Source organism: Streptomyces sp. NPDC053432 (genome assembly GCF_055585365.1).
Map to the genome: position 1 here is coordinate 166,079 of NZ_JBVJKF010000002.1, position 53,256 is coordinate 219,334.

The following is a 53,256-nucleotide window of genomic DNA, read 5'->3' on the forward strand; positions in this document are numbered from 1 at the left end:
CTCGCCCGTCAGGGTGGAGCGGTCGGCGACCAGGTCGGCGGGGGCGCCCTCGAAGACGATCCGCCCGCCGTCGTGTCCGGCGCCGGGACCGAGGTCGATGATCCAGTCGGCGTGTGCCATGACCGCCGGGTGGTGCTCCACCACGATCACCGACTTGCCGGAGTCGACCAGCCGGTCGAGCAGGCCGAGCAACTGTTCCACGTCGGCGAGGTGGAGGCCGGTCGTCGGCTCGTCCAGGACGTAGACCCCGCCCTTGTCGCCCATGTGCGTGGCCAGCTTGAGCCGCTGCCGCTCGCCACCGGACAGGGTGGTCAGCGGCTGGCCGAGACTGAGGTAGCCGAGCCCGACGTCGGCGAGCCGCTGCAGGATCTTGTGTGCGGCCGGAGTGCGCGCCTCTCCGTCACCGAAGAAGGCCTCGGCCTCGGTGACCGGCATCGCCAGCACCTCGCTGATGTCGCGGCCGCCGAGCTTGTACTCCAGCACCGAGGCGTCGAACCGCTTGCCCTCGCACTCCTCGCAGGTCGTGGCGACGCCCGCCATGATCGCGAGGTCGGTGTAGATCACCCCGGCGCCGTTGCAGTTGGGGCAGGCGCCCTCGGAGTTGGCGCTGAACAGAGCCGGCTTCACCCCGTTGGCCTTCGCGAAGGCCTTGCGGATCGGGTCGAGCAGTCCGGTGTACGTCGCCGGGTTGCTCCGCCGCGAACCGCGGATCGGCGCCTGGTCGATCGACACCACCCCTTCGCCGGCGGCCCCCGACAGATGGGGCAGTGAGCCGTGCACGAGGGAGCTCTTGCCCGAGCCGGCGACGCCCGTGACGACGCAGAGCACACCGAGCGGGACGTCGACGTCCACGTCGCGCAGGTTGTGCGCCGTCGCCCCGCGGATCTCCAGGGTCCCGGTGGCCGTCCGCGTCTTCTCCTTCACGGCGGCCCGGTCGTCGAGGTGGCGGCCGGTGATGGTGTCACCGGCGCGCAGCCCCTCGACGGTGCCCTCGAAGCAGACGGTGCCGCCCGCCTGGCCCGCGCCCGGGCCGAGGTCGACGACGTGGTCGGCGATGGCGATCGTCTGCGGCTTGTGCTCCACGACGAGCACGGTGTTGCCCTTGTCCCGCAGGCGCAGCAGCAGGTCGTTCATCCGCTGGATGTCGTGCGGGTGCAGGCCCGTGGTGGGCTCGTCGAACACGTACGTGACGTCGGTGAGCGAGGAGCCGAGGTGGCGGATCATCTTGACGCGCTGGGCCTCGCCGCCCGAGAGGGTGCCCGCGGGCCGGTCGAGGGCGAGGTAGCCCAGACCGATCTCGGTGAACGAGTCGAGGGTGTGCCGCAGCGCGTCGAGCAGCGGCGCCACCGACGGGTCCTGGACGCCCCGCACCCATACGGCGAGGTCGCTGATCTGCATCGCGCAGGCGTCGGCGATGCTGATGCCGTTGATCTTCGAGGAGCGGGCGCCCTCGCTGAGCCGGGTCCCCTCGCAGTCGGGGCAGGTGGTGAAGGTGACCGCGCGGTCGACGAAGGCCCGGATGTGCGGCTGCATTCCCTCCTTGTCCTTGGCGAGCATCGACTTCTGGATCCGCGGGACCAGACCCTCGTAGGTCATGTTGATGCCCGCGATCTTCATCCTGGTCGGCTCGCGGTACAGGAAGTCGGCCAGTTCCTTCTTGGTGAACTCAGCGATCGGCTTGTCCGGATCGAAGAAGCCGGATTCGCTGTAGAGGCGGGAGTTCCAGCCGCCGCCCGTGTAGCCGGGGACCGTGATCGCGCCCTCGGCGAGCGACTTGGTGTCGTCGTAGAGCTGGGTCAGGTCGAGATCGGTGACCGTGCCCCGGCCCTCGCAGCGCGGGCACATGCCGCCGGTGATGCTGAAGCTGCGGCGCTCCTTCACCTTCTGCCCGGCGCGCTCGACGGTGACCGCTCCCGCTCCGCTGATCGAGGCGACGTTGAAGGAGAACGCCTTCGGGGAGCCGATGTGCGGCTTCCCGAGCCGGCTGAAGAGGATGCGGAGCATCGCGTTGGCGTCGGTGGCGGTGCCGACCGTGGAGCGGGGGTCGGCACCCATCCGCTGCTGGTCTACGGTGATCACGGTGGTCAGGCCGTCGAGGACGTCGACCTCGGGTCGCGCCAGGGTGGGCATGAACCCCTGGACGAAGGCACTGTAGGTCTCGTTGATCAGCCGCTGCGACTCCGCGGCGATCGTGTCGAACACCAGCGAGCTCTTGCCCGAGCCGGACACACCGGTGAACACCGTCAGCCGTCGCTTCGGGATCTCGATGCTGACGTCCCGGAGGTTGTTCTCGCGCGCACCGTGCACACGGATCAGGTCGTGGCTGTCGGCGACGTGCGGCGCGGGCGGCGGCGGGTCCGTCCTCGTGGCCTTGCTCATCGTGTCTCCGTATCTGTTCGGGATCCGTTCGATCTAATCAGCTTCGGGGCCGGCTCACCTCGTTGATCCGGATCAAGTTGCCCGCGGGGTCGCGGAAGGCGCAGTCGCGTCCGCCGTAGGGCTGCTCGGTGGGCTCCTGGACGAGCTCCGCCCCGCCGGCCCTCAGCCGCGCGAAGGTGCCGTCGAGGTCGGTGGTGCCGAGGACGACGCGGGCGTAGGTGCCCTTGGCCATCATCTCGGCGACGGTCCGGCGCTCCTCCTCGGTGACGCCGGGGTCGGCGGCCGGCGGCTCCAGCACGATCGAGGTGCCGGGCCGGCCGGCGGGGCCGACCGTGATCCAGCGCATCGCGCCCTGCCCGACGTCATTGCGGACCTCGAAGCCGAGGACGTCGCGGTAGAAGGCCAGGGAGGCCTCGGGGTCGGTGTGCGGGAGGAAGGTCCAGTGAACGGTGAGGTCTGTGCTGTCCATGCCCTGCACGCTAGCCGCGCACCTGGGGCCCAAGCTTCTCCGATCCTGATCGGTTCGCCCGGTGCTGTCCGGTGCCGCCCGTGCCGCCCGTGCCGCCCGTGCCGCCCGGCGAACGGATCATCCGCTGTCGCGGAGTGCCTCGCGCAGCGCCTGCGCGAACTCCCCGGGGGCGCCCTCCCGGCCGTACTCGCCGCCCAGGAAGCCGCCGTGGTGGCTGGGGAACACGCTCAGCGCGATGCCGAGCGAGGCGGCGATCTCCGCCGCGGCGCGGGCCGGGAACTCGCCCTCGGACTCCTTGCCGGCGGCGACGACGATGCGTGTCGGCGCGGCGCGCAGCGCGCCGAAGTCGGGCAGGTAAGCGGTGCAGGTCCGCATGTTCAATCCCAGGAGCGCGTCGTCCCGCCTGCCGTCGTCCTCGGTCGGCAGCCCGAACTCGGAGGGCGACGGGAGCGGCTCGTCGGCCCAGTCGGCCGGGAAGGGCCCCCTGCGGGACACCACGGAGAAGAACTTGACCATCGCGGGCCCCGTCCCCTCGCGCAGGTATGTCGCGTGGATGTCCGCGCAGACCGCCAGCGCCACCTCGCGGTCCGGGAGGACCTGCGCCGCGGGCGGCTCGTGCGCGACGAGGGTGCGCACCAGGGGCCCGTACCGTTCCACGAGGGCGAGCGCGTTGACGGCGCCACCGCTGCTCGCGAACACGTCCACCGGTCCCGTGCCGAGGGCCTCGATCACGCGCCGCAGGTCGTCGGCGTGTTCCTCGACGGTGTTCTGGGGCGCGCCGTCAGTGCGGGGGCTGCGGCCCACTCCCCGGGGGTCGTAGGTCACCACCGTACGGTCGGTGAAGTGCGAGGCCAGGGTGGCGAACCCGGAGGCGTCCATCGGCGAACCGACCAGCAGCAGCGCGGGGTCGCCGGCCGGGCCGCCGCCGTCGGCGCCGCGTACGTCGTAGGTGATCTCGGCGCCCGCGGCGTCCACGGTGTGGGTCCTGGTCTCGATCCCGGTCATTTCCGTCTCCTTCGGTGTTCGGCCGTCGGCCGTCACAGAGTTGGACCGCCGCCGTCGCCGGAACTCATCGGTCCCGGCCGGAGTTCCTCGGGATCCGCCCGGCGACGATCACCGCAGCGGTCCGTGTGACGATGTCCCTCGGCACAACCGCACCTCATGGGGGGACCATGCGCACCCGCACCACCACTGCCACGACCGGCCTGGTTGCCGTGCTCGCGACGATGCTGATCCTGGGCGGGTGCACCGCTCCGGGCGGCGGCCGGAACGGGGCGGCGAGCACCCCGGCCACCGCTTCCGCGCACGCTCCCGCTCCGGGGGGCGGGTCCTTCGAGGGACCCCGGCCGCAGGACCAGAACCTCCTCGCCTGGACGGGCGACCCCAACGACGCGGGGCACGTCACCGCCCAGTCGGCCGCGGGCGTCGGCGGCCGGATCACCCTGGTACGGATCGTCCTGCGCGAGCAGATCACCTGGTCCAACATCTGGCTCGGTCTGGCCGGCATCGACCCGAACGCCCAGCTCGCCAACTGCTACCTCGGCGTGTACGACGCGAACGGCGCCCTGGTCGGGACCACCGAGGACATCTCGCCCCAGCTGATGACCGACGCGGTCGCCAAGCCCTTCGCCCTCTCCAAGCCGTTCACGGCCGCCCCCGGCACCTACTTCATCGCCCTTCTGCTCAACGGCAACTGGGCCACGAACGTGCTCACCCTCAAGGCCACGGGGGCGGGCATCTCGGTCAACGCGGGCCTGGCGCCCCCGCTGCTCCGCTACAGCACGGTGCTGACCGGCCAGACCTCGCTGCCGCGCACGGTGAACCTCGCGGAACAGTCCACCAGCACCATCAACACGGGCTGGGCCAGCCAGTGGTACGCCATCTCCTGATCCGGCCGGTCACCGGACGCGGGCGGCGATGACCCGGGCGCAGGCCAGTGACTCGGTGTGCGTCGTGTCCACCTCCAGGTCGTAGTGCACGCCCTCGTGCACCAGGTGCGCCTGCGCCGCGGCCATACCGGGGACCCGGTCCCCCCGGGCGATCTCGCGGCCCTCGGCGACCGCGCTGTCGCACCTGACGCCCACCCACAGCGCGTCCAGTCCCCCGAGCGCCTTCCGCCACCGCTCCTGGGACGCCGCTCCGCCGAGGAAGACGTCGTCGACGATGATCCTGGCTCCGGCCCGGGCCATCGCGACGATGCCTGCCGTCCAGGCCTCCTCCAGCGCCCGGAACTCCGCGCCGACGCTGACCCCGCCGTCCGCGGCGAAGGTGATCCCACCGTCCGACGCCCGCATCCGTGCGGGCAGCGCGTCGACGAACGAGTCGCATCCGAACGCCGGCCACGGATCCGGCAGTACGGTCTGCAGACAGCGCACGATGCCGGACTTGCCCGAGCTGGAACCACCGTTGAGAATGATCATCCGAGTCGTCACCGCGCCACAGTAGGCCGCACGCGTGTCCCGGGGGGCTGCATTTTGGAGACCGAACGACTGTGGGTCGAAGGGTGGGCCGCGGCCCGGCGGATGCCCGAGCCGGTGGACGTGCCCTGGGGGCTGCGGATCGAGAGCGGGCGGCCGAACGAGGTGGTCCGGCACGTCCTGCTCGACACCGACGCGGCGACGGCCCGCGGGCTCATCGGCACGATCACCGAACCCACCACGTGCGTCAAGGCGTTCCTCCCGGCGGCCGGGATGGACCCGTGGTTCCCGTCCGCGTGGGAGCCGGTCGATCCCTGCTTCCTGATGGCCGTCGATCTGCGCCCGTCGCCCGTGCGGGCACCCGACGGGTACACCGTCACCGTCGAGACCGGTGACCGCGTCACCCGGGTGCGCGTCCTGAGCGACGCCGACGGGGAACCCGCCGCGACCGGACTGACAGGTCTGGCCGGTACCGCCGGCGTGGTCTTCGACCAGATCGTCACCGAACCTGCGCACCGGCGCCGCGGCCTCGGGACGGTGGTGATGGCCGCACTCACCGAACACGCCGTCGGGAACGGGGTGTCCGTCGGCCTCCTGGGCGCGACCGTCCAGGGCCGGGCGCTGTACGAAACGCTCGGCTGGAAGGTCCTGTCGCCCCTGAACGGATTCGTCTACGCACCCGGGGGCTCCGCGGCCCGGCCGTAGCGCCCGGCCAGCACGGCCACCGCCCCGGCGACCGCCTCGCGGAGGTCGGGCGGTCCGAGGACCTCCGCTTCGGGGCCGAGGCGCAGCAGGTCGCCGACCGCCACGGCGTACGTCTCCACGGGGAGGCGGACGTGGAGCCAGCCCTCCTCGTCGACGGCGTCCGGGCCCGCCTCCTCCGCGTCGGCGAGGGCGCGTACGCCCGCCGAGCCGAAGTGCATGGGCAGCAGTTTCCGGGCGCGCGGGGAGATCCGCAGTTCGGCGGTCTGCCGCAGCAGCGAGCTCTCCAGGCGGCGTGAGCTCTCCTGCCAGTACGCGGCCAGGTCGAAGCCGGCGGGCCGCTCGAAGCCGGCGTCGAGGGTCTCCACGGACAGGAACCGGCCCACGCGGTAGGTCCGCACCGTCTCCTCGTCCGCCCGGGCCACGAGGTACCAGATGCCGCCCTTCACAACGAGGCCGAGCGGGCTCAGCTCGCGGTGGACCTCGCCGTTCCAGCGGCGGTAGTGCGTGCGCAGGATCCGCTGGTCCCAGAGCGCCTGGGCGATCTGCGCGAGGTGCGGTACGGGGTCGGCGTCGCGGAACCAGGCCGGGGCGTCCAGGTGGAACCGGTCCTGGATCCGCCGTGCCCTGGAGGCGAGTTCGGCGGGCAGCGACGCCTGGAGTTTGAGCTGGGCGGCGGCCAGGTCGGCGCCCAGGCCGAGTTCCCGCGCGGGGCCGGGTACGCCGGCGAGGAAGAGGGAACCGGCCTGGGCGTCGGTGAGGCCGGTGAGGCGGGTGCGGTAGCCGTCCATCAGCCGGTACCCGCCGGCCGGGCCGCGGTCGGTGTGCACGGGAACGCCGGAGGCGCCGAGGGCGTCGATGTCCCGGTAGACGGTACGGACCGACACCTCGAGTTCGGCGGCGAGCTCGGGGGCGGTCATCCGGCCGCGGTTCTGGAGCAGCAGGAGCAGGGAGAGGAGCCGGTCTGCGCGCATGCGGATCATTGTCCGGGGTACCTGACAGAAGATGTCAGGTACCCCGGACAGGCTGTTCCCACGCCGGGGGCCGACCGCCCTCCGGCCGTCGACGCACAGCGCCAGGAGGACCACATGACCGCATCCGCACCCGCACCCACGCAGGCCGGCGGCCGCTTCACCTTCGCCGACTGGGAGGAGCACCCCGTCGGGGCCGGCTCCGGCACCGCCCCGCGGCTCGCCCGCGCCACGGTGACCAACTCCTTCTCCGGCGCGATCGAGGCGCCCGGTACCAGCTGCTCGTACACGATCGCGTACACCGGGGAGACGTCCGGCACCTACACGGGTCTGGAGCTCCTGTCGGGCACGGTGGACGGCCGCGAGGGGACGTTCGTCCTGGAGGAGCGGGGCGATTTCGACTCCTCGGGCACCCGCTGCCGCTTCGAGGTGGTCCCTGGCTCGGGCACCGGCGCCCTGACCGGCCTGTCGGGCGAGGGCGGCTTCGACCACCGGCACGGCGAGCAGTCCGTCGCGTACACGTTCACGTACACCCTGGACCAGCCGTGCGGCCGCGTACCCACTCCATGACCCGGCCGAAGTCGTGGACCGTCACGACGTGTTCCGGCGCTGTCGCGGATGCGGTGAGGCCGGGATCGTGCGGGACGAGGACTACTGCTGCGTCTTCTGCGGTGCGGAGCTGCCGAGGGACTGGAACGTCGACGGGGCGGGGTGACCGGAGCCCTGTCACGCCCCCGCCGTCCGCCGGATCAGCGGCGGGTTGAGGCGGGCGAAGGCCTCCTGGCGTTCGTACGGGAAGTACGGGTACGGGGCCGGCCGGTGGCTCGCGGCGTCGAGGCGGGCCGTCTGCTCGGGTGACAGGGCCCAGCCGGTCGCGCCGATGTTCTGGCGCAGCTGGGCCTCGTTGCGGGCGCCGATGATGACGGAGGACACCGTCGGGCGTCCCAGCAGCCAGTTGATGGCCACCTGGGGGATGCTTCGGCCCGTCTCCCGTGCGACCTCGTCGAGGGCGTCGACCACGTCGTAGAGGTGTCCGTCCTCGACGGGCGGGCCGTAGTCGGCCGTCCGGTGCAGGCGGCTCCCTTCGGGCAGCGGCCGGCCCCGGCGCAGCCTGCCCGTGAGGCGGCCCCAGCCGAGGGGGCTCCAGACCAGGGCGCCGACGCCCTGGTCGTGGCCGAGGGGCATCAGCTCCCATTCGTAGTCGCGGCCGATGAGGGAGTAGTAGACCTGGTGGGCCACGTAGCGCGGGAAGCCGTGTTCCTCGGAGGCGGCCAGGGATTTCATCAGCTGCCAGCCCGCGAAGTTGGAGACGCCGATGTGGCGGATCTTCCCGGCCCGCACGAGCTGGTCGAGCGCGGACAGGACCTCCTCGACGGGGGTGGCGGCGTCGAAGGCGTGCAGCTGGAAGAGGTCGATGCGGTCCGTGCCGAGCCGCCGCAGGGCGTCCTCCGTCGCCCTGATCAGGCGGCGGCGGGACGTGCCCGCGTCGCCCGGCCCGTCCCCCGTCGGCAGGCCCGCCTTGGTGGACAGCAGTACCTCGTCCCGGCGGCCCCTGACCGCCCGGCCCAGGACCTCCTCGGAGGCGCCCGCCGAGTACACGTCGGCGGTGTCGAACATGGTGATGCCCGCCTCCAGGCAGATGTCCACCAGCCGGCGCGCCTCCTGTGCGTCCGTGGTGCCCCAGGCGCCGAACAGCGGCCCCCGGCCGCCGAAGGTTCCGGCGCCGAAGCTGAGGGCGGGGACCTCCAGGCCGGACGTACCGAGCTGCCTGTACTCCATGATGAACCCTCCGGCGAGCGGTAATGGGACGGTAGACCCGTTAAGATGGCTCCAACGTAGCAGGAGATCGGCACTAATGGAACCGGAGACCCGTTATGACAGACGCTGAGGGAGCCGAGCCGGGAAGCGTGCGCCCCGGGGGCCGTACGGCCCGGGTCCGGGCCGCGGTGCTGGAGGCCGCCGGGGACACCCTCGCCGAGCAGGGTTTCCACGGGCTGGACCTGGCCGAGATCGCCCGCCGTGCCGAGGTGGGAAAGACGACCGTGTACCGCCGCTGGGGGACGGTCACCGGGCTGGTCGCGGACCTGCTGGCGGACATGGCCGAACAGTCCCTGCCGCGCGCCGAGACCGGTTCGCTGCTGGAGGACATGCGGGCCAACGCCGCCCTCGTGCGCCGCACCCTCGCCGACCCCCGTCAGGGAGCGCTGTTCAAGGCCGTGATCGCCGCCGCCACCAGCGACGCGAGGACCGCGGAGGCACTGCACCGCTTCTACGAGCTCCGCGTCGCCGAGTGGGCGCCCTGCGTCCGGGAGGCCGTCGAGCGGGGCGAACTGCCGGCGGGCACGGACGCCGCCGAGGTGGTCCGCGCGGTGTCGGCTCCCCTCTACTACCGCTTCCTGACCTCCGGATCCCCGCTGGACGAGGCCACGGCGGAGCGGGCCGCACAGGCCGCCGTCGCTGCGGCCCGGGCGGGGGTCTTCGCCGGGTGACCGCGGGGTCCGCGGCTACGGCCGTAGTACCAGCACCCAGATCCCGCGGTCCGGTGTGCTCATCGCTCCTTCAGGGGCGGGCGGCGGGCGCAGGTCTCACCGGTCGGGTCTCCCCCGGCTCAGCTGGTCCACCAGCTCGGCCAGGTCCTCACAGACCTGTTCGATCTTCAGCCGGACGTTGTTCTGCTCGGTGACGAGCGCCGACAGCAGCAGACCCGTCAGGGCGGCGGCCCCGTTGAGGGCCTGGAGGTTGACCATGATCCCGAAGAGGTCGTGGCCCGCGAACGGTCCGGAGCGGTCGATGGCGGCCGAGATCGCCAGAACGGAGATGATCAGGGCGCACGGCGCGCTCCCGGCCAGCTGGAAACGTACCGCCGCCCAGATGAGCAGCGGGAACACCAGGAACAGCAGGGACAGGGAGCTGCGGGTGGCCGCCAGCGTGACCGCCGCCGTCGCCGCCAGCAGAACCACCGCCTCGGCAGCGCGGTAGGCGTCGGCGGGCCGCCCGAGCTTCGGCAGGACGATCAGTACCGGGGTCACGATGAGCACCCCCATCGCGTCCCCCGCCCACCAGGCCCACCACGTCGGCCAGAAGTCGGCGGGCGGCAGGTCGCCGGTGAGCACCAGGGTCCCGGTCCCCACGGTCGCGCTGACCAGCATGGGGACGAGGCCGCCCAGGAAGACCAGGGCCAGCCCGTCGCGCAGCCGGTCCAGCTCGATGCGGAAGCCGGCCCTGCGCAGCAGCAGGTACGCGCACACCGGGGCGAGGGTGTTCCCGGCCACGATGACGAGGCCTGGCGGGTCGAAGGTGGCGATCTGCTCGATCGTGAGGTACGTGCCGATCGCGATCCCCGGCCAGATCCGGAGGCCCAGCCAGAGCAGGGCGGCGACGGCCACGCCGGTGGGCGGCCACAGGGGCGTGACCATCGCTCCCTCGACGACCACGCGGTGCCGCAGGCCGAGCCGGGCGCTCGCGTAGTAGACGACGGCGACGGCGAGGATCGGCAGGAGGACCGCGGGGAAACGTCGCCAGGGCTCGATGCGCACCACAGCATCAGACAACAGTCGCCGGGCCGCGCGGACCGTGACACGCACGATCGGCGGGTCAGGGCCCGGCATGGCCGGTCGGCGCGGCCCGGTCCGTCAGCGGCCGCGCCGGCCGGTCACGGCCCCGTCACGGCTCCGCAACGGCCCGCCCGGGCCCGTCGTGGCTGAGGACGAGCACCGCGGCGTCGTCGGCGTGACCGGTTGAATCGGCGACCTTCATCACCTCGGCGGCCAGCTCCTCGGGATCGGTGCCCGCCCCTTCCCGGACCACGCGGACCACGCGCTCCAGCCCCTCGTCGATCGGGAACGCCGGGCCCTCGACCACTCCGTCGGTGAGCAGGACGATCGACCCGGCGGCGGCGATCCGGCGGCGGGTGACCGCGTAACCGCCGCCGGGCAGCATGCCCAGCGGCGGGCCTCCGGCGTCCTCGGCGATCCCGTACCGGCCGTCGACAGTGGCCCAGACCGCCGGTACGTGGCCGGCCCGGGCGCTTTCGATCTCCCAGGTCTCCGGGTCGAAGCGGAGCAGGGTGCAGGTGGCGAACAGTTCCCGGTCCATGGCGAGCAGCACCTCGTTCGCCCTGGTCAGCACCTCGCCGGGGTCGTCGACCACGGAGGCCACGGCGCGCAGGCCGATGCGGACCTGCCCCATGAAGGCCGCCGCCTCCACGTCGTGGCCCTGTACGTCGCCGATGGAGAAGGCGAGGGCGCCCTCGGACAGCCGGAAGCCGTCGTACCAGTCCCCGCCTATGTCCAGGCCGTGCCGCGCGGGCGCGTAGCGCGCCGCGGCGCGCAGTCCCGGCACGACGGGCAGCGAGGCCGGGAGCAGCTCGCGCTGCAGGGCCTCGGCCAGCTCCACGCGGGCCTGCTGGAGCTCCACCCCTTCCCGGGTCTGCGCAGCGAGCCGCCGCAGGGTGCTCAGCAGCTCGGCGCTGGTCGCCCGCGGTGTCCGCCGCGGGCTCATCGACCGCTCCGAGGTGCAGGTGAATCCATTCGCCTCTGCTTCCGGTGTACGAAAAGCCCGCCCCTCATCGTATTTCCGGTCGGCCCGCCGCGCGCGCCCCGCCGGGGGCGGGCGCTCCTAGACTCCCGGGATGACCAGTGATCTTCTCCGTTTGACGGTTCTCGGGTCGGCGACGCCGTACCCGGACGTGAACAACGCCTGCTCCGGCTACCTGGTGTCCGGGGGCGGCACCCGGGTGTGGGTGGACGCGGGCACCGGGACGCTGGCGCAGCTGCGCCGGCACGTGCGTCTGGACGAGCTGGACGCGATATGGATCTCGCACCTGCACGCGGACCACACCGCGGACCTCCTCACCGCCTACTACGGCGCGCTCCACGCGGACGTGCGGCTCGCGGCGCCGATCCCGCTGTACGGGCCCGCGGGCATCGCCGACCGGCTGGCGCACTTCCTCACCAACACCGCCGCCCGCAGCCCCGTCGAGTCGGCGTTCGCCGTCCACGAGCTGTACGACGGCCACCGCGCGCGGGTCGGCGCGCTCACGCTGACCAGCCGGTCCGTGGATCACGGTGTGCCCGCCTTCGCCGTACGGATCGAGGGCGCGGGCGCGTCCCTGGTGTACTCGGGGGACACCGCCCCGTGCGCCGCGCTGACCGAGCTGGCCCGGGGGTGCGACGTACTGCTGTGCGAGGCGGACAGCGCGGAGGCGCCGGCCGTCGGCCCGCAGGTGCACCACACGCCCGAGGACGCCGGTGACACGGCGGGGGCGGCCGGGGCAGGACGGCTGGTCGTCACGCACGTCGGGCCCTCCCTCACACCGGAGGGGGCGGTGTCCCGCGCCGCCGGGCGCTACCGGGGACCCGTGGAGTACGCGGCGCCGGGCGCGGTGTTCGTCGTCCGTTAGGACGCACCCGCGTTTTCGGGGTGCGCGGGGGCGGCCTCGTGGGCGACGGTGGGACCGGCCGGACCCGCCGGCGCAGCTGAGGAGGTTCTGCGTGAACTGGACACTCGAAGTGGTCCTGGTGCCCGTCACCGACCTGGACCGGGCGAAGGAGTTCTACGCCGACAAGGTGGGCTTCACGGTCGACCTGGACGCCGAGGTCGCCCCCGGGGTGCGCATCCTGCAGCTGACGCCGCCCGGCTCCCGGTGCTCCATCACGCTGGAGCGGGGCATGCCGCCGATGCCCGGAACCGAGCGGATGGAACCGGGGACCCTGCGGGGCCTCCAGCTCTGCGTCACGGACATCGAGGCGGCCCGCGACGAGCTGGTGGCGCGGGGCGTGGCGGTGTCACCCGTCCGGCACATCGGTGCGAGCGGGTGGGAGGACGGGAAGGGCGACACCTGGAACTCGTTCATCACCTTCGCGGATCCGGACGGGAACGGCTGGATCGTGCAGGAGGCCCCGTCGGAGCTGTCGGAGCGCTGAGCTCCCGGTCCGGTGCGAGCGGCAGGCGGACCACGAAGCGGGCCCCGCCCGGGGAGTCCTCGGCGGTGAGCGTGCCGCCGTGATGGGCGGTCAGGTCACGGGCTATGGCGAGGCCGAGGCCGGCCCCGCCGTGGTCGCGGCTGCGGGCGTCGTCGAGGCGGGTGAAGCGTTCGAAGACCCGCTCCCGGTCCTCCGGCGCGATGCCCGGACCGTCGTCGGTGACCTCCAGCACCGCGCCGTGCCCGTCGCCGCCCAGCACCAGCCGGACCTCGCGGTCCGCGAAACGCTGTGCGTTGTCGAGCAGGTTCGTCACCACCCGGGTGAGCCACAGTTCGCTGCCGCTCACCACGAGCGGGGGCGCCGGCTCCGTCCGCACGGGGACACGGTCACCGAGGCGGGCGTCGACGGCGGCCCGGACCAGCACGGTCAGGTCGAGCGGGACGGCCGCCACGGGCTGGGCCGCGTCGATGCGGGCGAGCAGGAGCAGGTCGGCGGCGAGCTGCTGGAGCCGCTCGGTGTCCTCCAGCGCGCCGCCGATCAGCTCGGGCCACAGCTCGGGATCCCGGACCGCGAGGGCGACTTCCAGCTGGGTGCGCAGCACGGTGATGGGGCTGCGCAGCTCGTGCGAGGCGTCGGCGATGAACCGGCGCTGGCGGACGCCCGAGGCCTCCAGCCGGTCCAGGGTGGTGTTCATGGTCTGCGCGAGCCGCGCGACCTCGTCGCGGGTGTCCGGCACCGGGACCCGGCGGTGCAGATCGCGGTCGGTGATGGCCGCCACCTCGGCGCGGATGGCCTCGACCGGGCCGAGGGCGCGGCCGGTGACCCGCCAGGTGACGAGGCCCACGGTGAGCAGGAGCAGCGGCACGCCGAAGGCGAGCGCGGCCGTGGTGGTGTCGTCGGCGGCGTCGACGTCGCGCAGGGAGGCGCCCGCGTAGACGGTGATGGTGCCGGTGGGCGTCTCCGTGGTGACCTGGACGACCTGCTGGCGGTGTTCGACGCCGAGCGGGCGGCCCTTCCAGGCGCGCACGCGCCTGCCGGGGACCGGGGGTTCGACGGGGCCGATGGGCGGCACTCCGGCCAGGTTGGGGGTGGCCAGCACGACGCGGCCGTCGGCTCCGACGACCTGGACGAAGTCCACTCCGTGGACGAGCGGCCGCACCCGGTCGAGGTTCCCGGTGGCGGCGAGCCGGGCCACGGTCTGTGCCTGCCGCAGCGCGTCCTGCTCGGCTCCGCGGACCAGGTTGGTCTCCAGCAGCCCGAGGAGGACGTACGAGGCCAGGGTCAGGGCGAGGGCGACCACGGCGACGGCGCCCGCGGTGGCCCGGGCGCGGACGGTCGTGGGCCAGAGGCGGCGCAGGCCCGGCAGCCGGCGCAGGCGGTCGAGGCCGTGAAGGGGGCGGCGCGGGGCCGCGGACTCAGCCACCGTCGGCCGCCAGCCGGTATCCGGCGCCGCGCACGGTCTCCAGCGCGGCGCGGCCGAACGGGGCGTCGATCTTGCGGCGCACGGCGCTGATGTGGACCTCGACGACATTGGGGTCTCCGTCGAAGGCGCTGTCCCAGACCTGTTCGAGTATCTCCCGCTTCGGTATCACCTCGCCGGGACGGCGGGCGAGGTATTCGAGTACGGCGAACTCGCGCGCGGTGAGGCGGATCTGGGTGTCGCCGCGGGCGCACAGGTGGCGGGCGGGGTCGAGCAGCAGGTCCCCGAAGCGCATGGTCTGCGGGCTCCGGCGGCCGGTGCGGCGGCCGAGGGCGCGGAGGCGGGCGACGAGGACGAGGTAGGAGAACGGCTTCGAGAGGAAGTCGTCGGCGCCCGTGTCGAGGGCCTCCGCCTCGTCGTACTCGCCGTCCTTGGCGGTGAGCATGAGGATGCCCGATTCGATGCCGGCGGCGCGCAGCCGGGCGCAGACCCGGTAGCCGTTGAGGCCGGGCAGCATGATGTCGAGCACGATCACGTCGTAGTCGTGCTCGGTGGCCATCCACAGCCCTTGCGGGCCGTCGTGGGCCAGGTCCACCGTGAATCCCTCGGCCTGCAGCCCCCTCTGCAGAGCCATGGCGAGCCGCCGTTCGTCCTCCACCACCAGTACGCGCATGGCGCCCAGGGTCTCAGGCGGGGCCGGCGCGAGGCTGAAGGGGTCTTCAGGAGGCTTCAGGTGGGCTTCAGCTTTCCTTCCGCATGCTCTGGGCGAGCAGCCGGGCGCAGTGTCCGGGGTCATGAGGAGCACCTGTATGTCTGAGTCTTTCCCGCCGCCGGAGCAGCGGCCGCATCCGGAGCCCGAGGCGACGGCGCAGTACGAGCAGCCGGCCGCGGAACCCGCGAAGTCCGGTCCCGTACGCCTCGTTCCGCGCGGCAGGGGTGCCCGCTGGGCGGCGCTCGGCGCGGCCGTGGTGCTCGTGGGCGGCGGGGCGGCCGCGCTGACGGTGCTGGCCGTGTCCGGCCACCACCGCGACGGCCACCCGGTCCGGGTCGCGGTGCGCGAGGGCGGTCCGCAGGGCCCGCACGAGGCCGGTCCCGAGGGGCTGGGCAAGGGCGGGCGGCCCGAAGGCATGGGCAAGCACCGCGAGTGGCTGCCCGGTGGGCCCGGTGAGCACGGCGCCGGGGGCCCGAAGAAGGCGGCTCCCGCACCGCTGCCGTCGCTGGCGGTCGGCGAGGCGGCGGAGAAGGCAGCCGCGGCGGTGACCGGGGGCAAGGTCGAGGCCATCCGGGTGGTCGGCCAGGAGGGCGGCGGGAGTGCGTGGCGGGCCGTCGTGGTGGGTCCGGACGGCGTCCGGCACGCCGTCACGGTGTCCGGCACGGACGGCGCGGTGACGGGCAACGTGGTGCTGTCCGGCCGCTGAGGCGGCCGGGGCGGCGACGGGCCCGGGGCGGCGGCCCCGGTGCGGACTGAAGTAGCGTTCGGTCATGAGCATGCCCCCGCCGCCCCAGCAGTCCCCCGGCCCGTACGGGCCCCCGCAACCCCACGGCCCCTACGGCGCAGGGCAGTACCCGCAGCAGCCGTACCCGCAGCAGTACCCGCCGCAGCACCATCCGGCCCCGTCCTTCCCGCAGCAGCCCCACCCGGGCCCGGGCGGCTGGGGGCAGCCGCCGGTGGGTCCGCCGCCGCGCGGGAACCGGACCGGCCTGGTGGCCGGGATCGTCGTCGGCTCGCTGGTCGTGCTCGGCGCCCTCGGGTTCGCGGTGAAGCAGCTCGCGGACGCGGGATCGGCGGTCAGCGGATCCGGTTTCCCCGCGGCGGAGTACCGGCTGACGGTGCCCAAGACCCTGCTGGCCGGCAGGTTCGAGCTGGTCCAGGACATGTCGGAGACCGAGGGGAGGAAGGCGCTGAAGAACAGCTACGACCCGAAGATCCGCAATCCGCAGCCCGTGGTCGGCCAGTACTCCTCCTCGTCGGCGACGGCACCGGGTGTCCTCGTCGTCTCGGGGATGTACGGCCAGTTCAAGGATCCCGCCGGCGCGCGCAGGAAGATGCTGGAGGGTGCCGCCGACGCCGACGGTGCGACCGTCGCGGTCCCCGCCCGGGAGATCACTCCGCCCGGTTCCGACGTCGCGGTGTCCTGCCAGGTGCTGACCTCGAAGCAGGACGGCACCACGGTCAACGTGCCCATGTGCGCCTGGGCGGACGGGAACACGGGGGCCTCGGTCGCGGTCGTCACCCCGGAGACCTCGGCGCAGGCTCCCGGCTCCGTGGACCTGGCCAAGGCCGCCGAGATCACCGCCCGGGTACGTGCGGAGGCCCGGCAGCCGATCGGCTGACCGGACGCGCGCTGGCGGGTGACGCCGCGGGCGTCGGTCGGCCGACCACCCTGGGAAGACCGTCGTGACGCACCGGCCCCTCGACCCGGGCTGCGCGACCCCGAGCGTTTCGACCCCTCAACGGGTCTGCGCCATGGCCTGGCCGCCGATCCCCGCGGCGCCCGCCAGCTGTCCCCGCCACCAGGACTCCGCCTCGCCGCGGCCCATCGCCGCCCAGTCGGGGGTCCGTTCGACCTGTGCGCGGCCCAGGCGGCGGGCCAGCGCCACCAGTTCGCGCCCGGCCGCGCCCCGCGCCTCCTGGTACGCGTGCAGCAGTTCCTCCCACGAGCCGGCGGCGCGCCAGGCGGATTCGAAGGCGGCCGCGTCCTGCAGCGCCTTGGCCGCCCCGCTGGTGTTGTGCGGGCGCACCACGGTGGCGGCGTCACCGGCCAGGAGCAGACGCCCGGCGGTGGTCCGGGCGGTCTCCAGGTCGTAGATGGGCTGGACGAAGGTGTCCTGCGGCGGGGTCAGGGCGAGCACGCGGGCCCAGTACGGAGGGAACTCCCGGGCGAGCAGCTCGGCCAGCCCGTCGGCGAGTTCGTCGGTCAGCCGGCCCGGGGGAAAGCTCGTCGGGTCGTCGAGGCGCAGGTTCCCCGACCGCGGGGGCACCGCGTAGAGGACCCAGTTGACGCGGGTGCCGCCGTCCGGCCCGGGGATGCGGTAGACGACGCAGCTGCCGCCGGTGAAGCACACGGTGGTCACGGCGTCGGAGGGCCAGACGTCGGCGCCGGGCCCGTCCAGCAGCCGGGCGTCGAAGTTGCCGCGCCAGCAGACGTATCCGGCGTAGTGCGGCCGGGCTCCGGGGCACACCGCGTCACGGACCACCGAGCGGTACCCGTCGGCGCCGACGACGAGGTCGTGGCGTTCGAGGTCCCCGGTGGCCCGGCCCGCGAGCACCAACTCGGCCCGGCCGTCCGCCCCGCCTCCTGCGACCCCGGTCACCGTGACGCCCTGCCGGTAGACCACGGAGGCGGGAGTCGCCTCGCGCAGCCCGCGCCACAGCAGCCCCCAGTGGTACGAGTGGAAGGGGAACGGCTGCTCCCAGAACAGCTTCCCGGCGGGCGATGACGAGCCGTCCCGCACCACCCACCGGCGGCGGGTCAGCCGGTGCGCGGGGATTCCGGCGGGAAGGGTGCCCATGGCGCCGAGTTCGGCGGCCCGTTCGTCGTGCACACACAGGCCCACTCCCCGGTCGGCCATCCGCCCGCCGGTCCGCTCCAGGACCACCACCCGCTCCGCCCCGGCCCGCGCGGCCGCCGAGGCGAACGCGCAGCCCGCGATGCTCCCGCCCACCACTGCAACCGTTCCGCCCCGCATGCCCGCTCCTTCGTCCCGTCCCGCGCCGCCGGATCCGCCGGATCCGCCGGATCCGCCAAATCCATGCTGTCGGCCCGGCGGCGGGGAACGCGAGGGCCGGACGGACTATGGCGTCCGATCGGGTGCATCAGGCCGGGAATCGACGTTGTCCCCCGGTCAGTTGTCGACGCGGCTCGTCCCGGCCCGCCGGCCGCGGGAGCCCAGGCAGCCGAGGCGGTCGCCGGTGACCGGCGAGCCGTCGAGGGTGTTGCGGTCGTACGTCACCTTCTTGACGCCCACGGGACGGGTGCCGACGGCGACGTCGAAGTGCGCGTCGTGGCCGGGGACGACCTGGCGCCGGGCTCCGGGCATGGCCGCCGCCAGGGTCGCCGCGTCGTCCTCCAGCCCGGGCGCGTAGCGGATCACCGGCGGTCCCGCCGGGCGCCGTACGGGGGCCGAGGCCGAGGTGTCGGTGACGGCGAACCCGGCGGCCCGCAGGGCCGCGGCCACACCGGCGTCGTCCACGCGGACCTTGATGCCGGCGGGGTTGGTGCGCGCCGGGGTCTCGGGGACGGGCTGGATCCGGGTGTCGCCCGTGATCGGGCGGTCCGCCGCCAGCGCGTCCCACAGGGCCCGGGAGCGTTCCTCGTCCCAGACGAGGGTGGATCCCACCCCGGGCACCCGGTTGTCGAACAGCCGGATCGGGACGGTGGCGAACTCGGTCCCCTCCGGGCTCAGCCGGCCGAGCGTCATGCCGATGCGGACCAGGTCGGCGACGCCCGTGCCCGCGTCGGTGCGCACGGACCGGAGCAGGGTCCGTACGGTGTCGGCCGTCGCCACCGGGTCGGCGAGGGCGCCCTCGACGGTGAGGCGGCTCAGCAGGTCGGAGACGGCGCGCTGCTGGCGCCGGACCCGACCGAGGTCGCCGGGGTGCTCGGTGTGCCGGGCCCGCACGTAGCGCAGCGCGATCCGGCCGTCGGCGTTGTGGATGCCGGGGGTCAGGTCGAGTCCGGAGTTCTCGTCCTGGAGGTGCTTGTCGGTGCAGAGGGTCGCTCCGCCGAGGCCGTTGATCGCCTGCTCGAAGCCGGCGAAGCCGGTTTCGAGGTAGTGGTCGACGTGCAGGCCGGTGACCTTCTCGACGGTCTTGACCGTCAGGGGCCCGCCGCCCCGTTTCCAGGCGGCGTTGATCTTGCCGCGGACACCGGTTCCATCCGCGTACTCGACGTACGAGTCGCGCGGGATGGACACCACGCTCGCCCTGCGGCCGTCCTGCGACAGGTGGACGAGCATCATCACGTCGGTGCAGTCGCACCCGGCCCCGCCGACGTGCAGCCGGTTCTTCTCCGCTTTGGACAGTCCCTCCCGGCTGTCGATGCCGACGACGAGGACGTTCGTCCCGTGGCCGGACGCGGGGCCGGCGGCGGGCGGGCCGGCCCAGGCAGCGCCGGAGACCAGCGTGGTGAGGAGGGTCAGGGCGGTGGCGAGACGGAGCATCGGACACTCCAGGGCAGCCGGGGCCGACGCGTCGAGGTGTCGCCGGTCGGATGGTCGGATGGTCGGAGGCCGACGCTAGCGACTGCGGAGCACGGCGCTCCGGTTACACGCCGGAGGCTGGTCCTGTCGGCGTACCGTCCGGTCCGTAGTGGAGGGACACGGTGTCCAGCGCGGGCCGCGCGCTCCCCGCGGGGCCTGCCGCGAAGGCGCGCAGGACGTTCTCGGTGACGGTGCGGGTGAACCTCCCGGTGCGGGCGTCCAGTCCGTGTTTCACCTTCACTCCGGCGTGACCGGCCTCCAGGGATTCCACCCAGCGCATCGTGCCCGTCGCGAAGAGGCCCGCGCCGGACGGCAGCGAGGCGTACACGGCGTCCGCGTGGGAGTGCCGCCCTTTGCGCACGACCGGCGAGTGGGCCAGGATCTCGACCGGCCGCGGCGTGGGGTACCTCAGGTCGATCCGGTCGTACTCGACTCCGACCAGGTGGGGGAAGGACTCCCCCGCACCCGCCCCGGTGCCCGCCAGCAGCCAGTGCCCGGGCCGGGTCACGACGAGCGGCGCGTCGACCGGGTAGCCGTCGTAGAGGACGCCGAGCAGGCTGCTCTCCGGCTCGGGGGACGGCCGGCGCCGGAAGTCGTTCGTGGGCGGCAGACCGCGCCGGAACCCGGGGTCCAGCGCGTAGTCGTCCTTGTAGCAGACGACGGTCCGGTCGGCCCCGACGGCGGACTCCTGGAACCGGACGCGCCGGTAGCAGCAGTTGGCCCCGAACACGGCCAGGTTCACGCCCGCGTCGCGGGCCGCGGTCACGTGGTGGCGCTGCTCGGGGCTCCAGTACTCGTCGTGGCCGGGCGAGAGCAGGGCGACGGCCCCGCGGAGCAGTTCCGCGTCCCGCGCCACGTCGATGCCGGTGGCGTAGGCGAGCGGCATCCCGATGCACTCCGCGAGGGCGAGCAGGGGCGCCTCGTAGGTGAGGAACTGGCCCGCGCCGCGGGCGTTGGCGTAGGGCCGGTCGAAGGTGACGGCGAGGGAGCGCGAGCCGCTCCGGCCGGTGGCGCCCGTGTACAGGTCGGCACCGCCCCAGCGGTTGTACGCCTGCCAGGTGGCGACGGCGTTGGCGAAGAGCGTCCGGCCGGCCGCCGAGGCGGAGCGCACGGTGACCGGGACGTACCGCTGCGCCCGCTCGCCGGCCACGGTGTCCAGCCGCAGCAGGTAGTTCCCCTCCGGCCAGCCGGTCGTGTCGGCCTCGGCGGTCCGCCGCCACTCGGCGCGGGCGGTCCTCGTGGCCGCGTCGACCCGCGCGGCGGGCTGGAGCACCCCGGGCAGCACGGACGAGCGCCACACCAGGCGGGCGCGGGCGCCGCCGTACCAGCCCATGCGGTAGGCGGAGACGGTGTAGGAGGCCGCCTTCGTCGACACCCTCAGGCCGAGGGGCTCGCCGGGCAGGACGGAGGTGCGGTCGGCGAACCCCTCGATGGCGCGTGCCTTGCCGACGCGGGTGATCCGCCAGTCCGGATCGCCGGGGAGGCGGTTCTCGGCGGCCACGTCGAACCGGGAGGGCCCGGCAGCCCGTACCGGCACAGCAGCCGGTCCCCGCGCGGGTGCGGGCCCCGCGGCCGCCGCGGCCGCGGGCAGTGGCGCCGACACGACGAGGCCGGCCGCGAGCCCGAGCACCTGGCGGCGGGCCGGGCCCGCCCGGTGCCCGGGTGCCTCCGGTCCGGGGTCCTCGGTCCGTCCCATGGCCTCTCCTCGCCTCCAGGCCGGCTGCCGGCTGCCGGCTGCCGAGCCGGGCCGGGCCGGGCCCGGTCACCGTACGGCACACCGGTCCGGCCCCCGGGGCAACGACGGGCGGCGGCGTGTCCCCGACGCGGGCCGGTCGGCCTTCCCGGCCGAATCGCCACCGACTGAGACAATTGGTGCGAGAAGTGGTGAACGTGAACGCCGACCGGGCCGTGCGGGCCGCCCGCGAGGGCAGCGGCGCAAGCAGGTGAAAGGTGAATCCCATGACCGCTCCGCTCCTGGACGCGCCGGCCGTCGTCGCCCTCGTCGAGGACGCGATCACGGCTCCGTCCATGCACAACGCCCAGCCGTGGAGGTTCGTCCACCGGCCGGACACGGGCGTCATCGAGCTGCACGGGGATCCGGACCGGAGCATGCCCCAGGCGGACCCCGACCACAGGGCCCTCCACCTGAGCTGCGCCGCCGCCCTGTTCAACCTGCGCGTGTCCGCCGTCCACGCGGGCTGGGGGCCCGTCGTGGAGCTGCTGCCGGACAGCGGCGATCCGTGGTTCCTGGCCTCGGTGGCCCTGCGGTCGCCGACGTCCGCGGACGCCGACCTCGCCGTCCTCCATCCCGCTCTGCGGCGCCGTCACACCAGCCGCTTCCCCTTCACGGAGGAGGACATCGCGGAGCCACTGCTGGACGCCCTGCGCGGCGCCGCGCTCCTGGAGGGATGCCGCCTGGCCGTCCCGGACCCCTGGCACACCGAGACGCTGCTGGGCCTGGTCCACGATGCCGAGCACCGCGAGGACACGGATCCCGCGCTGCGCGCGGAGACCACGGCGTGGATGCGTACGGGTGCGCCCGGCGAGGAGGCCCGGCCGGACGGGATCCCGGCCGAGGCGTTCGGCCCCGTGCGGTCCGGCCCGGGGGCCACCGTGCGCGACTTCGGCCGCTCGCGCCCCCTGCCCGGCCGGGGATGGGCGGTCTTCGAACGCCGGCCGCACATCGCGCTGCTGGGCACGGCGGGCGACACGCCCGCGGACTGGCTGCTGGCGGGGCAGGCCATGCAGCGGGTCCTGCTGCAGGCCACCGCCGACGGGCTGGTCACCTCCATGACCTCGCAGCCCCTGGAGTGGCCCGAGCTCCGTCCGACGGTGCGCGACCCGCTGGTGGGGATGAGCCACGTCCAGATGGTGATCCGGCTCGGCTACGGCCCCCAGGGCCCCGCGACGCCGAGGCGCCCGGTGGCCGACGTACTGGACACGCGCTGACCGCCGGAACGGGAGGCGGGAACAGCGGCGGAAACGTCGGCGGTCCGGCCCCTGCGGGCCGGACCGCCGACGTTCGGGGAGCGGGTCCTCACTCGGTCTCGTGCGTCCAGCTCGTGCACAGGGCCCAGATGATGAACACGTCGACCGCGATGATGATGATCGACCACCACGGCTGGTACGGGAGCCACATGAAGTTGGCGATCACGCTCAGGCCGGCGAGGCCGATGCCCGCGCCCCTGGCCGCGTTCGAGCCGGCGAACAGGCCCAGGCCGGTGAGGACGAGGAGGATGCCGATGATCAGGTGGATCCATCCCCATGCCGTCAGGTCGAATTCGAAGACGTAGTTGCCGATGCGCGCGTACACGTCGTCGTTGGCTATGGCACCGATGCCCTGCAGGATCGCGAGGCACCCGGTCACCAGGAGGAGGACCGCGGCGAATACCGTGCCTCCCCTCCCGGCTCCGTCGCCCGGATCTCCGCTGTACAGCGGCGTGCTGCCCGGCGCAGGGCCGGTGTTCCAGTTCCCCCCGGTCGGAGTCGGCTGACCCATGGAACTCACCTCACAGTTGGCGGTAGTGCGCCGGACCGTTCTTCTCCTGCTCAACGGTCGCCCGGCGGACCGCTCCGGGTGATCACCCGAAGCGGGTGGTCTTCGGTTCGGACGCCGGTTCAGACCGGCAGCTGGCGCATTTCGAGCACCCGCAGACCCAGGGACCGGAAGCGGGTGAGGAGCCCGTACAGGTGGGCCTCGTCCGCGACGGTCCCGAGGAACAGCGTCTGCTCCCGGACGGGGATCCTGTCGAGCTCGGGGAAGTTCGCGGCGAGTGTCTCCGGTACCACGCCCGAAATACGGAATTCGTAGCGCATGGGGTACACCCACTTCTCTCGAACGGCTGACACCCGGCTCCACAGCGGCCTCACCTGCCATGCTGGGCCCCCGCGGACCGGCACGGCATCCCCCGGCGCGGGCGAGAAGGCCTCAGAGCAGGCCGAGGTCCTGGGCGCGGTGGACGGCCTCGCTGCGGCGGGTGACGGAGAGTTTGCGGTAGACGCTTTTCAGGTGGGTCTTGACGGTGTTGGCCGAGACGTACAGCTCGGCCGCGATCTCCACCGTCGACAGCATCCGGGCCGCCTGCCGCAGCACCTCGGTCTCCCGCGGGCTCAGCGGCTCCAGCAGCGGCTGCCGGCCGGCCGGGGAGGCGGCCGGGGAGGCGCCCGGGAGCCCCGGGCTCCGGGCGAGCAGCCAGCCGTGGAGCCGTCCCAGGTCCGGGTCCTGCCGCAGGGCGCGGCGCACCCACGGCCCGCTCTCGGCGAAGGTCCTCCGCAGCTCCTCCGGCCGGGCGAGCCCCAACGCCTCGGCCAGCCGCCGGCGGGCCTCCCCGACGGCGCCGTCCGCCGCGGCGGCCTCCGCGCGGAGCAGGCAGGCCCGCGTCCGTACCGGCGCGCTGAGGCCCTCGTCCGCCGGGAGGGCCGCCAGCGCCTCCACGGCGAGGCCGGCCCGCCCTGCGGCGAGGAGCGCCCCGGCGCGGGCCACCGCGTGCTCGGGCCGGCCGGCGGCCGTGGCGTCCACCCCGTCCAGGGCCGCGAGGGCGGCGGCGGCGTCGCCGTGGGCCAGGTGCACGGCCGCCTCGGCCGCCGCCAGCTCGGCCGCCGCCCACACCTGCGGCCCCGCGGCGGCCCCGGCCGTGGCCGCCGTGTGGAGGGCGCCGATGGCGGCCCGCCCGTCACCCTCGGCCACCGCGAGCCGGGCCCCGATGACGGCGGCCTCGACCGCGGCGACGCGCTCCGGCCGGGGGCCCGCCGCGGCGGTCGCCAGGTCGAGGTGGTCGCGGGCGGCAGCCAGGTCGTCGTGCTCGGTGGCGACACCCGCCAGGACGAGGTGGGCGACGCCGGTCCGCCGCTCCGGCGGGAGCGCGGACTGCTCGGCGACGGCGAGCGCCTCGTGCGCGTGCCCGGCGGCCTGCCGCAGCCGGCCGCCCATCAGCTCGGTCAGGGCCAGCGAGCCGAGCGCGTCGCAGAGCGGGTACTCCGTCCCCGGTGCCCCGCAGGCCTCGACGGCGGCGGTGAGGGCCGGCTCGGCCCGGTCGAGGCGCCCCGCCCCGAGTTCGGCCGCGCCCAGACCCGCCAGCATCAGGGCGCGGATCTCGGGGTGTTCGGCCAGCAGCGGACCGGGCAGCTCGCCGAGCAGGCGGTCGGCGTCGGCCGCCGCCCGTTCGGCGGCCGCCGGATCGTCGGCGAGCCGCCCCGCGAGCACGCCCACGAAGGCGCGGGTGAGCCTGGCCTCCGGGCCGGATCCGGGGGTGAGGCAGGCGTCCGCGCGCCGCAGCCCGGCTTCGCAGCCGGAGAGGTCCTGGTCGGGGAGGCGGCAGGCCGCCGCGACCAGCGCGGGCGCCGCGCCCGGCGTACCGGCCGGCATCTCCGCGAAGGCCCGGCCCAGCTGGTCGGCCTCCAGGCCGGTCAGGAGCCGTCCGATCGCCAGGCCGTCGACGAGCTGTTCCGCGGCGAACTGCCAGTCCCCGCAGGCCGCGGCCTGGGCCACGGCCTCCGGGAGGCGCCCGGTCCGGGCGAACCAGCGTGCCGCGCGTCCGCGCAGCCTGGGTTCGAGGCCCGGCCTGCGTTCCCGCAGGTGCGCGCGGAGGACCTCCGCGAACAGGGGGTGCAGGCGGTACCAGGCCGAGGTCTCGGCCTGCTCCAGGAACGCGTTGTCGCGGGCCAGTCCGGCGAGGGTCCGGGCGGCGTCGTCCCGGCCGGTCAGCGTGTCCGCGAGGTCGGGGTGGATCCGGTCGGTGACGCAGGCGCGCAGCAGCAGGTCCTGTGCGGGCCCGGGCTGGGCGTCGAGCACCTCGCGCAGGAGGTAGTCGGCGATGGTGGTGCGGTCCGCGGCGAACTGGCGCAGGAACGCCTCCGGGTCGGCGCTGCTCTGCATCGCGAGGGCGCACAGGCGCACTCCCGCCGCCCAGCCCTCGGTGCGCTCCATCAGCAGCCCGATTCCCGCGTCCGAGATCTGCAGCCGGTGCGCGCGCAGCAGGGCCTCCGCGTCCTCGTCGGTGAACCGGAGGTCCTCGTACCGGATCTCGGTGATCTCGCCCGCCGCGCGGTAGCGGTGCAGGGGCAGCAGGGGGTCGGTCCGGCTGGTGAGGACGATGCGCAGGCCCTCGGCGGCGTGGCGCAGTACGAAGTCCAGCCCCTCGGTGACGTCGGGCGCCTCGGCGGTGTCGAACTGGTCGAGGACGAGGACGGCGGGCCGCTCGGCCCCGGCCAGCGCCTCCGCCAGGCGCACCAGGAACGAGCGGGTGACCCCTTCGGCGCGGGTCGGCCAGCCGACCCCGGCGGGCAGCGCCGCCCCGCTCCGGTTCAGGGCCTCCAGGACGTACGCCCAGAAGGCACCGGGGGCGTCGCCCGGCTCGACGGTCAGCCATGCGGTGGGGCCGGGGGACGTGCCCTCGGCGGCCCAGTGGGCGGCGAGCACGGTCTTGCCCGAGCCGGCCGGGCCGTTGACCAGGGTGAGCGGCCCCTCCACTCCGGCGGTCAGGCGCTTGAGCAGTCCGCTGCGGTGGACAAGGTGCTTCGGTACGGCCGGGACGGTGAACCTGACCGTGAGCATGGGGTCACCGGTCGTCGCCGGGATCCCTGGAACCGGAGGTACGGCCTGTGATCGCCCCACGCCCTCCACTGAAACCGGGATCGGTGGTGATCACCAGTCGGGTCACCTGGCGGGGGTGATGCGCCGGCCGGGGCGCCCCGGGGGCCGGGGCTCCGGGCCCCGCCCGCCGCGGGCCGCGTGCTTCACCCCGGCGGGGTGAGGCGGCGGCCCGGCCCGCCGCCACATCCTTGGACCAGTCCCGGTACGGAACCCACGATCGACGGGAGAACGCCATGAACGGCGCGACGCTCGACCTGGCCTACGACTATCCGGTGCTGGGGGTGTTCTGGACCACCATGGTGATCTTCATCTGGATCCTGTGGTTCATGCTGCTCTTCCGGATCTTCGGCGACGTCTTCCGCGACGACGACCTGTCCGGCTGGGGGAAGGCCGGATGGTGCGTGTTCGTCGTCTTCCTGCCCTTCCTCGGCGTCTTCGTCTACCTGATCGCCCGCGGGCGCGGCATGGGCATGCGCGAGATGCAGCGGGTCCAGCAGAACGAAGCGGCCTTCCGCTCCTACGTGCGCGAGAGCGCCGGGACCCCGACCAGCCATGCCGAGGAACTGTCCAAGCTCGCCGACCTCAAGAACCGGGGCGACATCACCGCCGCGGAGTACGAGCGGGCCAAGGAGAAGGTCCTCGCGAGCTGAGGGCCGCCGCCGGGGACACACCGAGCAGTACGCTCGAACGCGAGGAAGGACAACGGACATGGAAGTGGGACCTGTCGACTACGTGGTCATCGCCTTCCCGGGCAACCGGTTCAGCGGCGAGATCGCCCCCGAACTGAAGGCGCTCGTGTCGAGCGGCACGATACGGATCCTCGACCTCACCTTCGTCAAGAAGGACGAGGACGGAACGGTCACCTACGTCGAACTCGACGCACTGGAGCCCGACGAGGCCTCGGTGTTCGACGACATCGAAGGAGAGGTCGGCGGCCTCTTCAGTCACGAGGACCTCGAACTGATCGCCGAGGACCTGGTTCCGAACTCGTCGGCCGCTCTGCTGGTCTGGGAGAACAAGTGGTCCGCAGCCATCACGAGCGCCATCCGCAGGGCCGGCGGTGAACTCGTGGCACACGAGCGGATCCCCGCGGCCGTGGTAGAGGCGGCGTACAAGAACGCAGCATGAGGGACACGAGGGAAGGGTGAGGACCATGCTTGGACGCCGCCTCGCGCGAGGAGGACGACCCGGGATCGTCGGTGTCGCCGCGCGCACCGCCGTGGTCGCGGGCACCGCGACGGCCGTATCCGGCCGGGTCGCCCGGCACCAGGCCGAGCGGGCCGCCGCGCAGCAGGTCGTGGAGCAGCCGGAGGCGTACGCCCCGCCCCCGCCCCCGCCCGCCGCCGCACCCGCGGCCGGAGGACTGACCGACGAGACGCTCGACGCCCTGGAACGCCTGGGCAGGCTCCACGAGCAGGGCGTGCTCACGGACACGGAGTTCGCCGTCCAGAAGGACCGGATCCTGCGGGGCTGAGCGGAACGCGGCGGCGGCCGGCTGCGGGAGCGGGATCAGGTCATGGGGTTGTGACCGGGCGGAACCGCTTCGCCGGGAGGGACGGGACCGGGCGCGGTACCCGCCCCGAAGGGGCGTCCGCCCAGGCCGGCGCGGTGGTGCGGGGTGAGCCAGACCGCCGGGTCGGGGCCGGCCGGCACGATGCCGGTGGGGTTGATGTCCTCGTGGACCAGGTGGTAGTGCCGCTTGATGTCCTCGAAGTCGACGGTGTCACCGAAGCCCGGCGTCTGGAACAGGTCCCTCGCGTACGCCCAGAGCACGGGCATCTCGCTCAGTTTCTGCCGGTTGCACTTGAAGTGGCCGTGGTAGACGGCGTCGAAGCGGACGAGCGTGGTGAACAGCCGTACGTCCGCTTCCGTGATGGTGTCGCCGACGAGGTACCGGGAGCGGTGGAGCCGGTCCGACAGCCGGTCGAGCCGGTCGAAGAGCCGCGTGTACGCCTCCTCGTACGCCTCCTGGGTGCCGGCGAAACCGGCTTCGTACACCGCGTTGTTGACGTCCCGGAAGACGACGTCGTTCACCTCGTCGATGTGCGCCCGCAGGGCGGGCGGGTACAGCTCGGGCGCCCGTGGGCGCTGGTACGCCGTCCACTCCAGCGACATGTCGAGCGTGATCCGGGGGAAGTCGTTGGTCACCACCTTCCCGCTCGGGACGTCCACGACGGCCGGCACCGTGATCCCCCGGTCGTAGCCGGGATCACGGGCGAGGTAGGCCTCCCGGAGGCGGGCGATGCCGAGCACCGGGTCCCGCCCGCCGGGATCGAGGTCGAAGGTCCAGCTGCGCTCGTCGTGCACGGGGCCGGCGACCGCCATGGGCAGGGCCTCCTCCAGCCCGAGGAGCCTTCGTACGATCACCGCCCGGCTCGCCCAGGGGCAGGCCCGGCTGACGACCAGGCGGTAGCGGCCGGGCTCCACCCGGTAGCCGTCGCTGCCGTCGGCGGTGATCCGGGTGGTGATGTACCGGGTGTCACGGGTGTAGCGCTCGCCGCGGCTCACGTAGCTCATGCCCGGCGCCTACCCGCGACACCGCTCTCGTACCGGCTCCGGTGACGGGGTTTCGGAGCTGCCGAATCGGCAAGGCGCCCGCTGTACGACGGCCGGGTCCCGCGCCGCCCCGGGAGCGAACCGGTCCCCGCGGGCGTTGCCGCGGCGAAGTGAGCGAGGCCCCCATGAACACACATCCCGCCCTCCAGCCGAGCCGGCCCGGCGGTCTCCCTCCCCCACCGGCGGAGGGCCTCAGCCCGCCGGCGCCGGCCGCCGGTCAGCTCCCCAGGGACCACACCCAGGCGATCCTTGAGGTCACCAAGCAGGTGGCGGCCCTGCTCAAGCGGTCCGGGCACCCCTTCGCGCTGGCCGGCAGCGTGGCCACGTTCGCGCACGGAGTGCCCGCCCGCTTCCAGCACGACACCGACTTCTGCATCCGCCCGGAGGACGCGGACGCCGTCATCGAGGCACTGGAGGCCGGCGGCATCACCCTGCGCAGGGCCCCGGAGGACTGGCTGGTGAAGGGCAGCGCCGGCGGCGAGGAGATCGACCTGATCTTCGAGCTGGCCCGTAAGCCGGTCAGCACCGAGCTCCTCGACCGGGCTTCCGTGAAGGCGGTGGACTCCGTCCGGATGCCGGTCCTGGCGCCGACCGACCTGATGGACAGCCGGATGGCCGCCCTGTGCGAGCACTACTGCGACTTCGGCGATCTCCTTCCCATGGCCAGGATGCTGAGGGAGCAGATCGACTGGGACCGGCTCGACCGCGCCCACCGCGCCGATCCCCTGCCCGACGCCTTCCTGTACCTCCTGGAACGGCTCCGCGTCATCGACCCCCGCGAGGCGACGCCATGACGAACACCGACACCGTCGAGTACCGCGTCGAGCACTTCCGCGACCGCCTGGCCCGCGACGACGTGTCCGAGCTGGGCGTCCGCGTGGAGGTGCGCGGATCGGGATTGCTGATCAGCGGATCCGTCTCGGACGGGGAGACCCGCGCGGCCGTCCTGCGGATCGCCGTGGAGGAACTGGCGGGCCTGCACTGGCAGGAGGACCTGACCGTGAACCACGCGGAGCCTCCCGTCCACGCCGAGGAGCTGTCGTGATCCGCGTGGCGGCCGTGGGCGACATCCACCTCGGCCCCGGCAGCGCGGGCATGCTGCGCCCGGCCTTCGACACCCTCGGAGACCGCGCGGACCTGCTGCTGCTGGCAGGCGATCTCACCCGGCACGGCACCGGGGAGGAGGCCCGGGTCGTGGCCCGCGAGGTGTCCGGGCTGCCGGTGCCCGTGATCGCCGTACTGGGCAACCACGACTACCAGAGCGATCAGCAGGACCTCGTCACCGGCGAACTGGTCAAGGAGGGCGTCCGCGTCCTCGAGGGCGACGGAGCGGTCTACGACATCGGCGGTACGCGGGTCGGTGTCGCGGGAACGAAGGGATTCTGCGGCGGTTTCGCCGGGCGCAGCGGGAGCGAGTTCGGCGAGCCGGAGATGAAGGCGTTCATCCGGTACACCCGCAGCTGCGCGGAGGGCCTGGGGCGGGCGCTGTGCGAACTGCGCGCCGAGGGCAGCGAGCTGCGGATCGCGCTGACGCACTTCTCGCCGGTACCGGACACCCTGGCGGGCGAGCCGCTGGAGATCTACCCGTTCCTCGGCAGTTACCTGCTGGCGGAGGCCGTGGACGAGGCCGGCGCCGACCTCGCGGTGCACGGGCACGCCCACCGCGGCACCGAACACGGCACCACCGCGGGCGGGGTGCGGGTGCGCAACGTCGCCATGCCGGTGATAGACCGCGCCTTCGCGCTCTACTACCTCCCCCCCGGCGACGGGCACCGGCAGGCGGCCGATCGGCCTCCACCCGTTTGAGCAGGCGGGTCGAGGGCAGGCGCGGCGTCGAACGTCCGAACGAGACAGACGGGCACCGCGGAGGATCAGATGTCCACCAGCACACTTCTCGCCATCATCATCCCGGTCGCCGTCGTCGTGATCGTCCTCGGCATCGCCGTGTGGATGTTCCGGCGGCGGCGCCGGCTGCAGGAGCGGTTCGGTCCGGAATACGAGCGGACCGTGCAGAGCACGGGCAGCAGGCGCGCGGCCGACACGGAGCTGCACAAGCGCGAGGCCCGGCACGACGACCTCGACATCAAGGAACTCCCCGCCGAGGAGCGCCGGCGCTACACCGAGGCCTGGGCCACCGTTCAGCAGCGGTTCGTCGACCGCCCGGAGGGCGCGGTGTCGCAGGCGGACGACCTGATCACCCACGTCATGCGCGACCGCGGCTACCCCACCGGCGGATTCGACCAGCAGGTGCGCGAACTGTCCGTCGAACACGGACGCACCCTGGAGCACTACCGCGCGGCGCACGAGGTCAACGAACGCAGCAGCAAGGGGCAGGCAACCACGGAGGAGTTGCGCGGGGCCATGGTGCACTACCGCGCGCTCTTCGACGAACTGGTCGGAACGGCGAGGTGACCGGACATGCATGAGGACGAAGAACGGCGCACGGAGGAACAGGGCCTGACCACGGAGCAGTTCGCCCGCGCCGGGGACGACGAGCAGCGCCCGCTGTACCCGGGTGAGGCGACCGCCGACGACACCCACGAGGCGGACCGCGGCGAGATGCGGCAGGAGGCCGACCTCACGGATGCGGAGGAGTCCGCGTACGGGGACCGGGGCCCGGCCACCCCGGACGCGTCCGGCCCCGAAGGGGAGTCCGGACCGGAAGCCCTGCTGCCTGAGCAGGAGGCCGAGGGCTACCGGAACGCCTGGAACGAGATCCAGGGCCGTTTCGTCGACGACCCGCAGGGTGCGGTCCGCGACGCCGACGGCCTGGTCGCCGAGGTCATGCAGACGCTCGCCGGGGTCTTCTCCGAGCACAAGAAGGAGCTGGAGGGCCAGTGGCGGCAGGGTGAACAGGTGGCCACCGAGGAACTGCGGCTGGCGCTGCAGAAGTACCGGTCCTTCTTCAGCCGGCTGCTGCGGACCTGACGCCGCGGAAACGCCCCCGCACGACCCGGGGGCGTCCTCCTGTGCGCTGCGTGGCCGCCGGCCGCGATACGTGTCCTCCTTGGGACACGGTTCGGCGGGCCGCACGGGGGCAGGCGCCGGACATGACGTTCACGCACCCGGCCAAGAAGGGCGACCACGGGCGGCTGGGCCGCTTCGAGAAGCTGGCGGAACTCGCCTCGAACTTCACGAGTTCCGCCCTCTTCTCGTCCCTGTGCCTCCTGCTGGTCGCGGCGTTCGCCACCGTGCACCTCTTCCACCTGCCGATGGAGTGGCAGCACCTCGCCGGTGACGCCATGGGCGCGGTGTCGCTGCTGCTGCTGGCCCTGCTGAAGAACTCCGAGCGACGGGCCGAGCACGCGATCCAGCGCAAGCTCGACGCGATCGCCAACGCCCTCCTGGAGCAGCAGGAAGGCGCCTGGAGCTCGGCCCACCGGGAGCTGGAGGAAGCCATCGGCATCGAGGACCCGGACTAGGACCCGGACCAGGACCAGGACCAGGAGGAGAGTCGTATGGAGTGGACGACAGAGCCCGAACCGCAGGGCCCCGCGCCCGTGCCCGAGAGCCCGGACCCGGTTCCGCGCGACCCCGGCCCCCCGGACCCCGGCGAGCGCCCGCCCGAGCCCCCGGGGCCACCGTCCGGACCGCCACCCGGCGAGCAGCCGGCCGTGCCGGAGCCGCCCGACTGACATGTGGAGCACCCCATGAGCGAGCAAGGACCGGACAGGGACGAAGAGCCCCGCCGGACAGCGAACGAGGACGCGGCGGGCCGTCCCGGCGACACCGGTACGGAGGACGCCGGAGCCGCGGGCCACACCGCCAAGCGGCAGCGGACCGGGACGGGGCGGGAGGAACAGACCCGCCCGTATCCGGAGGACGCCTGAGCCATTCGGCGGGGGGTGCGGTGTGGCGGCGGGCGGGGTGCGGGAACAGATCCCGCCGTCCCACCACTCGCCGGCCGATCCGTGCCCCCGTCGAAAGGTCGCCCCATGCATTTCACGCTTCGTAAGGACCTCGGGCTGCTCGGCCTGCGCCTCGCGGCAGGCGGCGTACTGATGGCGCACGGCACGCAGAAGCTCTTCGGCTGGTTCGGCGGGGGCGGCATCGACGGCACCGCCCAGGCGATGGAGCACATGGGTTTCGTCCCCGGTCGGCAGAGCGCCATCGCGGCGGGGCTCGGTGAGGCGGGCGGCGGCGCCCTCCTCGCGCTGGGCCTCGCCACCCCGGCGGCGGGCGCAGCGGCGGCCGGCGCCATGGCGGGTGCCGTCTCCTTCCACGCGCCCGCGGGCTTCTTCGCGCAGGGCGGCGGCTTCGAGTACCCGGCCTTCCTCGGCTCGGTGGCCGCCTGCCTGGGGGTCACCGGGCCGGGCCGGCTCTCGCTCGACCACGCGAGCGGGCACAGGCTCGACCGTCCGGCGGTCATCGTGGCGGCGTTCGCACTCAGCGCGGCGGCCGCGACCGTCGTGGTGAAACGGCGCATCGCCGCGATGGAAGCCACGGCCGCGACGGAAGAAGCCGGCGAAGCCGGCGAAGGCCCCTGACCCCTGAACCGCGCCGCGCCACCACGCGCCGCGCTCACGCGGCCCCGCAGCACACGGTCCCGGTCCCGGCGGCATCTGGCCGGGGCACGGCTCCGTCGCTCGCGCCCCGTACCCGGTGTCTGCCCGCACCGGGCCCGCTCACACCTCCGCCGCGCCCGCCGGTCCGGCGCCGCCCGCGCCCGCGGCCGCCGGGTACGGTGGCGGAATGGAGCAGCGGATCAGCCTCGTCACTCTGGGGGTCACGGACCTCGCCCGCGCCAAGGGTTTCTACGCGGCCCTCGGATGGCGCGGCACCGAGGTCGAGGAGACGGTCTTCCACCAGGCGGGCGGTCTGGCCCTGGTCCTCTGGGACCGCGGGAAACTGGCCGCGGACTGCGGGCTGGCGGACGCCCCGGCACCCGCCGGCTTCGGCGGCATCGCCCTCGCGCACAACGTGCGCACGGACGCCGAGGTCGACGCCCTCCTCGACGCCGCCGCGCAGGCCGGCGGCACCGTGACCCGGCCCGCCGCCGTCAACGCGATCGGCTTCTACTCGGGCGTCTTCACCGACCCCGACGGCCACGCCTGGGAGATCGCCCACAACCCCGGCTTCACCCTGGCCGAGGACGGCTCCCTGGTGCTGCCCGATTTCACGGCGGACGCCTGACTCCGCCCCCGGACATCGGCGGCCCTGCGGCGGGGCGCCAAAATCGCGTGCCCCGCGGCGAGTTCGCTCACTACACTCGCCTCACGCGCTGCCGACAGGGCACCGCGCCGTCTCATGCCGAGTGAAGAGGAAGGGGAGCCGAGCCATGTGCGCCGACCGCACCGCCGCGTTCGCTCCCCGGTCCCGGTACGACGTGATCCCGGTGTCTCGGAGCGTGCGGTGCCGGCCGCGCGGCCGTCACCGTATGCCCGTGACGCACAGCTGAGTCCTGAGTTCCGCTCGGCTCGTTCCAGCTCAGTCCGAGTTCGCCCCGCCCGTAGCCCGCCCGGCCCGCCCGGCCGCGCGGACGGGCCCGCGACCGCGTGCGGGAATCGCGCTGCCCTCTTCCTCGTCATCCGAAAGGCCTCGGGCCATGCGCAGCACCCTTCTCACCGCCGTCCGCAATCTGGGCATCCTCGCTCACGTCGACGCCGGCAAGACCACGATCACCGAACGCATCCTGTACGCGACCGGCGCCGTCCACAAACGCGGAGAGGTCCACGACGGCACGACCGTCACCGACTTCGACGCCCAGGAACGAGACCGCGGCATCACCATCTTCGCCGCGGCGGTCAGCTGCTCCTGGGGCGGTCACCGCGTCAACCTCATCGACACCCCGGGCCACGTCGACTTCGCCGACGAGGTCGAGCGTTCCCTGCGCGTGCTGGACGGGGCGGTCGCGGTCTTCGACGGCGTCGCCGGCGTGGAGCCGCAGAGCGAGTCGGTGTGGCGGCAGGCCGACCGGTACGGAGTGCCGCGGATCGCGTTCGTCAACAAGCTGGACCGTGCGGGCGCCGATCTCGACAAGGCCGTCGGCTCCATCCGGGAGCGGCTCGGCACGGTGCCGCTGGTGGTCCAGCTGCCCGTGGGGAGCGAGGACTCCTTCGCCGGTGTCGTCGACCTGCTGGCGATGCGCGCGCTGATCTGGAGCGCCGGCTCCGACGCCTACGAGGCCGGTCCCGTCCCCGCGTCGCTGCGGGAGGAGGCCCTGCGGCGGCGCCGGCTCCTGGAGGAATCCGTGGCCGAACTGCACGCGCAGGCCCTGGAGGAGTTCTGCGCGACGTCGGCGCTGACGGAGCGGACCCTGGTCCGCGCCCTGCGGGAGCTGACGCTGAGCGGGGACGCCGTGGTCGTCCTGTGCGGGTCGGCCTACCGCAACCGGGGGATCGAGCCGCTGCTGGACGCCGTTCTGGCGTACCTGCCCTCGCCGGCGGACATGCCGCCGGTCCGCGGGACGGGCCCGGGCGGCGCGGAGCTGGAGCGCGCCCCCGACCCGGCGGAGCCGTTCGCGGCCCTCGCCTTCAAGGTGACGGCCACGGCAACGGGCCGGCTCACCTACGTACGGGTCTACGCGGGCACGCTGCGCAGGGGCGAGTCCGTACTGGATCCGGCGACGGGCCGCACCGAGCGGGTCGGCCGGATCCTGCGGGTGCAGGCCGACCGGCACGAGGAACGGGAGGAGGCGCGTGCGGGTGACATCGTCGCGGTGATCGGGCTGAAGGCCGCCCGGGCGGGCACGACCCTGTGCGCGCCGGGGGCGCCGCTGGTCCTGGAACCGCCGTCGGTGGCGGAGCCGGTGGTGTCGGTGGCGGTCGAGGCCCGGCGCAGCACCGACACCGGGCGGCTGGCCTCGGCGCTGGCGCGGCTGGTCGAGGAGGACCCCTCGCTGGTGGTGCGGTCGGACCCGGAATCGGGTCAGACGGTGCTGTCGGGCATGGGTGAACTCCATCTGGAGGTGGCGGTGGAGAAGGTCCGCCGCGCCCACCGGGTGGAGATCGCGGTCGGCCGGCCGCAGGTCTCCTACCGGGAGACCGTCGTGCGCGGGGTGACCGGCCTGGTCCACCGGCACGTCAAACAGGACGGTGGCGCGGGGCAGTTCGCGCACGTCGTCCTGGACGTCGAGCCCTTGGAGGAGGCCGTGTTCGAGTTCCGGTCGACGGTCGTCGGCGGGCGGGTGCCGCAGGAGTACGCGCGCGCCGTGGAGGCCGGCTGCCGGGACGCCCTCGCCGAGGGGCCGCTCGGCGGGTACCCGGTGACGGGCCTGCGGGTCACCCTCACGGACGGGGCGACGCACTCCAAGGACTCCTCGGAGCCGGCGTTCCGCGCGGCGGGCCGGTTCGGGCTGCGCGAGGCGCTGCGCGCGTGCGGCATGGAGCTACTGGAGCCGGTCGTGGAGGTGACGGTGAGCGTCCCCGAGGACGCCGTGGGCGGTGTCCTGGGCGACCTCGCGGCCCGCCGGGGCCGGGTCTCGGCGTCCACCGCGGGGGCCGGGGCCGCCGTGGTCACCGCGGCCGTGCCGCTGGCCGAGCTCTTCGGGTACGCGTCCCGGCTGCGCGGCCGGACCCGGGGCCGGGGCACGTTCACCACCCGCCCGGCGGGTCTGGCACCGGTTCCGTCCTCGGTCGCCGGTGCCCTGCCGGCCCGGTAGCCGCCCGTCCACCCGCCCGTCCCGCTCCCCGGGACGGGCGGGTGGGGAGGGGGCCCGGGCACTAGGCTGCGCAGCCCGGGATCTTCGTACGACAGGCAAGGTGAACATGTTCGAGCCGGCGCAGGACAATCCGTACCCCGACACCCACGTCCTCGGCGAGGGGCCCGAGCCGCACCCGCTGCTGTCGCCCGTCCTGCCCCTGATCGGGCGCTGGCACGGCCGCGGGGAGGGCCAGTACCCGACCCTGGAGCAGGACTTCCGGTACGAGCAGGAGATCAGCTTCAGCCACGACGGCCGGCCCTTCCTGCGCTACGAGGCGCGGGCCTGGCTGATCGACGGGGACGGGACGCCCGTGCGCCCGGCGGGGCGGGAGGCGGGGTGGTGGCGGGTGACGCCCGACGCGGCCCTGGAGGTCGTGCTCGCGCACCCGACCGGCATCGTCGAGACGTACGTGGGGCGGGTCTCGGGCTCGGAGATCGAGATCGAGACGAAGGATGTGGCGCTGACCCCGCTGGCCAAGGAGGTCACCGGCACGCGGCGCCACTACGCCCTGGGCGAGGCCGGGATGACGGTCACCCATGACATGGCGGCGGTGGGCCAGCCCCTGCAGCACCACCTCACCACCCGGCTGCGCCGGATGCCCGGCTGAGATCACCCGGCTGCCCGGCCCGGTCTGCCGGGCGCCGGTCCCCGGCTCTTCCATAGTCGTCGCAGGCCGTACGGAAGGTGGCGGGACGATGGTGGACACGGGACGACGGGCCGCGCTGGCGGCGCTGTCGCTGGCGGCCGCGGGACTGATGCCCTGTGCGGTCGCGTCCGCTGCCCGGGCGGCGGGGCGGACGGAGTCGCGCTCCGGACCGCGGCCGCCGGAGGAGCTGATGGGCGGTGAGATCCGCCGGATCCCCACGTCCCGCAAGGTGGTGGCGCTGACCTTCAACGCCGCCTGGGACGGGAGCGGGATCGACGCGGTCCTCGGTGAGCTGCGCCGCCGCGAGCTGTCCGCGACGTTCTTCCCGACCGGGCGGTTCGCCGAGGAGCACCCCGCCGCGGTCCGTGCCATGGGCGCCGCGCACGGGCTGGGCAACCATTCGCACAGCCACCCGTACTTCGACGACCTGAGCACCGCCGAGCGGGCGCGGGAGGTGCGCCGCGCCGACGCGGCGATCCGCGCGGCCTCCGGGGCGGAGCCGCTGCCCTTCTTCCGGTTCCCGTACAGCGCCACCTCGGAGGAGTCCGTCGCCGACGTCAACGGCCTCGGGTACGCGGCGATCGAGTTCACCGCCGACACCAACGGCTACCTCGGGCCCGCGGGCGGCATGAGCGTGGACGCGGCCGTGGGGCGGGCCGTGGACGCGCTCGCTCCCGGCGCGATCCTCCAGATGCACGTGGGCAGCACGGGCGACGGGGTCGTCATCGACGCGCAGGCCCTCCCCCGGATCGTCGACGCGGTCCAGGAGGAGGGTTACGAGGTCATCGACCTGCGCGGGCTGCTGCTCGGCCCGCCGGCGGCTCACTGAGTTCGCCGCGTCCGCGCACCGGACGGTCCGCCTCTGGGACCCGGACACGGCCGCGCAGTTCGCCGTCGTCGGGATCGGCGGCGACTGGGTCAACGGCCTGGACTGGCACCCGGACGGCTCGCGGCTGGTGACCGCCTCGCGCGACCGCACGCTGCGGATCTGGGACGTGTCCGGAACCGACCCGGGGACCTTGCTGCGCCGCACCCGCTCGCGCCTCCTGCACCGGCTCTCGGCCGAGGAACGGCGCGCGTTCCTCCTGCCGCCCGAGGGGTGAGCCGGGGCGCCGCGGCCTACTCCTGGCCGTGGGCCGCCCAGCGGGCGAAGGCGAAGCCGGCCCCGTCCCGGCGCACTTCCACGGCTCCCGTCCCGCCGAAGTGGGCGGGGACGACCAGTTCCCGCTCGTCGGCTGCGCGGGCGAGGACCCGGCGGCGGCTGGCCTCGGCCTGGCGCGCGTCCATGCAGAAGCAGCTGTTGCGGGCGGGCCCCAGGATCTGCACCGGGCTGTGCAGGAGGTCGCCCACGAAGACGGCCCGGTCGGCGCCGGAGGCGAGGCGCAGTACGGCGGAGCCGGGGGTGTGGCCGGGCGCGGATTCCAGGGTGAGGTTCTCGTCGATGCGGTGGGCCCCGTCCCACAGCAGGGACTGCCCGGCCCGGTGCACGGGCGCGATGCTGTCCTCGTACAGGAGCCGGTCGTCCTCCCGCAGGCCCTTCGCGTACCCGTTGGCGGGGCCGAAGTGGAAGTCGTCGGCGGCCGGGACGAGGTACTGGGCGTTGGGGAAAGCCGGCGCCCACTCCCCCTGTACGCCGACCGTGTTCCAGCCGACGTGGTCGGCGTGGACGTGGGTGTTGACGACGACGTCCACGTCCTCGGGGCGGACGCCGGCCCGGGCCAGCTGCCCCAGGAAGTCGCCCTGCCAGTGGTGGAACCGGGGGGAGCCGGGCCGTTCCCGCCCATTGCCCACGCCGGTGTCGACCAGGACGGTCCGCCCGGCGCTGCGCAGCACCCAGGTCTGCAGTGCCATGACCGCGGTGTCGGACTCCGGCTCCCAGTGGTCCGGCGCCAGCTGGTCCTCGTGGTCCTTCCACACCTCGGCCGGGGCGTCCGGTACGAGGTCCCGGGCCGGGACGAAGGGGCCCTGCCACTCCACCACCCGGATGACCTCGACGTCTCCCAGCATCATGCGCTGTGCGTTCTCATCGCTCATGTCTCCGACCTTAGGAAGCGGTCGGTGAGTCTCTCAATGTCCGTTCTGCTCCTCTGGATACGCGTACGTCTCACACCCGTTCCGTACGCTGGTCCGATGGATGTGGTGAGCGACGCGATCTCGACGGTACGCACGGGGCAGGCCTCCTCCAACCGGGTGCGGGTGGGAGGCAGTTGGTGCGCGCGGTTGGCTCCGTACGACGGTGCGGGGTTCCATGTGGTCCTGGAGGGGAGCTGCTGGCTGCTGCCCGACGGCGGTTCCCCGGTCCCGCTCGGCGCGGGGGACGCGGTGCTGCTGCCGCACGGGACGGGGCACGTGATCGCCGACTCCCCGGCCGACGCCGCGACGGTGGAGCGGGCGGTGCCGTTCGAACGGTGGACGGCCGGGAGGGAACCGGGCGCGGCGCGGGGCGGCACCGCCGGGGAGGTCGAGCTGCTGTGCGGCAAGTACCGGCTCGACCACAGCCGCGTGCACCCGCTCCTGGCGGAGCTGCCGCCGGTCGTACACCTGGCGAACCGGGTCGGCGTCCGGCCCGAACTGCGCGCCGCCATCGACCTGCTGGGCCGGGAGCTGGACGGACAGCGGCCCGGTGCCTCGCTGGCGGTCCCCGGCCTGCTGGACCTGCTCCTGGTGTACATGATCCGTTCATGGGTGGCCGAGGGCACGGCCGGTGCGTGGCCGGCCGTACTGGGCGACCCGGTGACGGCGGCCGCCCTGCGGGCCCTGCACGCAGAGCCGTCCGCGCCGTGGAGCAACGACCGGCTCGCGGCGGAGGCGGGCGTCTCCCGCGCCACCCTGGCCCGCCGGTTCACGAGGCTGGTCGGCCGCCCTCCGATGGCGTACCTCGCCTGGTGGCGCCTGACCCTCGCCGCCGCCATGCTCCGCGACACCCCGGACCCGCTGGCGGCCATCGCCCGCCGGGTCGGCTACGGCACTCCGTACGCCCTGTCGCACGCCTTCAGCCGCGAGTTCGGCACGACCCCGGGGCGCTACCGGGCCGCCGCGGTCTGACGGGGGCGGCGCGGGCGTGACCGGACTGCGGGGTTCCTCACGGGTCGTGACCGAGGGAATTCGACAGGTAGTAATTGGATGAATCCCTGACTGAATTCCCGTCAACAAGCAAAGTCGCCATATCTCGATTCGATAACAAATCCTCCCGGAAGGCCTGGACCAATCGAGTGCGACGCGCGTAACTGCCCCTTTTTTATTAGCAGTTGACTGTTCGTCAAATGTGAGCGACAGGTAACAGAACGATTTCTTGAGCCACTCTCACCTTTGTCCGAATTCTCCGGCGCATTCGTCTGGCAGGCTTCCGCGCACCCAGTCATCCGACCAACGACTTGAGGTGCCCATGACAGGACGACGCAGACGACGCGAACACCGCCGCAAACCCCGGCGGTTGATACTCCTCACCGCCGCCATGGCCTCGGCGGCGGTGATCACCGCGGGGATCGCCTACTCCGGCCTCGGTGACGGCGCCGAGGCCGGGGAGGCCTCGGGGGCCGTGGCCGAGACGGCCGTGATGGCCGCCGAGCCCGCCCGGGACCAGGAGCCGGCGCCGCTGTCGGCAGCTCCGGCCAACGAGACGGCGCGCGGCATGGTGTACGACGGCCTCCAGGCCGCCCCCAAGGGCGACCGGTGCGTGGGCGTGTACCGCACCCAGGGCGGCCTGTGCACCCACGGCCCCGACGCTCCGCCCAAGGACGTCGACATCACGAAGGACATCGCGCCCGCCGTCAAGGAGACGGCCGCCGCCGCGGATCCGGCCCACCCCGCCGTGGACGACCCGTCCACCACGGAAGGCGGCGGGCGTCCTCAGGACGCGCCCGCGGCCGCCGACGCCGGCTCCGCCAAGACCAAGGCCGACGCGCCCGCCGCCACTTCGGGCGGCGGCCAGACCGTGGCGGCCGGGCCCGCGGGCCAGACGGTCCAGTGCGACGGCGACGGCAGCACCGGCAACCGCGTCCAGGTCGTGTACGTGCACGGTCCCGGCCGCGACCGGTACGCCCAGTACGCCGCCTCGTTCCGCAAGTGGGCGGCCGACGCCGACCTCATCTACGCGAACAGCGCCCAGGAGACCGGCGGAGTACGCCACATCCGCTACGTGACGGCCGCCGACTGCACCCCGACCGTGCTGAACATCGAACTGCCGGACTCGGCGCTGTCCGAGTTCAGCGCGACGAACTCCGCTCTCGCCGGCAAGGGCCTCGACCGCCGCGACCGCAAGTACATGATCTTCGCGGACACCCAGGTCTACTGCGGCATCGGCACGTTCAACGGCGACGAGCGGCCCGGCCAGAACAACCAGAGCAACTTCGGCCCGTCCTACGGGCGTACGGACTCCGGCTGCTGGGGCGGTCACACCGCCGCGCACGAACTCGGCCACAACCTGGGCGCGGTCAACAACAGCGCGCCGAACACCAGCCGGGGTGCGCACTGCACCGACGAGTACGACGTCATGTGCTACTCGGACACCCCGTACTACCCGCAGATGCGCAACATCTGCACCAACCAGGCCGCGGAGAACATCCTCGACTGCAACCACGACGACTACTTCCACACCAGCCCCAAGGCCGGCAGCTACCTGGCCACGCACTGGAACATCGCCGACAACCAGTTCCTGATGCGCGCCAACGGCGGCGGCGGAGGCGGCGGAGGCGGCGGCACCGACCCCACGCCCACGCCGACGCCGACCACCAAGCCGACGGCGAGCCCGACGAAGCCGCCCACCGGCGGCCCGGCGGTGACGGCGGGCCAGATCCGGTCCGACTCCGTCGTCGTGAGCTGGCCGAAGGTCGAGGGCGCCGCCTGGTACCAGGTCCTGCTGAACGGCAAGCACCTGACGTGGGTGCAGTCGCAGTCGCTGCGCATCTACAACCTCCGCCCCGACACCTCGTACAAGGTCGCCGTCTCCGTCCGTGACGCGTCGGGCCGCGACAGCGGGCCGGGCAAGGCCACCTCCTTCCGTACGACGTCGGGCACCGGCGGCGGCGGTTCGACCACGACCGCCGGTACCAAGTACACGCTCGGCAACGGCAGCACGGGCATGGCGGCGGAGCTGTGGGGCGGCCGCACCGCCGACGGCACGGTCCTCGTCGGCGGCCGCGCCAACGGCTACGCGCAGCAGCAGTGGTACTTCGACGACGCCGGCAACGGACAGGTCCGCATCAAGTCCGCGGCCTCCGGCAAGTGCCTCCAGCCGGGCGGCACCCCCGCCGCGGGCATGTGGATCGCGCAGCAGCCGTGCGGCTCCAACGCCGCACAGAACTGGAAGGTCTCCTCGAAGGCGGGCGCGGTGACGGTCACGGACCCGAGCGGCGGCTTCGCCCTCACCGTGAGCAGCCGCCCGTACTACGGGAACTGGCTGCTGGACCTCCAGCGCGCGGACGGCCGCGCGACGCAGGTCTGGACCCTGCAGAAGGCCGGCTGACGGCCCGACCGGCCGATGCCGTGATTCCACCCGGCGGACGGCCGCCCCGCGCGGCGGCCGTCCGCCGGACCCCTCTTTCCCGAGCGGAGACGCGACGATGCGCACCAAGATCGCTTTCCCGGCCGTACGGGCCACCGTGACGGCCGTTCTCGCCGTACTCGGCCTCCTGTTCCTGACTCCCGTCGCGGCCCACGCCCACGGGGACACCGTGAAAGTGGTGGTGACCGGTCAACGGGAGGGCCGGGTGACCGCCGACATCACCTGGGAGAACGACGGGGACGCCATCGAGGAGAACGTCGCCGCCACCGTGAACGCGACGAGCCCGGACGGCTCGCGGACCCTCGGGCCCTGGCGCCTGGTGCGCGCAGCCGGCACCTCGCGGGCCGCGTGGACCACGGCCGAGGCCCTGCCCCCGGGTTCCTGGAAGGTCACGATCGACGTGGGCTTCCCGTCCCTCGGGCACGGGGAACTCGACGTCGCCGTACCGGTGGTGGACCCGGCTCCGGCCACCGGCGCGCCCTCCCCCTCGGTGACGGCCCCGCCGCAGCCCTCGGCTCCGGCCCCCTCGGCCGCGCCCGTGACCGCCTCGACCCCCGCCGGCGCACCGGCCACCGCCGGAGCGACCGGACCGGCCGGGGACGACTCCGGTTCCGGCCTCTGGTGGACGACCGCGGGCGTGGCGGTCCTCGCCCTCGCCGGGGCGGCCACCGGGGTCCTGATCCGGCGCCGGCGCCGGCTCCGCCTCAGGTGACGTCGGGGTACGGCCCCTGGTAGCGGTACGCGCCGGATTCGACGCGGTAGAGGTACGACACCCGCGTGCCTTCCAGGTCGTGGGTGTCGGCGTTGAAGGCCAGCGGCTTGGCCAGGCCCTGGTACGTCTGCCGGGGGAAGCGGCGGGCCAGGCCCGCCCGGTCCCTGGCCTCCTCCGGGAGTCCCGTCAGACAGGCCGCCAGCAGACCCACGCCGTCGTACGCCTCGACGGCCCAGCGGGCGGGCGCCTCCCCGTACGCGGACCGGTGGGCGGCGACGAACCCGGCGGCGGCCGGCACGGCCGTCGCGTCGGTGAAGAAGGCGCCGATCTCCCAGCCCTCGGCCGCGGGCCCGGCAGCGCTCAGGAACTCCGGCTCCATGATGGGCTGGAGGCCGGCCCGGGGGCCCTGGAACCCGGCGTCGGCCAGGGCGCGGGCCAGGAGCGCCGCGCGCTGCGGTGAGGTCCCCGCGTACACCACGCCTTCCGCTCCGGCGGTGGTCAGGTCGCGTACGGCGCCCGCGAAGTCGGAGCCGCCCTGGGGAATCCGGTGGAGGCTCACCGAGCCGCCGGCCGGGGGGCTCTGCTGGAGCACGCGGGAGATCCGCCAGCCCTCGTCCCCTCCGGTCGCGTCCTCGACGACCGCGGTCCGGCGCGAGGGCCGTACGTCGGTCAGGTAGTGGATCACCGGGTTGGCCACGTAGTCCCAGGCGGGACGGGTCGGGCAGAGGGTACGCCACCTGCGGAACTGGGCCTCGTCCAGGCCGTTGACCGACACCAGCAACAGGGTGAGACCGGCCGTGGTGCACTCGGTGGCGAGGTCGGGCACGGCGGCCTCCCAGGTGGGCCCGGCGAGCGCGAGCACCGCGGGGTCGGCGGCCAGTTCCCTGACCGACCGAGCGGCGCGGGCCCGGTCCCCGCCGTCGTCGGCGACGCGCAGGGCCAGCCGGAACACGGCGTCCTCGCGGGCGTTGTGCCGGTCGACGGCCAGCCGCATGCCGCGCTCGTGGGCCTGGCCGGTGGCCTTGCCCGGACCCGTCAGGTCGGCCTGGAGGCCGAGGGTGAGCACGGGCAGGTCCCGGCCGGCCGGGGGCGTGCTGCCGCCGCTCCGCCCCCGCGTGCTGAACCAGGCGACCGGTGCGCCGACCACGAGCAGGGCTCCGCCCGCCGCGAGCAGCCGCCTGCGGGTGAGGTTCACCGGGCTCCCGGTCCCCGCCTCCGGGGAGTCGATCCGGGTGGGCTCGGGGACCGGTAGGTCCAGGGCCCGGGTGGAGCGTTCGGCGATGAGCCGGGGCAGCGGGGCCGGCAGCCAGTCCCCGTCGCCCTCCTCCCCCGGACGGCCCCCGGCGAGAAGGCCGGTGAGTTCCGCGAGGGTCGGCCGGGCCTCCGGCTCCTTCGCCAGGCAGGCACGTACGGCCTCCAGCAACTCGCCCGGCAGGTCGGCCAGTTCGGGCTCGTCGTGCACGGTGCGGAAGACCACCGCCGCCGCGTGCCCGCCTCCGAAGGGACCGCGTGCGGTCGCCGCGTACGCCAGGACGCAGCCGAGGGAGAAGACGTCGCCGGCCGGGCCGGGCACCGGGCCGCCCGCACGGGCCAGCTCCGGCGCCAGGTAGCCGGGGGTGCCGACGACGGCGTCGGCGGCCGTCAGGGTGGTCGCGCCGGCGGCCCGCGCGATCCCGAAGTCGATCAGACGGGGGCCGTCCGGGGCCAGCAGCACGTTGCCCGGTTTCACGTCGCGGTGGACGAGCCCGGCCGCGTGCACCTCCGCCAGGGCCTCGGCGAGCCGCGCCCCGAGGATCCGTACGCTCCGGGCGGGCAGCGGACCGTACCCGGACACGGCCTCCGACAGGGACGGCCCGGGCACGAACGGGGTGGCCAGCCAGGGCTCCCGGGCCTCCGGGTCGGCCGCGATCACGGCGACCACCCAGCGCCCGGTCAGCCCCGCCGCGGCCTCGGCCTCACGGCGGAACCGGGCGCGGAAGGCGGGGTCGGCGCCATGGTCGGCCCGGATCACCTTGACCGCGACGAGGGTCCCGGCGGGAGAACGGCCCAGGTAGACCGTGCCCATGCCGCCCGAGCCGAGGCGGCCCAGCAGACGGTTCCCGCCGATCGCGGCCGGATCGGCGGGCAGCAGGGGACGCATCGGCGGCTACGCCGGCGGGGCCTGGCCGGCCGGGCCGGTGTAGCGGATCCGCCCGCCCTCCACCCGGTGGGCCCAGTACGTGTTGCCCGTCACCTGCCGGTACTCGTCGAAGGCGTACTCCTTCGTCAGGCCGCGGAAGGTCCCCTTGCCGAGGGCGGTCAGCAGATCGGCGCGGGCGGGCCGGGCGCCGCCGGCCGCCGCCGTGACGAGCCGGTCGATGACCAGCCGGGCCGCGTCGTAGGCCTCGGCCGTCCAGGCTTCGGGCGCCGTGCCGTAGGCCGCCCGGTGCGCGCGGACGACGTCGGCGACCGCGGGGGCCTCCGGCCCCGTGTAGGGGGCGAGCAGCTGCCAGCCCTCGGCCGCCGGGCCGGCGGTGGTCAGGAACTCGGGACCGGCGAGGGTGTAGTCGACCGCCCGGGGCCCCTTGAAGCCGGCGGCGGCGAGCAGGCCGGCCACCTTGGCCGCGCCCGCCGGGGTGCCGGAGTAGAAGAAGGAGTCGATCCCGTGGGCCAGCATGTCGGCCACGACCGGCGACAGGTCCCCGGCGCCGCGCGGCACGACCCGTCCGTACGAGGTGGCCTGCGGGGAGACGATGGCGAGGGTGCGGTTGCCCTGCAGGACCGCCTGCCAGCCCTCGACGTCGCCCGCCCGGTCGCAGAGCGCTCCGAGGCGGCGCGCTCCCTGGCCGCCGATGAGCTGGAGGTTGACGGCGGAGCCCTGGCCGAGGGAGAGGGCGCTGGTCTGGAAGAAGCTGCGCCGGTCCGTGACGCCGAAGGAGGTCGCCAGGGCGGAGACGGTGAGCAGGGGCAGCGCGGCCTCGCCGTACAGCTCCAGGCAGGGGGTGACCGTGGCGTTGCCGGTCGGGCCGATGACGGCGAGCACGTCGCGGTCGGCGATGAGACCGGCGGCGGCGCCCGCGGAGCGGTCCGCCCGGCCGGCGTCGTCGGCGGTGGCCACGGTGAGCGTGAAGGGCTTGTCCTCACGGGAGTTGAAGGCGTCGACGGCGAGCCGTACCCCGCGTTCCTGGGCCTGCCCGAGGGCCTTCTGCGGGCCGGAGAGGTCGGCCTGCACACCGATCACCCACTTCCGGGCTGCGGGCGGCGCCGCCTTCCTCTCCTTTCCGTCGTCGCGCAGCGCCAGCCAGGCGGTGAGGCCGCCGCCTGCGCCGAGCACGGTGCCCGCCGCGGCGAGGCCGAGGAAACGCCTGCGCGAGGGGGCGGGCTCCGTGACGGGCGCGGGGGCCGCCTCCGGGTCGGCGGCGGTCTCGTCGATGCCGGGCAGGGCCAGCAGGGCTGCGGCGCGCTCCGCGATGGTGGCGACGACCGGGTCGGGCAGCCAGGCGGTGCCCTCCCCCGGGGTGTCCTCGGTCAGCGCCTCGTCGAGTTCGGCGGCGGTGGGGCGGATGTCGGGGTGCTTGGCGAGGCAGGTGCGCAGCAGCGCGGTCAGTTCGGGGTCGGCGAGGACCTCCGGGCCGAACTCGGGCTCGTCGTGGACCGTGCGGTAGAGCACCGCCTCGACGGTGCCGGTGCCGAAGGGCAGGCGTCCGGTGGCGGCGTACGCGAGGAGGCAGCCCAGCGCGAAGACGTCGCCGGCCGGTTCGGCGGGGCGGCCCTCGGCCTGCTCGGGCGGAATGAAGCCGGGGGTACCGAGGACGGCGTCCGCCGAGGTCAGGGCCGTGTGTTCGCCGCCGCGCGCGATCCCGAAGTCGATGAGCCGGGGCCGGTCCATGCCGAGCAGCACGTTGCCGGGTTTGACGTCGCGGTGCACCAGGCCCTGCCGGTGCATCACCCCGAGGGCCTTGGCCATGGCCTTGCCGAGGACCCGTACGGCGCGCAGCGGGAGCGGCCCGTGAGCGGCGACGGCCTCGGCCAGGGAGGGCCCGGCGACGAACGCGGTGGCCAGCCAGGGTTCGTGGGCGTCCGGGTCGGCGCCGGTGATCCGGACGGCCCAGGGGCTGTCGACCTCGGCGGCGATCTCCGCCTCGCGGCGGAAGCGGGCCCGGAAGTCGGCCTCGTCGGCGTACTCGGCGCGGATCACCTTCACGGCGGCGAGCGCGCCGTCGTCGGTGCGGCCGAGGTAGACGACGCCCATGCCGCCGGCGCCGAGCCTGCCGAGGAGGCGGTAGTCCGCGATCCGGGAGGGGTCCGAAGGGTGCAGCCGTTCCATCAGCCCGCCGCCTTTCCGAGCTGCTGCTTGGCCTGGAGCATCATGCGGGCGGTGCCCTGGACGACGAGCGCGCTCAACGCCTCCTGGGTGAAGCCCGCCGCGCCCTTGCCGGCCACGGCGATGGTGACCGGTCCGAACTGCCCCTGGGACCAGAGGTAGGGGTGGGGGCCGCCGTCCGCCTCGCTGACGTACTGGCCGGATTCGGTGAAGGCGTCCTCGGTCCAGCCGTTGAGCTGCTCCCCCTCGTAGAGGGAGGCTCCCCACAGGCCTTTGAGCTCCTCGCCCTCGCGCAGCCGCTGGTCGGGGCAGCGCAGCACCTCCTCCATGGCGTGGGCGGTCTCCCAGCCGGAGTCCTGGCGGTCGCGGTGCACGGTGACGGTCACGTTGATCTGCACGCGTCCGTGGCCTTCCGCGGCCGGCAGCTGGAAGTAGCGGGTGCTGGTGGCCAGCACGTCCTCGGGCAGGCGCGAGGTCTGCCAGACGCAGGCCTCGTCGAGGACGGGCCAGCGGTGCGGATCGCTCTCGAACGGGGTCCTGCGGGCCATCTCGGGGCCGAACGCCTCCTGGCCGACGACGATGCGGCCGATCAGGGCGCGGGCTTCGGCGGCCGTCCGGGGCTGCTTGGACTCGTCCAGCTCCGGGACGAGAGGGGCGGCCGGCTTCGTGGGCGCGGGTGCGGCGCTCGCGTCCGGACTGCCGCTCGCCGGGGCGGCCGTCGCCGCCGTCGGGGTGCGGCCCCCCGCGCCGCTCTTCGCCGCGCCCCCGGTCGAGCAGCCCGCCAGTACCAACAGGCCCGCCGCCGCGCACCCGCAGGCGCGCAGCGCGGAGCCGCCTCTGTGAGTCATGCGTCCCCCCTCGGCAGCGATCGTACCCACCGACCGCTTTGGATCAACTGCCTTACGTCAAAAGGATCTTGGGGTGGGACAATGGCGCTCATGCGCATTCGAGCAGCACGCCGGGACGAACTGACGGTCCTCCAGGACATCGAGAGGGCCGCCGGACTGTGCTTCCGGGACATCGGCATGCCGGAGATCGCCGACGACGAACCGCTGCCCCTGGAGGAACTGGCCGGATACGTGGCGGCCGGCCTGGCCTGGGTCGCCGTCGACTTCGGCGGCGACGACGAGGGCGCGCCGCCGGTCGCGTACCTCATCGCCGACCGCGTGGACGGCGCCCTGCACGTCGAGCAGGTGTCGGTCCACCCCGGCCACGCGCGCCGCGCCATCGGCAGGGCCCTGCTGGAGCACCTCGCGGACCACGCCCTGCTGGAGCGGGTGCCCGCCCTGACGCTCACCACCTTCACCGAAGTCCCCTGGAACGCCCCCTACTACGAACGCTGCGGCTTCCGGCGCCTGGACGAGGGCGCGCTCACCCCGGGGCTGCGGGAGATCCGGGCGCGGGAGGCGGAGCACGGCCTGGACCGGTGGCCGAGGGTCTGCATGCGCCGCGCGCTGTAGCCGTTGCCTCGCCCCGGTCAGCGGCGGGGCCTGCGGGCGAGGGCGGCGGTGACGGCGACCGGGTGTTCCCAGCTCGTGGTCTCGACCCGGGAGAACACCGACTTCGCGAGTACGTCGGTGACGTCGTCGAGGCCGTCCGGGGAGGTGATCACGGCGACGCCGCCCCGCGGGGCGAGCACGGTGTCGAGGTCGGCCACAAGCCGTTCGCCGTCCATGCGGTGGAAGGCGCCGCCGATGACGCACAGGTCGATGCGCGGCAGGCAGAGGCGGGTGACCGCGGAGGCGTCCCCCCGCAGCCAGGTCACGTTGGGGCAGCCCCGCTCCTCGGCGAGCCGGCTCCCCTCGGCGAGCACCGCCGGGTCGGGATGGACGGCGTACACGTGGTCGGCCCGCGCGGTCAACGACAGGGCGAGCAGGCCGGGTCCGGGGCCGGCGCCGCTCGCGCCCAGTTCGAGTACGGTCTGCGCGCCGTCGAGCGCGAACCGGTCCTCGATCAGGGTGTGGAGCTGCGCCGGGTACGGCGTCCCGTGGCGGGCGGGGTGCGAGGCGGCGGACGCGAAGGGCGTGGTCATGGGGCCTCCTTGGCCGGGTTGCTCCGCCGATCGTGGAGCAGTTCCCGACCCACGGCAGAGGTTGACGCGACATGTCCCCCATATTGATTCCACGTTACGGCGTCGGACGGCCCTGCGGGGTCACCGGCAGCAGCTCGGGCCGCTTGGCCGTCCGGCCGTCGCCGGAGGAGCGGCCGCGCAGTCGGCGGCCGAGCCAGGGGCCCAGGAAGCCCGCCAGCCAGCGGGCTTCGTCCACCGCCGCCCGCAGCCCCGGGACGGGCGGCAGGGGCGGCAGCGGCCGGGCCCAGCTGTCGTCGCTGCCGGGCAGCCGGAGGGCGTGGGCGAGGGCCGCGGCGATGCGTTCGTGGCCGAGGGGGCTGGCGTGGAGCCGGTCCACCGCCCACAGCCGCGGGTCGGAGCCGACCGCCTCCCGGCCGGTTTCGGCGACGACGACCCCGTGCCGGACGGCCGCGGCCCGGATGCGGTCGTTGAGCTCGGACACCCGGGGGCGCAGGGGCTTGGCGAGCGGGGCGATCCTCCCGATGTCGGGGAAGGTCACGGTCACCACCTGGGCGCCGGCGGCCGTGAGCGCGGCGAACATGTCCTCCAGGTGGCCGACCGTCCGCGCGGCGTCGAACGACGGCCGGAGCAGGTCGTTGACCCCGCAGACCACACTGGCCAGGTCGGGCTGCATGGCCCGTGCGGGTGCCAGCTGCTCGGCGCGGACCTGGGCGGCGACGCGTCCCCGTACGGCCAGGTTGGCGTACCGCAGGCGCGGTTCGACGGCCGCGAGGTGCTCGGCGAGCCGGTCGGCGAAGCCCCGGTGGCCCACGGTGTCGTCGCCGTCGCCGAGTCCCTCGGTCTGGCTGTCGCCGAGGGCGACGTAACGGAGGTACTCACTGTCCGGCACGGGCCGTCCGCCTTTCCCTCAGTACGGTGGCGGCGCGCAGGCACCACTCCCGGTGCCCCTGTTCGAAGGCGCGGCCGCGCAGGGCGGTGAGGTACCCGCCGACACCTCGGCCGCGGAGCAGGAACTCCTCCTCGTCCGCTTCTCCGCGCATCTGGCGCAGGAGCGCGTCGAGAAGTTCGATCTTGGCCTGGGCCGCCGCCGCGCGTTCCTCGAGCTGTGCGATGACGGGCGCCGTGTCGATGCCGTCGGCGGCCTGCACCTTGACGAGGAGGTCGTCGCGGATGACGGAGGGCTTGGAGGCGGCCGCGGCGAAGGCCTCCAGCTCGGCGAGTCCGGCGTCGGTGACGTGGAACAGGCGCTTGTTGGGCCTGCTCTCCTGGACCACCTCGCGGCCGGCCACGAGGCCCTCCCGCTCCAGCTTGGCCAGCTCGGCGTAGAGCTGCTGCGGCAGGGCGTGCCAGAAGTTGGCGACGCCGATGTCGAACCCCTTCGCCAGCTGGTAGCCGCTGAACTCGCCGCCCAGCAGCGACGCCAGCACGGCATGTCTCAACGCCATGGAAACAGCCCCTTCCCTTTCCTCGCCCTGCCCTGCATCCTACTCATGAAATTGATTAGTCATATTCATGAGTAGGGCATGACTTCGAGGAGGGGCCGTGGAGACTTCCGAACGCTTCCGCGACGCGGTGGAGAAGCGCGATCCGAACCTGCTGGACGACCTGTTCACCAATGACATCCGGCTCTACAGCCCGGTGAAGTTCACACCCTTCGAGGGCAAGCCGATGGTGCTGGGCCTCTTCGGGGTGCTGATGCGCACCTTCGAGGACCTCCGTTACGTGGGGCACTTCGAGGGCGCGGCGGAGACCGGCCGCGACGGTCAGGAGGCCCCGTCGGCGATCCTGCCGTTCCGGGCCACCGTGCGGGGCAAGGAGGTGCACGGCATCGACCTCCTGCAGTTCGACGAGGAGGGCCGGATCAAGGAGTTCACGGTGATGGTCCGCCCTCAGTCGGCGGTGCAGGTCCTGGGCCAGGCGGTACTGGCCGGCCTGGTCGCCGACGGGCTCGTCCCGGACCCCGCCGGCGCGTAGCTCCCGTCATGGCCGCGGGGCCCGTGCGGTCACGGGCCCCGCGTCATGCCGTCGGGGTGCCGCCGAGGGGGTCCAGCTCGCGGCGTCGGCGGCTGATCGAGCCGGGGTCCCAGCCCGGCCGGGGTACGGAGGCCAGCAGCAGCCTCGTATAGGGGTGACGGGGGTCGGCGAGGAGCTCGGGGACCGGGCGGTGTTCCATGGTGCGGCCCCGGTACATCACGAGCGCCTCGTCGCACACGTAGCGCACGACGGCCAGGTCGTGGCTGACGAAGACCAGGCCTATGCCCGTGTCCCGCCGGATGTCCGAGAGCAGGTTCAGCACCTGTGCCTGCACGGACACGTCGAGCGCGGACACCGCCTCGTCGAGCACCAGGACGGCGGGTTGGACGGCCAGCGCCCGGGCGATCGCCGCGCGCTGGCGCTGACCGCCCGAGAGGCGGCGCGGCAGGGCGGCGGCCTCGCGGTCGCCGAGGCCCACCTGCCCGAGCAGTTCCCGGACCCGCGCGGCGCGGGCCGTTCGGTCGGACGTGCCGTGCAGGCGGAGCACCCCGTCGATGGTGGCGCCGATGCTGAGCCGGGCGTCCAGGGAGAGGTAGGGGTCCTGGAAGACGATCTGGACGGCCTTGGCCCGAGCCAGCCGCGCCGGCCTCCCCCGTACGGAGGCCGCGAGCGGGGTGCCCTGCACCAGGATCTCGCCGGAATCGGGGCGTTCGAGGCCGATCAGCATCCGGGCCGTGGTGGTCTTCCCCGACCCGGACTCCCCCACGATGCCCAGCGCACCGCCCGTACGCAGGGAGAAGGACAGGTCGTCGACGGCGACGACCTCGGTGCCGCCGGTGCGGTAGGTCTTCCGCAGGCCGGTGACCTTCAGGAGTTCTCCGCTGCTCATCTGTCCTCCGTGCGGGTGAGTTCGGCGGCCAGGTGGCAGGCGACCTCGGCCGGGCCGTGCGACCGCAGTTCCGGCGCGTACCGGTCGCAGCGCCCCGGCTCGGCGAACCGGCAGCGCGGTGCGAAGGCGCAGCCGGGGGCGGATTCCAGCAGTCCCATCGGCGCGCCGGGGATGGGCGTGAGCCGGACGAGGGGACCGGCGAGCGGCGGGGAGGAGCCGAGCAGGCCCGCCGTGTAGGGGTGCCGGGGAGAGGCGAACAGGTCGGCCACGGGCGCCGTCTCCACGATCCGGCCCGCGTACATCACGTAGATCCGGTCACTGACCGAGGCCGCCAGCTCGATGTCGTGGGTGATGAGCAGGAGCCCGAGGCCGCGTTCCCGCTGGAGCCGCCCCAGGACGGCCAGGATCTCCGCCTGGGTGCTGACGTCGAGCGCGGTCGTCGGCTCGTCGCAGAGCAGCAGCTTCGGTTCGGTGGTGAGGGCCGCCGCGATGACGACGCGCTGGAGCATGCCGCCGGAGAGCTCGTGCGGGTACTGCCCCAGGTGCCGGACGGGGTCGGGCAGGCCGACCGCGTCGAGCAGTTCGGCGGCCCGCCGCTCCGCGCGCGCCTTCGTCCAGCCGTGGACGAGGCGCAGCGGCTCGGTGAGGAAGTCCCCCACGCGGCGTACCGGGTTGATGGCGGCGCGGGGATCCTGGTAAATCATCGCCGCCGTGTTGGTGCGTACGTCGCGCAGGCGCGCGGGGTCCGCGCCGACCACGTCGGTCCCGTCCACCCGGACCCGGCCGGCGACCCCGGCGCCGTGGGGGAAAAGGCCGAGGGCGGCGCGGGCGGTGACGGACTTGCCGGAGCCGGATTCGCCGACGAGGGCGACGACCTCCCCGGCGGCGACGCTGAGGCCGATGCCGTCGAGGACGGGGCGGGC

At 74.0% G+C, this 53,256-nt stretch carries 57 protein-coding genes (2 of these 57 only partly in view); 31 read left to right on the top strand and 26 right to left on the bottom strand.

Annotated elements, in window-relative coordinates:
* From ACZ6Y1_RS03805 to ACZ6Y1_RS03815, 3 genes are all read right to left on the bottom strand, one after another.
* On the bottom strand, positions 1-2,379 hold the 5' portion of the coding sequence (locus ACZ6Y1_RS03805; protein ID WP_469622271.1) for an ATP-binding cassette domain-containing protein. It extends 27 nt beyond the left edge of the window; only the first 2,379 of its 2,406 coding nucleotides appear in the window; the start codon lies at positions 2,377-2,379; its stop codon lies beyond the left edge, outside the window.
* 37 nt (positions 2,380-2,416) lie between these two features.
* Positions 2,417-2,848, bottom strand: coding sequence for a VOC family protein (locus ACZ6Y1_RS03810; RefSeq protein WP_469622274.1), 432 nt, complete (start codon positions 2,846-2,848; stop codon positions 2,417-2,419).
* A gap of 117 nt (positions 2,849-2,965) precedes the next feature.
* The gene (locus tag ACZ6Y1_RS03815) at positions 2,966-3,853 is read right to left on the bottom strand and encodes an alpha/beta fold hydrolase (RefSeq protein ID WP_469622276.1); all 888 of its coding nucleotides are present in this window, start codon (positions 3,851-3,853) and stop codon (positions 2,966-2,968) included.
* 167 nt (positions 3,854-4,020) lie between these two features.
* Between ACZ6Y1_RS03815 and ACZ6Y1_RS03820 the strand changes: the two genes are divergently transcribed.
* The gene (locus ACZ6Y1_RS03820) at positions 4,021-4,737 is read left to right on the top strand and encodes a hypothetical protein (RefSeq protein WP_469622278.1); all 717 of its coding nucleotides are present in this window, start codon (positions 4,021-4,023) and stop codon (positions 4,735-4,737) included.
* A 9-nt stretch (positions 4,738-4,746) separates the two neighbouring features.
* Here ACZ6Y1_RS03820 and cpt read toward each other — a convergent pair whose 3' ends face one another.
* Entirely contained in the window at positions 4,747-5,268 is a 522-nt protein-coding gene (gene cpt, locus ACZ6Y1_RS03825; RefSeq protein WP_469622282.1) for a chloramphenicol phosphotransferase CPT, read from the bottom strand.
* A 54-nt stretch (positions 5,269-5,322) separates the two neighbouring features.
* Between cpt and ACZ6Y1_RS03830 the strand changes: the two genes are divergently transcribed.
* Positions 5,323-5,970 carry a GNAT family N-acetyltransferase gene (locus tag ACZ6Y1_RS03830; RefSeq protein WP_469622285.1) on the top strand — a complete coding sequence of 216 codons (648 nt, stop codon included), beginning with the start codon at positions 5,323-5,325 and terminating at the stop codon, positions 5,968-5,970.
* Here ACZ6Y1_RS03830 and ACZ6Y1_RS03835 read toward each other — a convergent pair.
* Entirely contained in the window at positions 5,937-6,941 is a 1,005-nt protein-coding gene (locus tag ACZ6Y1_RS03835; protein ID WP_469622288.1) for a helix-turn-helix transcriptional regulator, read from the bottom strand. The genes ACZ6Y1_RS03830 and ACZ6Y1_RS03835 overlap by 34 nt on opposite strands.
* 114 nt (positions 6,942-7,055) lie before the next feature.
* On the opposite strand from ACZ6Y1_RS03835, the gene ACZ6Y1_RS03840 reads away from it, so the two are divergent.
* Together ACZ6Y1_RS03840 and ACZ6Y1_RS03845 are read left to right on the top strand one after the other, a co-directional pair.
* Positions 7,056-7,508 carry a DUF3224 domain-containing protein gene (locus tag ACZ6Y1_RS03840; RefSeq protein ID WP_469622291.1) on the top strand — a complete coding sequence of 151 codons (453 nt, stop codon included), beginning with the start codon at positions 7,056-7,058 and terminating at the stop codon, positions 7,506-7,508.
* A 13-nt stretch (positions 7,509-7,521) separates the two neighbouring features.
* Complete coding sequence (locus ACZ6Y1_RS03845; protein WP_469622293.1) at positions 7,522-7,653, top strand: hypothetical protein; 132 nt, start codon at positions 7,522-7,524, stop codon at positions 7,651-7,653.
* A gap of 11 nt (positions 7,654-7,664) precedes the next feature.
* Here the strand turns inward: ACZ6Y1_RS03845 and ACZ6Y1_RS03850 are convergent, their stop codons facing one another.
* On the bottom strand, positions 7,665-8,717 hold the full coding sequence (locus tag ACZ6Y1_RS03850; protein WP_469622299.1) for an aldo/keto reductase: 1,053 nt from the start codon (positions 8,715-8,717) through the stop codon (positions 7,665-7,667).
* Between the two features lie 95 nt (positions 8,718-8,812).
* Here ACZ6Y1_RS03850 and ACZ6Y1_RS03855 point away from each other — a divergent pair, with 95 nt between their 5' ends.
* Positions 8,813-9,427, top strand: a complete 615-nt coding sequence (locus ACZ6Y1_RS03855) for a TetR/AcrR family transcriptional regulator (RefSeq protein WP_469622302.1) — start codon at positions 8,813-8,815, stop codon at positions 9,425-9,427.
* Positions 9,428-9,523: 96 nt separating this feature from the next.
* On the opposite strand, the gene ACZ6Y1_RS03860 is transcribed toward ACZ6Y1_RS03855, so the two are convergent.
* Both ACZ6Y1_RS03860 and ACZ6Y1_RS03865 read right to left on the bottom strand, forming a co-directional pair.
* The gene (locus ACZ6Y1_RS03860; protein WP_469622306.1) at positions 9,524-10,477 is read right to left on the bottom strand and encodes an MASE1 domain-containing protein; all 954 of its coding nucleotides are present in this window, start codon (positions 10,475-10,477) and stop codon (positions 9,524-9,526) included.
* Positions 10,478-10,601: 124 nt separating this feature from the next.
* Positions 10,602-11,438, bottom strand: a complete 837-nt coding sequence (locus ACZ6Y1_RS03865) for a PP2C family protein-serine/threonine phosphatase (RefSeq protein WP_469622309.1) — start codon at positions 11,436-11,438, stop codon at positions 10,602-10,604.
* Positions 11,439-11,568: 130 nt separating this feature from the next.
* Between ACZ6Y1_RS03865 and ACZ6Y1_RS03870 the strand changes: the two genes are divergently transcribed.
* Both ACZ6Y1_RS03870 and ACZ6Y1_RS03875 read left to right on the top strand, forming a co-directional pair.
* Positions 11,569-12,339, top strand: a complete 771-nt coding sequence (locus ACZ6Y1_RS03870; RefSeq protein WP_469622312.1) for an MBL fold metallo-hydrolase — start codon at positions 11,569-11,571, stop codon at positions 12,337-12,339.
* 91 nt (positions 12,340-12,430) lie between these two features.
* Positions 12,431-12,862 carry a VOC family protein gene (locus ACZ6Y1_RS03875; protein WP_469622315.1) on the top strand — a complete coding sequence of 144 codons (432 nt, stop codon included), beginning with the start codon at positions 12,431-12,433 and terminating at the stop codon, positions 12,860-12,862.
* Here the strand turns inward: ACZ6Y1_RS03875 and ACZ6Y1_RS03880 are convergent.
* Together ACZ6Y1_RS03880 and ACZ6Y1_RS03885 are read right to left on the bottom strand one after the other, a co-directional pair.
* A complete protein-coding gene (locus tag ACZ6Y1_RS03880; RefSeq protein WP_469622317.1) occupies positions 12,792-14,285 on the bottom strand; it encodes a sensor histidine kinase in 1,494 nt (497 codons plus the stop codon). The genes ACZ6Y1_RS03875 and ACZ6Y1_RS03880 overlap by 71 nt on opposite strands.
* Entirely contained in the window at positions 14,278-14,955 is a 678-nt protein-coding gene (locus ACZ6Y1_RS03885) for a response regulator transcription factor (RefSeq protein ID WP_469622319.1), read from the bottom strand. The genes ACZ6Y1_RS03880 and ACZ6Y1_RS03885 overlap by 8 nt, the downstream gene beginning before the upstream one ends.
* A gap of 136 nt (positions 14,956-15,091) precedes the next feature.
* Between ACZ6Y1_RS03885 and ACZ6Y1_RS03890 the strand changes: the two genes are divergently transcribed.
* Both ACZ6Y1_RS03890 and ACZ6Y1_RS03895 read left to right on the top strand, forming a co-directional pair.
* Positions 15,092-15,700, top strand: a complete 609-nt coding sequence (locus tag ACZ6Y1_RS03890; RefSeq protein ID WP_469622321.1) for a hypothetical protein — start codon at positions 15,092-15,094, stop codon at positions 15,698-15,700.
* Positions 15,701-15,764: 64 nt separating this feature from the next.
* The gene (locus ACZ6Y1_RS03895) at positions 15,765-16,616 is read left to right on the top strand and encodes a hypothetical protein (RefSeq protein ID WP_469622323.1); all 852 of its coding nucleotides are present in this window, start codon (positions 15,765-15,767) and stop codon (positions 16,614-16,616) included.
* 117 nt (positions 16,617-16,733) lie between these two features.
* On the opposite strand, the gene ACZ6Y1_RS03900 is transcribed toward ACZ6Y1_RS03895, so the two are convergent.
* The 3 genes from ACZ6Y1_RS03900 to ACZ6Y1_RS03910 all read right to left on the bottom strand — a co-directional run bounded on the left by ACZ6Y1_RS03900 (position 16,734) and on the right by ACZ6Y1_RS03910 (position 21,180).
* A complete protein-coding gene (locus tag ACZ6Y1_RS03900) occupies positions 16,734-17,972 on the bottom strand; it encodes an FAD-dependent monooxygenase (RefSeq protein ID WP_469622325.1) in 1,239 nt (412 codons plus the stop codon).
* Positions 17,973-18,128: 156 nt separating this feature from the next.
* On the bottom strand, positions 18,129-19,445 hold the full coding sequence (locus ACZ6Y1_RS03905) for an LCP family protein (RefSeq protein WP_469622327.1): 1,317 nt from the start codon (positions 19,443-19,445) through the stop codon (positions 18,129-18,131).
* 103 nt (positions 19,446-19,548) lie between these two features.
* A complete protein-coding gene (locus ACZ6Y1_RS03910) occupies positions 19,549-21,180 on the bottom strand; it encodes a N,N-dimethylformamidase beta subunit family domain-containing protein (RefSeq protein ID WP_469622330.1) in 1,632 nt (543 codons plus the stop codon).
* 263 nt (positions 21,181-21,443) lie between these two features.
* Between ACZ6Y1_RS03910 and ACZ6Y1_RS03915 the strand changes: the two genes are divergently transcribed.
* Positions 21,444-22,433, top strand: a complete 990-nt coding sequence (locus tag ACZ6Y1_RS03915; RefSeq protein WP_469622333.1) for an Acg family FMN-binding oxidoreductase — start codon at positions 21,444-21,446, stop codon at positions 22,431-22,433.
* 88 nt (positions 22,434-22,521) lie between these two features.
* On the opposite strand, the gene ACZ6Y1_RS03920 is transcribed toward ACZ6Y1_RS03915, so the two are convergent.
* From ACZ6Y1_RS03920 to ACZ6Y1_RS03930, 3 genes are all read right to left on the bottom strand, one after another.
* Positions 22,522-22,983 (bottom strand): DUF7144 family membrane protein, encoded by a 462-nt coding sequence (locus ACZ6Y1_RS03920; protein ID WP_469622336.1) that lies wholly within the window; start codon positions 22,981-22,983, stop codon positions 22,522-22,524.
* Positions 22,984-23,102: 119 nt separating this feature from the next.
* Positions 23,103-23,300, bottom strand: a complete 198-nt coding sequence (locus tag ACZ6Y1_RS03925) for a hypothetical protein (protein ID WP_384582447.1) — start codon at positions 23,298-23,300, stop codon at positions 23,103-23,105.
* A 112-nt stretch (positions 23,301-23,412) separates the two neighbouring features.
* Entirely contained in the window at positions 23,413-26,037 is a 2,625-nt protein-coding gene (locus ACZ6Y1_RS03930; protein WP_469622339.1) for a winged helix-turn-helix domain-containing protein, read from the bottom strand.
* Positions 26,038-26,309: 272 nt separating this feature from the next.
* Here ACZ6Y1_RS03930 and ACZ6Y1_RS03935 point away from each other — a divergent pair, with 272 nt between their 5' ends.
* The 3 genes from ACZ6Y1_RS03935 to ACZ6Y1_RS03945 are packed head-to-tail and all read left to right on the top strand — an operon-like array spanning position 26,310 to position 27,550.
* Positions 26,310-26,726, top strand: a complete 417-nt coding sequence (locus ACZ6Y1_RS03935; RefSeq protein ID WP_469622342.1) for an SHOCT domain-containing protein — start codon at positions 26,310-26,312, stop codon at positions 26,724-26,726.
* 58 nt (positions 26,727-26,784) lie between these two features.
* The gene (locus tag ACZ6Y1_RS03940) at positions 26,785-27,204 is read left to right on the top strand and encodes a DUF6325 family protein (protein WP_469622345.1); all 420 of its coding nucleotides are present in this window, start codon (positions 26,785-26,787) and stop codon (positions 27,202-27,204) included.
* A gap of 25 nt (positions 27,205-27,229) precedes the next feature.
* Positions 27,230-27,550 carry an SHOCT domain-containing protein gene (locus tag ACZ6Y1_RS03945; RefSeq protein WP_469622348.1) on the top strand — a complete coding sequence of 107 codons (321 nt, stop codon included), beginning with the start codon at positions 27,230-27,232 and terminating at the stop codon, positions 27,548-27,550.
* Between the two features lie 35 nt (positions 27,551-27,585).
* Here the strand turns inward: ACZ6Y1_RS03945 and ACZ6Y1_RS03950 are convergent, their stop codons facing one another.
* Positions 27,586-28,593, bottom strand: a complete 1,008-nt coding sequence (locus ACZ6Y1_RS03950; RefSeq protein ID WP_469622351.1) for a glutathione S-transferase family protein — start codon at positions 28,591-28,593, stop codon at positions 27,586-27,588.
* Between the two features lie 164 nt (positions 28,594-28,757).
* Here ACZ6Y1_RS03950 and ACZ6Y1_RS03955 point away from each other — a divergent pair, with 164 nt between their 5' ends.
* From ACZ6Y1_RS03955 to ACZ6Y1_RS04015, 13 genes are all read left to right on the top strand, one after another.
* Positions 28,758-29,426 carry a nucleotidyltransferase family protein gene (locus tag ACZ6Y1_RS03955; protein ID WP_469622354.1) on the top strand — a complete coding sequence of 223 codons (669 nt, stop codon included), beginning with the start codon at positions 28,758-28,760 and terminating at the stop codon, positions 29,424-29,426.
* A complete protein-coding gene (locus ACZ6Y1_RS03960) occupies positions 29,423-29,677 on the top strand; it encodes a hypothetical protein (RefSeq protein WP_469622357.1) in 255 nt (84 codons plus the stop codon). Before ACZ6Y1_RS03955 ends, ACZ6Y1_RS03960 begins: the two co-directional genes overlap by 4 nt.
* Positions 29,674-30,438 (top strand): metallophosphoesterase family protein, encoded by a 765-nt coding sequence (locus tag ACZ6Y1_RS03965; RefSeq protein WP_469622360.1) that lies wholly within the window; start codon positions 29,674-29,676, stop codon positions 30,436-30,438. Before ACZ6Y1_RS03960 ends, ACZ6Y1_RS03965 begins: the two co-directional genes overlap by 4 nt.
* Before the next feature lie 69 nt (positions 30,439-30,507).
* Positions 30,508-31,044, top strand: a complete 537-nt coding sequence (locus ACZ6Y1_RS03970; RefSeq protein WP_469622363.1) for a hypothetical protein — start codon at positions 30,508-30,510, stop codon at positions 31,042-31,044.
* A gap of 6 nt (positions 31,045-31,050) precedes the next feature.
* Entirely contained in the window at positions 31,051-31,560 is a 510-nt protein-coding gene (locus tag ACZ6Y1_RS03975) for a hypothetical protein (RefSeq protein WP_469622366.1), read from the top strand.
* Between the two features lie 122 nt (positions 31,561-31,682).
* Positions 31,683-32,054, top strand: coding sequence for a low affinity iron permease family protein (locus ACZ6Y1_RS03980; RefSeq protein ID WP_469622370.1), 372 nt, complete (start codon positions 31,683-31,685; stop codon positions 32,052-32,054).
* Positions 32,055-32,282: 228 nt separating this feature from the next.
* The gene (locus tag ACZ6Y1_RS03985; RefSeq protein ID WP_469622373.1) at positions 32,283-32,462 is read left to right on the top strand and encodes a hypothetical protein; all 180 of its coding nucleotides are present in this window, start codon (positions 32,283-32,285) and stop codon (positions 32,460-32,462) included.
* 105 nt (positions 32,463-32,567) lie between these two features.
* A complete protein-coding gene (locus tag ACZ6Y1_RS03990; protein WP_469622376.1) occupies positions 32,568-33,119 on the top strand; it encodes a DoxX family protein in 552 nt (183 codons plus the stop codon).
* A 205-nt stretch (positions 33,120-33,324) separates the two neighbouring features.
* On the top strand, positions 33,325-33,765 hold the full coding sequence (locus ACZ6Y1_RS03995) for a VOC family protein (protein WP_469622379.1): 441 nt from the start codon (positions 33,325-33,327) through the stop codon (positions 33,763-33,765).
* 412 nt (positions 33,766-34,177) lie between these two features.
* Positions 34,178-36,232, top strand: coding sequence for an elongation factor G (gene fusA, locus ACZ6Y1_RS04000; protein ID WP_469622382.1), 2,055 nt, complete (start codon positions 34,178-34,180; stop codon positions 36,230-36,232).
* A gap of 106 nt (positions 36,233-36,338) precedes the next feature.
* The gene (locus ACZ6Y1_RS04005; RefSeq protein ID WP_469623661.1) at positions 36,339-36,881 is read left to right on the top strand and encodes a heme-binding beta-barrel domain-containing protein; all 543 of its coding nucleotides are present in this window, start codon (positions 36,339-36,341) and stop codon (positions 36,879-36,881) included.
* Between the two features lie 88 nt (positions 36,882-36,969).
* Positions 36,970-37,749, top strand: a complete 780-nt coding sequence (locus ACZ6Y1_RS04010; protein WP_469622385.1) for a polysaccharide deacetylase family protein — start codon at positions 36,970-36,972, stop codon at positions 37,747-37,749.
* 73 nt (positions 37,750-37,822) lie between these two features.
* Complete coding sequence (locus ACZ6Y1_RS04015) at positions 37,823-38,023, top strand: WD40 repeat domain-containing protein (RefSeq protein WP_469623664.1); 201 nt, start codon at positions 37,823-37,825, stop codon at positions 38,021-38,023.
* Positions 38,024-38,039: 16 nt separating this feature from the next.
* Here ACZ6Y1_RS04015 and ACZ6Y1_RS04020 read toward each other — a convergent pair whose 3' ends face one another.
* Positions 38,040-38,954 carry an MBL fold metallo-hydrolase gene (locus tag ACZ6Y1_RS04020; RefSeq protein ID WP_469622390.1) on the bottom strand — a complete coding sequence of 305 codons (915 nt, stop codon included), beginning with the start codon at positions 38,952-38,954 and terminating at the stop codon, positions 38,040-38,042.
* Between the two features lie 96 nt (positions 38,955-39,050).
* On the opposite strand from ACZ6Y1_RS04020, the gene ACZ6Y1_RS04025 reads away from it, so the two are divergent.
* From ACZ6Y1_RS04025 to ACZ6Y1_RS04035, 3 genes are all read left to right on the top strand, one after another.
* Positions 39,051-39,965, top strand: a complete 915-nt coding sequence (locus ACZ6Y1_RS04025) for an AraC family transcriptional regulator (RefSeq protein ID WP_469622392.1) — start codon at positions 39,051-39,053, stop codon at positions 39,963-39,965.
* Between the two features lie 388 nt (positions 39,966-40,353).
* Positions 40,354-42,384, top strand: a complete 2,031-nt coding sequence (locus ACZ6Y1_RS04030) for an RICIN domain-containing protein (RefSeq protein ID WP_469622397.1) — start codon at positions 40,354-40,356, stop codon at positions 42,382-42,384.
* 97 nt (positions 42,385-42,481) lie between these two features.
* Positions 42,482-43,135 (top strand): hypothetical protein, encoded by a 654-nt coding sequence (locus ACZ6Y1_RS04035; protein ID WP_469622399.1) that lies wholly within the window; start codon positions 42,482-42,484, stop codon positions 43,133-43,135.
* Here the strand turns inward: ACZ6Y1_RS04035 and ACZ6Y1_RS04040 are convergent.
* From ACZ6Y1_RS04040 to ACZ6Y1_RS04050, 3 genes are read right to left on the bottom strand one after another with little or no spacing between them, the layout of a single operon-like run.
* Positions 43,128-45,275: a bifunctional serine/threonine-protein kinase/ABC transporter substrate-binding protein gene (locus ACZ6Y1_RS04040; RefSeq protein WP_469622401.1), complete on the bottom strand. Its 2,148-nt coding sequence runs from the start codon at positions 45,273-45,275 to the stop codon at positions 43,128-43,130. The genes ACZ6Y1_RS04035 and ACZ6Y1_RS04040 overlap by 8 nt on opposite strands.
* Before the next feature lie 6 nt (positions 45,276-45,281).
* Complete coding sequence (locus ACZ6Y1_RS04045) at positions 45,282-47,441, bottom strand: bifunctional serine/threonine-protein kinase/ABC transporter substrate-binding protein (protein WP_469622407.1); 2,160 nt, start codon at positions 47,439-47,441, stop codon at positions 45,282-45,284.
* Entirely contained in the window at positions 47,441-48,286 is an 846-nt protein-coding gene (locus ACZ6Y1_RS04050) for a hypothetical protein (RefSeq protein WP_469622409.1), read from the bottom strand. The genes ACZ6Y1_RS04045 and ACZ6Y1_RS04050 overlap by 1 nt, the downstream gene beginning before the upstream one ends.
* Before the next feature lie 90 nt (positions 48,287-48,376).
* On the opposite strand from ACZ6Y1_RS04050, the gene ACZ6Y1_RS04055 reads away from it, so the two are divergent.
* Positions 48,377-48,898 carry a GNAT family N-acetyltransferase gene (locus tag ACZ6Y1_RS04055; RefSeq protein WP_469622413.1) on the top strand — a complete coding sequence of 174 codons (522 nt, stop codon included), beginning with the start codon at positions 48,377-48,379 and terminating at the stop codon, positions 48,896-48,898.
* A gap of 17 nt (positions 48,899-48,915) precedes the next feature.
* On the opposite strand, the gene ACZ6Y1_RS04060 is transcribed toward ACZ6Y1_RS04055, so the two are convergent.
* From ACZ6Y1_RS04060 to ACZ6Y1_RS04070, 3 genes are all read right to left on the bottom strand, one after another.
* Positions 48,916-49,470: a methyltransferase domain-containing protein gene (locus tag ACZ6Y1_RS04060; protein ID WP_469622416.1), complete on the bottom strand. Its 555-nt coding sequence runs from the start codon at positions 49,468-49,470 to the stop codon at positions 48,916-48,918.
* A 94-nt stretch (positions 49,471-49,564) separates the two neighbouring features.
* Positions 49,565-50,359 (bottom strand): SGNH/GDSL hydrolase family protein, encoded by a 795-nt coding sequence (locus ACZ6Y1_RS04065; RefSeq protein WP_469622420.1) that lies wholly within the window; start codon positions 50,357-50,359, stop codon positions 49,565-49,567.
* Positions 50,346-50,915: a PadR family transcriptional regulator gene (locus ACZ6Y1_RS04070; RefSeq protein ID WP_469622423.1), complete on the bottom strand. Its 570-nt coding sequence runs from the start codon at positions 50,913-50,915 to the stop codon at positions 50,346-50,348. Before ACZ6Y1_RS04070 ends, ACZ6Y1_RS04065 begins: the two co-directional genes overlap by 14 nt.
* Positions 50,916-51,012: 97 nt before the next feature.
* On the opposite strand from ACZ6Y1_RS04070, the gene ACZ6Y1_RS04075 reads away from it, so the two are divergent.
* Positions 51,013-51,444, top strand: a complete 432-nt coding sequence (locus tag ACZ6Y1_RS04075; protein ID WP_469622427.1) for a nuclear transport factor 2 family protein — start codon at positions 51,013-51,015, stop codon at positions 51,442-51,444.
* A 43-nt stretch (positions 51,445-51,487) separates the two neighbouring features.
* Here ACZ6Y1_RS04075 and ACZ6Y1_RS04080 read toward each other — a convergent pair whose 3' ends face one another.
* Positions 51,488-52,333 (bottom strand): ABC transporter ATP-binding protein, encoded by an 846-nt coding sequence (locus ACZ6Y1_RS04080; protein WP_469622430.1) that lies wholly within the window; start codon positions 52,331-52,333, stop codon positions 51,488-51,490.
* Positions 52,330-53,256, bottom strand: the 3' portion of a protein-coding gene (locus tag ACZ6Y1_RS04085; protein WP_469622433.1) for an ABC transporter ATP-binding protein. Its footprint extends 48 nt past the window's final position; the window shows 927 of its 975 coding nt (coding positions 49-975); its start codon lies off the right edge, out of view; it ends in the stop codon at positions 52,330-52,332. Before ACZ6Y1_RS04085 ends, ACZ6Y1_RS04080 begins: the two co-directional genes overlap by 4 nt.

What these genes read in the sequence shown, in the direction of transcription:
- ACZ6Y1_RS03810 (WP_469622274.1), bottom strand. Translation starts at nt 2,848, where the DNA reads ATGGACAGCACAGACCTCACCGTTCACTGGACCTTCCTCCCGCACACC.
- ACZ6Y1_RS03815 (WP_469622276.1), bottom strand. Translation starts at nt 3,853, where the DNA reads ATGACCGGGATCGAGACCAGGACCCACACCGTGGACGCCGCGGGCGCC.
- ACZ6Y1_RS03820 (WP_469622278.1), top strand. Translation starts at nt 4,021, where the DNA reads ATGCGCACCCGCACCACCACTGCCACGACCGGCCTGGTTGCCGTGCTC.
- cpt (WP_469622282.1), bottom strand. Translation starts at nt 5,268, where the DNA reads ATGATCATTCTCAACGGTGGTTCCAGCTCGGGCAAGTCCGGCATCGTG.
- ACZ6Y1_RS03835 (WP_469622288.1), bottom strand. Translation starts at nt 6,941, where the DNA reads ATGCGCGCAGACCGGCTCCTCTCCCTGCTCCTGCTGCTCCAGAACCGC.
- ACZ6Y1_RS03840 (WP_469622291.1), top strand. Translation starts at nt 7,056, where the DNA reads ATGACCGCATCCGCACCCGCACCCACGCAGGCCGGCGGCCGCTTCACC.
- ACZ6Y1_RS03850 (WP_469622299.1), bottom strand. Translation starts at nt 8,717, where the DNA reads ATGGAGTACAGGCAGCTCGGTACGTCCGGCCTGGAGGTCCCCGCCCTC.
- ACZ6Y1_RS03855 (WP_469622302.1), top strand. Translation starts at nt 8,813, where the DNA reads ATGACAGACGCTGAGGGAGCCGAGCCGGGAAGCGTGCGCCCCGGGGGC.
- ACZ6Y1_RS03865 (WP_469622309.1), bottom strand. Translation starts at nt 11,438, where the DNA reads ATGAGCCCGCGGCGGACACCGCGGGCGACCAGCGCCGAGCTGCTGAGC.
- ACZ6Y1_RS03870 (WP_469622312.1), top strand. Translation starts at nt 11,569, where the DNA reads ATGACCAGTGATCTTCTCCGTTTGACGGTTCTCGGGTCGGCGACGCCG.
- ACZ6Y1_RS03885 (WP_469622319.1), bottom strand. Translation starts at nt 14,955, where the DNA reads ATGCGCGTACTGGTGGTGGAGGACGAACGGCGGCTCGCCATGGCTCTG.
- ACZ6Y1_RS03890 (WP_469622321.1), top strand. Translation starts at nt 15,092, where the DNA reads ATGTCTGAGTCTTTCCCGCCGCCGGAGCAGCGGCCGCATCCGGAGCCC.
- ACZ6Y1_RS03895 (WP_469622323.1), top strand. Translation starts at nt 15,765, where the DNA reads ATGAGCATGCCCCCGCCGCCCCAGCAGTCCCCCGGCCCGTACGGGCCC.
- ACZ6Y1_RS03900 (WP_469622325.1), bottom strand. Translation starts at nt 17,972, where the DNA reads ATGCGGGGCGGAACGGTTGCAGTGGTGGGCGGGAGCATCGCGGGCTGC.
- ACZ6Y1_RS03905 (WP_469622327.1), bottom strand. Translation starts at nt 19,445, where the DNA reads ATGCTCCGTCTCGCCACCGCCCTGACCCTCCTCACCACGCTGGTCTCC.
- ACZ6Y1_RS03910 (WP_469622330.1), bottom strand. Translation starts at nt 21,180, where the DNA reads ATGGGACGGACCGAGGACCCCGGACCGGAGGCACCCGGGCACCGGGCG.
- ACZ6Y1_RS03915 (WP_469622333.1), top strand. Translation starts at nt 21,444, where the DNA reads ATGACCGCTCCGCTCCTGGACGCGCCGGCCGTCGTCGCCCTCGTCGAG.
- ACZ6Y1_RS03920 (WP_469622336.1), bottom strand. Translation starts at nt 22,983, where the DNA reads ATGGGTCAGCCGACTCCGACCGGGGGGAACTGGAACACCGGCCCTGCG.
- ACZ6Y1_RS03925 (WP_384582447.1), bottom strand. Translation starts at nt 23,300, where the DNA reads ATGCGCTACGAATTCCGTATTTCGGGCGTGGTACCGGAGACACTCGCC.
- ACZ6Y1_RS03930 (WP_469622339.1), bottom strand. Translation starts at nt 26,037, where the DNA reads ATGCTCACGGTCAGGTTCACCGTCCCGGCCGTACCGAAGCACCTTGTC.
- ACZ6Y1_RS03935 (WP_469622342.1), top strand. Translation starts at nt 26,310, where the DNA reads ATGAACGGCGCGACGCTCGACCTGGCCTACGACTATCCGGTGCTGGGG.
- ACZ6Y1_RS03940 (WP_469622345.1), top strand. Translation starts at nt 26,785, where the DNA reads ATGGAAGTGGGACCTGTCGACTACGTGGTCATCGCCTTCCCGGGCAAC.
- ACZ6Y1_RS03945 (WP_469622348.1), top strand. Translation starts at nt 27,230, where the DNA reads ATGCTTGGACGCCGCCTCGCGCGAGGAGGACGACCCGGGATCGTCGGT.
- ACZ6Y1_RS03950 (WP_469622351.1), bottom strand. Translation starts at nt 28,593, where the DNA reads ATGAGCTACGTGAGCCGCGGCGAGCGCTACACCCGTGACACCCGGTAC.
- ACZ6Y1_RS03955 (WP_469622354.1), top strand. Translation starts at nt 28,758, where the DNA reads ATGAACACACATCCCGCCCTCCAGCCGAGCCGGCCCGGCGGTCTCCCT.
- ACZ6Y1_RS03960 (WP_469622357.1), top strand. Translation starts at nt 29,423, where the DNA reads ATGACGAACACCGACACCGTCGAGTACCGCGTCGAGCACTTCCGCGAC.
- ACZ6Y1_RS03970 (WP_469622363.1), top strand. Translation starts at nt 30,508, where the DNA reads ATGTCCACCAGCACACTTCTCGCCATCATCATCCCGGTCGCCGTCGTC.
- ACZ6Y1_RS03975 (WP_469622366.1), top strand. Translation starts at nt 31,051, where the DNA reads ATGCATGAGGACGAAGAACGGCGCACGGAGGAACAGGGCCTGACCACG.
- ACZ6Y1_RS03980 (WP_469622370.1), top strand. Translation starts at nt 31,683, where the DNA reads ATGACGTTCACGCACCCGGCCAAGAAGGGCGACCACGGGCGGCTGGGC.
- ACZ6Y1_RS03985 (WP_469622373.1), top strand. Translation starts at nt 32,283, where the DNA reads ATGAGCGAGCAAGGACCGGACAGGGACGAAGAGCCCCGCCGGACAGCG.
- ACZ6Y1_RS03990 (WP_469622376.1), top strand. Translation starts at nt 32,568, where the DNA reads ATGCATTTCACGCTTCGTAAGGACCTCGGGCTGCTCGGCCTGCGCCTC.
- ACZ6Y1_RS03995 (WP_469622379.1), top strand. Translation starts at nt 33,325, where the DNA reads ATGGAGCAGCGGATCAGCCTCGTCACTCTGGGGGTCACGGACCTCGCC.
- fusA (WP_469622382.1), top strand. Translation starts at nt 34,178, where the DNA reads ATGCGCAGCACCCTTCTCACCGCCGTCCGCAATCTGGGCATCCTCGCT.
- ACZ6Y1_RS04005 (WP_469623661.1), top strand. Translation starts at nt 36,339, where the DNA reads ATGTTCGAGCCGGCGCAGGACAATCCGTACCCCGACACCCACGTCCTC.
- ACZ6Y1_RS04010 (WP_469622385.1), top strand. Translation starts at nt 36,970, where the DNA reads ATGGTGGACACGGGACGACGGGCCGCGCTGGCGGCGCTGTCGCTGGCG.
- ACZ6Y1_RS04020 (WP_469622390.1), bottom strand. Translation starts at nt 38,954, where the DNA reads ATGAGCGATGAGAACGCACAGCGCATGATGCTGGGAGACGTCGAGGTC.
- ACZ6Y1_RS04025 (WP_469622392.1), top strand. Translation starts at nt 39,051, where the DNA reads ATGGATGTGGTGAGCGACGCGATCTCGACGGTACGCACGGGGCAGGCC.
- ACZ6Y1_RS04035 (WP_469622399.1), top strand. Translation starts at nt 42,482, where the DNA reads ATGCGCACCAAGATCGCTTTCCCGGCCGTACGGGCCACCGTGACGGCC.
- ACZ6Y1_RS04040 (WP_469622401.1), bottom strand. Translation starts at nt 45,275, where the DNA reads ATGCGTCCCCTGCTGCCCGCCGATCCGGCCGCGATCGGCGGGAACCGT.
- ACZ6Y1_RS04045 (WP_469622407.1), bottom strand. Translation starts at nt 47,441, where the DNA reads ATGGAACGGCTGCACCCTTCGGACCCCTCCCGGATCGCGGACTACCGC.
- ACZ6Y1_RS04050 (WP_469622409.1), bottom strand. Translation starts at nt 48,286, where the DNA reads ATGACTCACAGAGGCGGCTCCGCGCTGCGCGCCTGCGGGTGCGCGGCG.
- ACZ6Y1_RS04055 (WP_469622413.1), top strand. Translation starts at nt 48,377, where the DNA reads ATGCGCATTCGAGCAGCACGCCGGGACGAACTGACGGTCCTCCAGGAC.
- ACZ6Y1_RS04060 (WP_469622416.1), bottom strand. Translation starts at nt 49,470, where the DNA reads ATGACCACGCCCTTCGCGTCCGCCGCCTCGCACCCCGCCCGCCACGGG.
- ACZ6Y1_RS04070 (WP_469622423.1), bottom strand. Translation starts at nt 50,915, where the DNA reads ATGGCGTTGAGACATGCCGTGCTGGCGTCGCTGCTGGGCGGCGAGTTC.
- ACZ6Y1_RS04080 (WP_469622430.1), bottom strand. Translation starts at nt 52,333, where the DNA reads ATGAGCAGCGGAGAACTCCTGAAGGTCACCGGCCTGCGGAAGACCTAC.